This window comes from Paenibacillus sp. FSL R7-277 (assembly GCF_000517965.1).
GTDB classification, from domain to species: domain Bacteria; phylum Bacillota; class Bacilli; order Paenibacillales; family Paenibacillaceae; genus Paenibacillus_AQ; species Paenibacillus_AQ silagei.
Map to the genome: position 1 here is coordinate 229,698 of NZ_ASPX01000009.1, position 57,671 is coordinate 287,368.

At 45.2% G+C, this 57,671-nt stretch carries 62 protein-coding genes and 2 pseudogenes (2 of these 64 cut by a window edge); 12 read left to right on the forward strand and 52 right to left on the reverse strand.

The annotated features are described in order from the left end of the window. From C173_RS05085 to C173_RS34605, 3 genes and pseudogenes are all read right to left on the reverse strand, one after another. Positions 1-899: the 5' portion of an FAD-binding oxidoreductase gene (locus C173_RS05085; RefSeq protein WP_036722975.1), read on the reverse strand. 481 nt of this gene lie to the left of the window's left edge; the window shows 899 of its 1,380 coding nt (coding positions 1-899); it begins with the start codon at positions 897-899; its stop codon lies beyond the left edge, outside the window. A gap of 223 nt (positions 900-1,122) precedes the next feature. After that, positions 1,123-2,610 carry an aldehyde dehydrogenase family protein gene (locus C173_RS34600; RefSeq protein ID WP_036723094.1) on the reverse strand — a complete coding sequence of 496 codons (1,488 nt, stop codon included), beginning with the start codon at positions 2,608-2,610 and terminating at the stop codon, positions 1,123-1,125. After that, positions 2,602-3,684 (reverse strand): annotated as a pseudogene (locus C173_RS34605) (5-methyltetrahydropteroyltriglutamate--homocysteine S-methyltransferase); the annotation flags it as partial. The gene C173_RS34600 and the pseudogene C173_RS34605, both read right to left, overlap by 9 nt. A 324-nt stretch (positions 3,685-4,008) precedes the next feature. Between C173_RS34605 and C173_RS05100 the strand changes: the two are divergent. Together C173_RS05100 and C173_RS05105 are read left to right on the forward strand one after the other, a co-directional pair. Further along, the gene (locus C173_RS05100; protein ID WP_036722977.1) at positions 4,009-4,248 is read left to right on the forward strand and encodes a hypothetical protein; all 240 of its coding nucleotides are present in this window, start codon (positions 4,009-4,011) and stop codon (positions 4,246-4,248) included. 55 nt (positions 4,249-4,303) lie between these two features. Beyond that, on the forward strand, positions 4,304-5,731 hold the full coding sequence (locus C173_RS05105; protein ID WP_036722978.1) for an MDR family MFS transporter: 1,428 nt from the start codon (positions 4,304-4,306) through the stop codon (positions 5,729-5,731). A 247-nt stretch (positions 5,732-5,978) separates the two neighbouring features. Here C173_RS05105 and C173_RS05110 read toward each other — a convergent pair whose 3' ends face one another. Beyond that, entirely contained in the window at positions 5,979-6,338 is a 360-nt protein-coding gene (locus C173_RS05110) for a helix-turn-helix domain-containing protein (protein ID WP_036722979.1), read from the reverse strand. Positions 6,339-6,471: 133 nt separating this feature from the next. Between C173_RS05110 and C173_RS05115 the strand changes: the two genes are divergently transcribed. Next, on the forward strand, positions 6,472-7,110 hold the full coding sequence (locus C173_RS05115) for a nitroreductase family protein (RefSeq protein WP_036722980.1): 639 nt from the start codon (positions 6,472-6,474) through the stop codon (positions 7,108-7,110). Positions 7,111-7,126: 16 nt separating this feature from the next. On the opposite strand, the gene C173_RS05120 is transcribed toward C173_RS05115, so the two are convergent. Then, complete coding sequence (locus tag C173_RS05120; RefSeq protein WP_036722981.1) at positions 7,127-7,462, reverse strand: winged helix-turn-helix transcriptional regulator; 336 nt, start codon at positions 7,460-7,462, stop codon at positions 7,127-7,129. Between the two features lie 105 nt (positions 7,463-7,567). Between C173_RS05120 and C173_RS05125 the strand changes: the two genes are divergently transcribed. Continuing rightward, a complete protein-coding gene (locus tag C173_RS05125; protein ID WP_036722982.1) occupies positions 7,568-7,951 on the forward strand; it encodes a RidA family protein in 384 nt (127 codons plus the stop codon). Positions 7,952-7,998: 47 nt separating this feature from the next. Here C173_RS05125 and C173_RS05130 read toward each other — a convergent pair whose 3' ends face one another. From C173_RS05130 to C173_RS05140, 4 genes and pseudogenes are all read right to left on the reverse strand, one after another. Next, positions 7,999-8,325, reverse strand: a complete 327-nt coding sequence (locus C173_RS05130) for a hypothetical protein (RefSeq protein WP_036722984.1) — start codon at positions 8,323-8,325, stop codon at positions 7,999-8,001. 92 nt (positions 8,326-8,417) lie between these two features. Further along, a complete protein-coding gene (locus C173_RS05135; RefSeq protein WP_036722985.1) occupies positions 8,418-8,858 on the reverse strand; it encodes a hypothetical protein in 441 nt (146 codons plus the stop codon). Between the two features lie 30 nt (positions 8,859-8,888). Continuing rightward, positions 8,889-9,146 (reverse strand): annotated as a pseudogene (locus C173_RS33530) (phosphotransferase); the annotation flags it as partial. Between the two features lie 148 nt (positions 9,147-9,294). Next, positions 9,295-9,924: a nitroreductase family protein gene (locus C173_RS05140; RefSeq protein WP_036722987.1), complete on the reverse strand. Its 630-nt coding sequence runs from the start codon at positions 9,922-9,924 to the stop codon at positions 9,295-9,297. A 111-nt stretch (positions 9,925-10,035) separates the two neighbouring features. On the opposite strand from C173_RS05140, the gene C173_RS05145 reads away from it, so the two are divergent. Further along, entirely contained in the window at positions 10,036-10,398 is a 363-nt protein-coding gene (locus C173_RS05145; protein ID WP_036722989.1) for a winged helix-turn-helix transcriptional regulator, read from the forward strand. A 263-nt stretch (positions 10,399-10,661) separates the two neighbouring features. Here C173_RS05145 and C173_RS05150 read toward each other — a convergent pair whose 3' ends face one another. The 5 genes from C173_RS05150 to C173_RS05170 form a co-directional block, all read right to left on the reverse strand. After that, positions 10,662-11,027 (reverse strand): nuclear transport factor 2 family protein, encoded by a 366-nt coding sequence (locus C173_RS05150; protein ID WP_036722990.1) that lies wholly within the window; start codon positions 11,025-11,027, stop codon positions 10,662-10,664. 124 nt (positions 11,028-11,151) lie between these two features. Further along, positions 11,152-11,661: an N-acetyltransferase gene (locus C173_RS05155; protein WP_036722991.1), complete on the reverse strand. Its 510-nt coding sequence runs from the start codon at positions 11,659-11,661 to the stop codon at positions 11,152-11,154. A 42-nt stretch (positions 11,662-11,703) separates the two neighbouring features. Then, on the reverse strand, positions 11,704-12,207 hold the full coding sequence (locus C173_RS05160) for a hypothetical protein (protein ID WP_235191781.1): 504 nt from the start codon (positions 12,205-12,207) through the stop codon (positions 11,704-11,706). A gap of 448 nt (positions 12,208-12,655) precedes the next feature. Then, positions 12,656-13,405, reverse strand: coding sequence for a class I SAM-dependent methyltransferase (locus tag C173_RS05165; protein WP_036722994.1), 750 nt, complete (start codon positions 13,403-13,405; stop codon positions 12,656-12,658). A 676-nt stretch (positions 13,406-14,081) separates the two neighbouring features. Beyond that, a complete protein-coding gene (locus C173_RS05170) occupies positions 14,082-14,585 on the reverse strand; it encodes an EVE domain-containing protein (protein WP_051477825.1) in 504 nt (167 codons plus the stop codon). A 426-nt stretch (positions 14,586-15,011) separates the two neighbouring features. Between C173_RS05170 and C173_RS05175 the strand changes: the two genes are divergently transcribed. Next, positions 15,012-15,482: a pyridoxamine 5'-phosphate oxidase family protein gene (locus C173_RS05175; RefSeq protein ID WP_036722995.1), complete on the forward strand. Its 471-nt coding sequence runs from the start codon at positions 15,012-15,014 to the stop codon at positions 15,480-15,482. Positions 15,483-15,621: 139 nt separating this feature from the next. Here the strand turns inward: C173_RS05175 and tnpB are convergent, their stop codons facing one another. From tnpB to C173_RS05225, 10 genes are all read right to left on the reverse strand, one after another. Beyond that, positions 15,622-16,695, reverse strand: a complete 1,074-nt coding sequence (gene tnpB / locus C173_RS05180; protein WP_036722997.1) for an IS200/IS605 family element RNA-guided endonuclease TnpB — start codon at positions 16,693-16,695, stop codon at positions 15,622-15,624. Between the two features lie 6 nt (positions 16,696-16,701). Beyond that, positions 16,702-17,103 (reverse strand): IS200/IS605 family transposase, encoded by a 402-nt coding sequence (gene tnpA, locus C173_RS05185; RefSeq protein ID WP_036722998.1) that lies wholly within the window; start codon positions 17,101-17,103, stop codon positions 16,702-16,704. A gap of 688 nt (positions 17,104-17,791) precedes the next feature. Next, a complete protein-coding gene (locus tag C173_RS05190) occupies positions 17,792-18,193 on the reverse strand; it encodes an NAD-binding protein (RefSeq protein ID WP_235191782.1) in 402 nt (133 codons plus the stop codon). Then, positions 18,174-19,280: a Ger(x)C family spore germination protein gene (locus tag C173_RS05195; RefSeq protein WP_036722999.1), complete on the reverse strand. Its 1,107-nt coding sequence runs from the start codon at positions 19,278-19,280 to the stop codon at positions 18,174-18,176. The genes C173_RS05190 and C173_RS05195 overlap by 20 nt, the downstream gene beginning before the upstream one ends. A 2-nt stretch (positions 19,281-19,282) precedes the next feature. Beyond that, positions 19,283-20,461, reverse strand: a complete 1,179-nt coding sequence (locus tag C173_RS05200) for a GerAB/ArcD/ProY family transporter (RefSeq protein ID WP_235191783.1) — start codon at positions 20,459-20,461, stop codon at positions 19,283-19,285. Then, entirely contained in the window at positions 20,395-21,816 is a 1,422-nt protein-coding gene (locus C173_RS05205; RefSeq protein ID WP_235191784.1) for a spore germination protein, read from the reverse strand. Before C173_RS05205 ends, C173_RS05200 begins: the two co-directional genes overlap by 67 nt. 115 nt (positions 21,817-21,931) lie before the next feature. Continuing rightward, complete coding sequence (locus tag C173_RS05210; protein WP_036723003.1) at positions 21,932-22,630, reverse strand: transglutaminase-like domain-containing protein; 699 nt, start codon at positions 22,628-22,630, stop codon at positions 21,932-21,934. A gap of 29 nt (positions 22,631-22,659) precedes the next feature. Further along, entirely contained in the window at positions 22,660-23,424 is a 765-nt protein-coding gene (locus C173_RS05215) for a helix-turn-helix domain-containing protein (RefSeq protein ID WP_036723004.1), read from the reverse strand. A gap of 111 nt (positions 23,425-23,535) precedes the next feature. Further along, positions 23,536-24,297, reverse strand: a complete 762-nt coding sequence (locus C173_RS05220) for a DUF3600 domain-containing protein (protein ID WP_036723006.1) — start codon at positions 24,295-24,297, stop codon at positions 23,536-23,538. Then, positions 24,287-24,871 carry a sigma-70 family RNA polymerase sigma factor gene (locus C173_RS05225; RefSeq protein ID WP_036723007.1) on the reverse strand — a complete coding sequence of 195 codons (585 nt, stop codon included), beginning with the start codon at positions 24,869-24,871 and terminating at the stop codon, positions 24,287-24,289. The genes C173_RS05220 and C173_RS05225 overlap by 11 nt, the downstream gene beginning before the upstream one ends. Positions 24,872-24,902: 31 nt before the next feature. Between C173_RS05225 and C173_RS05230 the strand changes: the two genes are divergently transcribed. Further along, a complete protein-coding gene (locus C173_RS05230; protein WP_162174665.1) occupies positions 24,903-25,541 on the forward strand; it encodes a serine hydrolase domain-containing protein in 639 nt (212 codons plus the stop codon). 391 nt (positions 25,542-25,932) lie between these two features. Here C173_RS05230 and C173_RS05235 read toward each other — a convergent pair whose 3' ends face one another. The 7 genes from C173_RS05235 to C173_RS05265 form a co-directional block, all read right to left on the reverse strand. Further along, positions 25,933-26,241: a putative quinol monooxygenase gene (locus tag C173_RS05235; RefSeq protein WP_036723008.1), complete on the reverse strand. Its 309-nt coding sequence runs from the start codon at positions 26,239-26,241 to the stop codon at positions 25,933-25,935. Between the two features lie 9 nt (positions 26,242-26,250). After that, positions 26,251-27,246, reverse strand: coding sequence for a helix-turn-helix transcriptional regulator (locus C173_RS05240; RefSeq protein ID WP_036723009.1), 996 nt, complete (start codon positions 27,244-27,246; stop codon positions 26,251-26,253). Positions 27,247-27,290: 44 nt separating this feature from the next. Further along, positions 27,291-27,788, reverse strand: coding sequence for a DinB family protein (locus C173_RS05245; RefSeq protein WP_036723011.1), 498 nt, complete (start codon positions 27,786-27,788; stop codon positions 27,291-27,293). Positions 27,789-28,004: 216 nt separating this feature from the next. Continuing rightward, positions 28,005-28,445, reverse strand: coding sequence for a hypothetical protein (locus C173_RS05250; RefSeq protein WP_036723012.1), 441 nt, complete (start codon positions 28,443-28,445; stop codon positions 28,005-28,007). Positions 28,446-28,466: 21 nt separating this feature from the next. Further along, complete coding sequence (locus tag C173_RS05255) at positions 28,467-29,264, reverse strand: APH(3') family aminoglycoside O-phosphotransferase (RefSeq protein ID WP_036723013.1); 798 nt, start codon at positions 29,262-29,264, stop codon at positions 28,467-28,469. 265 nt (positions 29,265-29,529) lie between these two features. Further along, entirely contained in the window at positions 29,530-30,309 is a 780-nt protein-coding gene (locus C173_RS05260) for a hypothetical protein (RefSeq protein WP_036723014.1), read from the reverse strand. Between the two features lie 216 nt (positions 30,310-30,525). Then, the gene (locus C173_RS05265) at positions 30,526-31,470 is read right to left on the reverse strand and encodes an MBL fold metallo-hydrolase (protein ID WP_036723015.1); all 945 of its coding nucleotides are present in this window, start codon (positions 31,468-31,470) and stop codon (positions 30,526-30,528) included. A 152-nt stretch (positions 31,471-31,622) separates the two neighbouring features. Here C173_RS05265 and C173_RS05270 point away from each other — a divergent pair, with 152 nt between their 5' ends. Further along, a complete protein-coding gene (locus C173_RS05270; RefSeq protein ID WP_036723017.1) occupies positions 31,623-32,036 on the forward strand; it encodes a MerR family transcriptional regulator in 414 nt (137 codons plus the stop codon). Positions 32,037-32,174: 138 nt separating this feature from the next. Here the strand turns inward: C173_RS05270 and C173_RS05275 are convergent, their stop codons facing one another. From C173_RS05275 to C173_RS05305, 7 genes are all read right to left on the reverse strand, one after another. Continuing rightward, entirely contained in the window at positions 32,175-34,418 is a 2,244-nt protein-coding gene (locus C173_RS05275) for a U32 family peptidase (protein WP_036723018.1), read from the reverse strand. A gap of 167 nt (positions 34,419-34,585) precedes the next feature. Further along, entirely contained in the window at positions 34,586-34,975 is a 390-nt protein-coding gene (locus tag C173_RS05280) for an alpha/beta fold hydrolase (RefSeq protein WP_235191785.1), read from the reverse strand. Positions 34,976-35,128: 153 nt separating this feature from the next. Next, positions 35,129-37,720, reverse strand: coding sequence for an ABC transporter permease (locus tag C173_RS05285; protein WP_036723021.1), 2,592 nt, complete (start codon positions 37,718-37,720; stop codon positions 35,129-35,131). Continuing rightward, positions 37,717-38,400 carry an ABC transporter ATP-binding protein gene (locus tag C173_RS05290; RefSeq protein WP_036723022.1) on the reverse strand — a complete coding sequence of 228 codons (684 nt, stop codon included), beginning with the start codon at positions 38,398-38,400 and terminating at the stop codon, positions 37,717-37,719. Before C173_RS05290 ends, C173_RS05285 begins: the two co-directional genes overlap by 4 nt. Before the next feature lie 24 nt (positions 38,401-38,424). After that, entirely contained in the window at positions 38,425-39,363 is a 939-nt protein-coding gene (locus tag C173_RS05295; protein ID WP_036723099.1) for a VanZ family protein, read from the reverse strand. A gap of 107 nt (positions 39,364-39,470) precedes the next feature. Then, a complete protein-coding gene (locus tag C173_RS05300; protein WP_036723024.1) occupies positions 39,471-40,472 on the reverse strand; it encodes a sensor histidine kinase in 1,002 nt (333 codons plus the stop codon). Next, positions 40,473-41,156, reverse strand: a complete 684-nt coding sequence (locus C173_RS05305; RefSeq protein WP_036723026.1) for a response regulator transcription factor — start codon at positions 41,154-41,156, stop codon at positions 40,473-40,475. It lies immediately after the preceding gene. A 222-nt stretch (positions 41,157-41,378) separates the two neighbouring features. Between C173_RS05305 and C173_RS05310 the strand changes: the two genes are divergently transcribed. Both C173_RS05310 and C173_RS33535 read left to right on the forward strand, forming a co-directional pair. Beyond that, entirely contained in the window at positions 41,379-42,221 is an 843-nt protein-coding gene (locus tag C173_RS05310; RefSeq protein WP_036723030.1) for a sialate O-acetylesterase, read from the forward strand. A 175-nt stretch (positions 42,222-42,396) separates the two neighbouring features. Then, entirely contained in the window at positions 42,397-42,927 is a 531-nt protein-coding gene (locus tag C173_RS33535) for a serine hydrolase (protein WP_268748433.1), read from the forward strand. 106 nt (positions 42,928-43,033) lie between these two features. Here C173_RS33535 and C173_RS35615 read toward each other — a convergent pair whose 3' ends face one another. From C173_RS35615 to C173_RS05345, 7 genes are all read right to left on the reverse strand, one after another. Further along, on the reverse strand, positions 43,034-43,720 hold the full coding sequence (locus C173_RS35615; protein ID WP_063830878.1) for a CD3324 family protein: 687 nt from the start codon (positions 43,718-43,720) through the stop codon (positions 43,034-43,036). Between the two features lie 11 nt (positions 43,721-43,731). Then, positions 43,732-44,436 (reverse strand): hypothetical protein, encoded by a 705-nt coding sequence (locus C173_RS05320; protein WP_036723033.1) that lies wholly within the window; start codon positions 44,434-44,436, stop codon positions 43,732-43,734. Between the two features lie 204 nt (positions 44,437-44,640). Further along, positions 44,641-45,051, reverse strand: a complete 411-nt coding sequence (locus C173_RS05325) for a hypothetical protein (protein ID WP_036723034.1) — start codon at positions 45,049-45,051, stop codon at positions 44,641-44,643. A 346-nt stretch (positions 45,052-45,397) separates the two neighbouring features. Then, positions 45,398-46,264: an SDR family oxidoreductase gene (locus tag C173_RS05330; protein WP_036723035.1), complete on the reverse strand. Its 867-nt coding sequence runs from the start codon at positions 46,262-46,264 to the stop codon at positions 45,398-45,400. Further along, positions 46,261-46,770 (reverse strand): hypothetical protein, encoded by a 510-nt coding sequence (locus tag C173_RS05335; RefSeq protein WP_200869511.1) that lies wholly within the window; start codon positions 46,768-46,770, stop codon positions 46,261-46,263. The genes C173_RS05330 and C173_RS05335 overlap by 4 nt, the downstream gene beginning before the upstream one ends. A 127-nt stretch (positions 46,771-46,897) precedes the next feature. Beyond that, the gene (locus C173_RS05340) at positions 46,898-47,443 is read right to left on the reverse strand and encodes a MarR family winged helix-turn-helix transcriptional regulator (RefSeq protein WP_036723037.1); all 546 of its coding nucleotides are present in this window, start codon (positions 47,441-47,443) and stop codon (positions 46,898-46,900) included. A gap of 156 nt (positions 47,444-47,599) precedes the next feature. After that, a complete protein-coding gene (locus tag C173_RS05345) occupies positions 47,600-48,514 on the reverse strand; it encodes a helix-turn-helix transcriptional regulator (RefSeq protein WP_327196430.1) in 915 nt (304 codons plus the stop codon). A gap of 64 nt (positions 48,515-48,578) precedes the next feature. On the opposite strand from C173_RS05345, the gene C173_RS05350 reads away from it, so the two are divergent. Continuing rightward, positions 48,579-49,112 (forward strand): dihydrofolate reductase family protein, encoded by a 534-nt coding sequence (locus C173_RS05350; protein WP_036723039.1) that lies wholly within the window; start codon positions 48,579-48,581, stop codon positions 49,110-49,112. A gap of 158 nt (positions 49,113-49,270) precedes the next feature. Here C173_RS05350 and C173_RS05355 read toward each other — a convergent pair whose 3' ends face one another. Then, positions 49,271-50,317 (reverse strand): serine hydrolase domain-containing protein, encoded by a 1,047-nt coding sequence (locus C173_RS05355; protein ID WP_235191786.1) that lies wholly within the window; start codon positions 50,315-50,317, stop codon positions 49,271-49,273. A gap of 224 nt (positions 50,318-50,541) precedes the next feature. Between C173_RS05355 and C173_RS05360 the strand changes: the two genes are divergently transcribed. Next, positions 50,542-51,477 (forward strand): AraC family transcriptional regulator, encoded by a 936-nt coding sequence (locus C173_RS05360; protein ID WP_036723041.1) that lies wholly within the window; start codon positions 50,542-50,544, stop codon positions 51,475-51,477. Positions 51,478-51,538: 61 nt separating this feature from the next. Here C173_RS05360 and C173_RS05365 read toward each other — a convergent pair whose 3' ends face one another. The 6 genes from C173_RS05365 to C173_RS05390 form a co-directional block, all read right to left on the reverse strand. Next, on the reverse strand, positions 51,539-52,549 hold the full coding sequence (locus C173_RS05365; protein WP_327196431.1) for an effector binding domain-containing protein: 1,011 nt from the start codon (positions 52,547-52,549) through the stop codon (positions 51,539-51,541). 14 nt (positions 52,550-52,563) lie between these two features. Further along, a complete protein-coding gene (locus tag C173_RS05370; protein WP_036723043.1) occupies positions 52,564-53,289 on the reverse strand; it encodes a restriction endonuclease in 726 nt (241 codons plus the stop codon). A gap of 373 nt (positions 53,290-53,662) precedes the next feature. Continuing rightward, positions 53,663-54,592 carry a hypothetical protein gene (locus C173_RS05375; RefSeq protein WP_036723044.1) on the reverse strand — a complete coding sequence of 310 codons (930 nt, stop codon included), beginning with the start codon at positions 54,590-54,592 and terminating at the stop codon, positions 53,663-53,665. 344 nt (positions 54,593-54,936) lie between these two features. Beyond that, a complete protein-coding gene (rlmH, locus tag C173_RS05380; RefSeq protein WP_036723045.1) occupies positions 54,937-55,416 on the reverse strand; it encodes a 23S rRNA (pseudouridine(1915)-N(3))-methyltransferase RlmH in 480 nt (159 codons plus the stop codon). Positions 55,417-55,575: 159 nt separating this feature from the next. After that, positions 55,576-56,781, reverse strand: coding sequence for a DUF4179 domain-containing protein (locus tag C173_RS05385; protein WP_036723046.1), 1,206 nt, complete (start codon positions 56,779-56,781; stop codon positions 55,576-55,578). Between the two features lie 42 nt (positions 56,782-56,823). Next, positions 56,824-57,671, reverse strand: partial view of a M56 family metallopeptidase gene (locus tag C173_RS05390; protein WP_081751020.1) — the 3' end only. It continues 1,246 nt past the right edge of the window; only the last 848 of its 2,094 coding nucleotides appear in the window; its start codon lies beyond the right edge, outside the window — the gene reads right to left on this strand; the stop codon is at positions 56,824-56,826.

Genomic DNA, 57,671 nt, shown 5'->3' on the forward strand with positions numbered 1-57,671 from the left:
AAAAATTTGGTCGCTTCAATAAAAGGCACTGTCTTCACCATCACCTTCACCGGAGTGCCTGCTCGCAAGAGCGGTCTAATCAATCGGCGCAGCTCCTCTGCACCGCCAAGCAATTGCCCGGTAGATACAATGGTGCCCACTTGTTTGGCAGACACCTCGATGGTTGAGGTTAGACGGTTCGTGACAGATGGGGCCCAGCGTTGCCATGCCGGGAACACCTTCTCAAGATCACGCCATTTCCACGTAATACTGTATATAGAAACTGATGAAATCGGTCTAACCCGAAATGTATATTCTGTAGCAGCGCCAAAGTTCCCTCCCCCTCCGCCTCGTGATGCCCACAACAGATCGGAATGCTTTTTCCTGTTTGCCACAATCGTCTTTGCCCCATATCGCCCCGAAGCTACGACCATCTTCACTTGCTTCAAGTTATCGCACGTAAGTCCAAATTTACGGGAAAGTAGTCCAATGCCCCCTCCAAGGGTAAGCCCCGCTACGCCTACATCCGGAGCAGTCCCCGCCGGAATTGCCACCCGCTTATTCCACAGCTTTTTGTACACACGGGCAAGCGGATTACCCGTTTGGACAATGGCCACTCTGTTTTTCCGATCAACCCTAACCTTATTCATCTCGCTCACATCGATAATAATACCGCCACTTACAGCCGAGAAGGCTTCATAGCTATGCCGTCCACTACGTACCCGCAGCCGTATGCCCCGCTCACGTGCCCATTTGACTGCGTTGATCACATCCTGAGTTCGTTGGCAAAAAACAATGACCCTTGGAAATTTAGAGAAGCGCCTATTGAACTCCATTCTAGCCGTATTGTACGACGGATTGCCTGGAATAACGATCCTTCCGGTTAACCGCGTACTTCTCTTTTTCAACTTTTGTGCCATCTATATTACACCATCCCTACACATGACATAAGCATTTCTCATCAGCTTATGTCTATGTTGGGAGATCTGTCCTAGTAACGGCAAACGCCCAGTTTGCAGCAGCTTTCCTATATCGTTCGTAATGCTGGTCTACCGGGTAACTCACTCTAGTTGCCAACGCAAAAAACACCTCCAAGGATCTCTCTATCTTACGACAGAGCTCATTCTCTTGAAGGTGTTTTGTTCACTCTGGGATATAAGGAAGATCCAGTGTCTTCGGAACATTGATCACATGCAGCTCTGTATACGTACGGATGCCCTCTGCGCCGTATTCACGGCCGATACCGGACTGCTTGAAGCCACCGAACGGGAACCGGACATCGAGCCCTTGCACAGCAGCTGTATTGATCATGGTCGTGCCCGCTTCGAGCTGACGTGCGACCAAGACGGCATCCTCTTCCCGCCCCCACACCGAGCTCGTCAATCCATAGATGCTCTCATTGTGCAGATGAATGACCTGCTCTACATCGTCGAATGGCAGAATTGGAACGGTAGGACCAAACTGCTCCTCCACCACAATCGGATCATGGTAATCGCAGTCCAGAACAAGCGTAGGCTGCAGGTAATACCCTTGTTCAAACCGCTGCTGATCCAGAATTTGGCCGAGCGGAATGACCTTAGCTCCGCGCTGGCGCGCCCCCTCAATCAGACCCTGCACGTAATTCTTCTGCTTCAGGTTATTCACCGGACCTACTGTCGTATTGGCATCAAAGGGATCACCGATGCGAATCCAGCGGTTAGCCGCCTCGATATATTTTTCAACAAAACCATCATAGATAGAACGGTGTACATATACACGCTTGGCAATCATACAGATCTGGCCTGTCGTCAGGAAGTTAGAAATAACAATCCGGCGCATGGCCCGCTCATCTTGAACATCAAAGCTATCCAGGAAGATCGCCGCATCATTGCCGCCCAGCTCCAGCGTCATATCCTTAATCGTTTCCGAAGCCGCTTTGATGATGTGCTTGGCTGTTGCGGTTCCGCCTGTGAAGGCGATTTTGCCGACAAGAGGATTACTAGTCAGTTCAACGCCCACATCCGCATCCCCATGAACGACATTGATGACACCCGCCGGGAACTCACCTGCGATCAGCTCTGCTACCTTCGCCGCCGCCAGCGGCGCAAACGGACTCGGTTTGAGCACAATCGTATTGCCCGCAAGTAAGGCAGGAGCAATTTTAATCGTAGATAACGCAATCGGATAGTTCCATGGACTGATCGCTGCCACCACACCCATTGGATCATAGGACAGGATGGTTTTACCATGGTCATGCTCCTGGACCTCTTCCTGTAGAACGGATGCAGCTTCATTACAAGCGAACTCCATCCACATTAACGAGACATAAATCTCACCATGGGCATCATATAGGGGCTTGCCATGCTCTCTGGACAGCAGATGGACAATTTCATTCTCCGCTGCTCTAATCTTCTCTATTGCCTTACGCATCCGGGTAATACGTTCATCAATCGAGGTCTTCTTCCATATTTTAAAAGCTTCTGCCGCCGCTTCAATCGCTTCCACCGCTTGTTCCTTCGTAGTGACAGGGAAATAGCCTACGATTTCAGCCGGGTTCGCCGGATTCTCTTTGGCTGACTGCGAAAGGGAGGGCACATGGTGACCATTAATGAAGGCCTCCACAACAACGGTCTCTTGGTCTGCCTTCCACACTTCTTCGGCAATTTCCTTCACATAACGAAGTTTGCGCCACTGTTGTTCTTCCGTAAGAATATTGCCTTCCTCTGTAGAGGAGAATCCGCATTGCGGGCTCAAGCACAGCTGCTCAAGGGGCACATAGGTTGCTGCTTCGGCAATCCGGGCTTTAATGTACTCTTTATCTTCTAGTTCGCCTGTTTTGGATGTGAGCAGACCCAGCACGATTTTCAAATCCGGCCGGTTCACATATTTCAGTGGCTCGAAGCTGCCTGAACGCTCATCATCAAATTCCAGGAATAATCCATCTACGTCTAAGCCGCCAAAAATGACCTCAGAAGCATAATCATAACCGCCGCTTGAGAAGTAGTTGGATTTATAGTTGCCCCGGCAAATATGCATAGTCACCACTAAGTCTGCCGGTTTATGAGCCAAGGTTTCGTTAATCATGCGCTGCATGATCTTGAGCTCTTCCGCCGGTTCCAGCCCCTTTGCCCGCAGCTTATCGTGACCCGCTTCTGAGAAAAGGTCTGCCCATGCTGTATCATCCAGTTGCAGGTACCGGCATCCGGCATCATAGAACGCTTGAATAGCTTTTTGGTACGCCGCAATCGTATCTTGAAGGAATTGCTCCCGGTCGTTATAACTATTGGCCCCAGGCTCCAGCCGGTAGATCAGCATGTTGGGACTTGGAATGGTCTGCTTCGCTACGGCGTCACCAGCATGCTTCTTCAAAAATTCAAAATGCTCCACAAAGGGGTGGCTTGAGAAATCCACCTTACCCGCCACACGAATGCCGCCCTTGCGGGTCTGCATATTATGGAACTTGGGTCCGTCGATCTCCTCATACAGCTCTACGCCGTCCAAGCCGCCCAGAAAGTCAAAATGCCACCAGCTTCTGCGGAATTCCCCATCCGTCACTGCGAATACGCCATTCTCCTTCTGCTTCTCAATAATCCGGATAATCTCTTGATCTTCTACTGCTTTTAAGGCTTCATATGTGATGTTGCCTGCTTTATATTGTTCACGCGCCTGGCTTAAGTTCGCAGGACGCAGGAAGCTGCCTACATGATCATTGCGAAAAGGTATCATCGCTACATCTCCTTACAACTTTTTAGTGTACTGAGTATAGCATGAGGGCAAAGAATGCAGGTTATATGTAAAAAGCATGATTGGTCATAGCTTTTCGCGATAGCGGATTTAATCTGATTGATGAACCGGCACAGTATAATACTCCCCTAATCGCGTCCCGTCAAGAAAAAATGCGCGGATGAGCGATATAGTGAGGGAGCCCCCTTATGATTTCTGAATAGGAATGAAATTCCGGGGATGCAGCGTGATATCGCTTTTTCCAATGGGGCCAGTGTCACGTAAAATAGTCTTCAGATTAATGAGAAATACGGAAGGGAGATCTGTATGAATAGCGTGGACAAAATCAGATTTTTACTCTTTTTCGGCGAAGAGCCCGAGGCAGCTTGTTACGGGTATATAGAGCGGAATCGGGATGGTCATATGATCGCGCTCTACAATAGTAATGGTGAGGAGATCGATATGTATGGCGGACATCAATTTGTCAGGGTACAGGCGCTTGGCAAATTTGATGATGAAGACCGCGATAATTTCTACTCCTTGTTAGAAGGTGATGGTGTAGGATAATCTGCACAATCAGACAGGTGAAGATTTGGTAATGAATATTCTCTGGAGGTGGAAGATGAACGAACAGGTTCAAGAGACAAGCAGAATGAAGAGTGGGGCGATGCTAGCCGCCCTGCTCATCGGTGCGTTTATTGCGTTCCTTAACGAAAATTTACTTACTAATACTTTTCCCGGATTAATGCGTGAGTTCAACGTTACCGCTTCAACCATACAATGGTTATCTACCGGTTATATGCTGATGATCGGCATACTGGTGCCGGTGACCGCATTGCTGCAGCAATGGTTCACGACTCGCCGGATGTTTATGTCCGCAATGACGTTATTTTTAGCAGGTACCTGCTTGTGTGCAGTCTCCCCTGGATTCGAAGTCTTGCTGATAGGCAGGGTTGTTCAGGCTTGCGGGACAGGATTATTGATTCCGCTGATGATGAATACAATTCTTGCCCTCTATCCTCCAGAACGCAGGGGGGCTGCCATGGGTCTCATGGGGCTTGTCATCATGGTCGCCCCTGTCATCGGACCGGCTTTGTCAGGTTTGGTTATCGATACCTTGGACTGGCGGTGGCTGTTCTACATGGTGATTCCTGTCGTGTTGTTTTCAATTATTTATGCATTCATAAATTTAAAGAATGTTACAGAAATAACAAAACCACGGGTCGATCTTCTATCCATTGTGATGTCAACCATCGGGTTTGGTTTTATCACCTACGGTTTTAGCCAGACCGGTGTCGGGGCTAGTCCTGGGAGTTACAGTTTGATTGCTATAGGCGGGCTCTTCTTGCTCTTACTTATTTGGCGGCAACTCAAAATTAAAGAGCCTTTGATTGATCTTTCCGTATTCCGGTATCCCGCTTTTTCCTTGGTAGCTGTATTGATAGTGGTGCTCATGATGGTTTTATTCGCCACCACGACATTGCTGCCGATCTATATGCAGGATGTGATGCAGTTAACGGCCTTCGGGACAGGGTTACTTCTGATGCCAGGCTGTATTTTGAACGCAATACTGATGCCTGTAACGGGAAAATTGTTCGATAAATTCGGGCCGAGATTCGTCATAATGCCCGGACTGCTCATGATCGCCCTATCACTGTGGCTGTTTGCCGGTATCGATAGCGACACAACCCGAGGCTCCGTTCTGTTCGATCATGTCCTATTATTCTTAGGCATATCGTTTGTCGTCATGCCGGCTCAGACGGCAGGAATGAATCAGCTTCCGGGTCACCTGGTCCCCCACGGCACAGCCATCTACAATACGCTCCAACAGATTGCCGGGGGAATTGGCATCGCTTTGTTCGTCGGCATCATGTCATCCAGAGCCAATCGTTATCTTCACCATTCACCTGATCCCGCTGCGATTCATGATAGAACACACAGTATTGTTGCCGGTTTGCAAACGGTTTTTGGGATTGAATGTATTCTCACAATTCTTGTTTTGGTACCAAGTTGGTTTATCAATGGCCGTCGTCTTGAAAGGACTCATTAAAACTTATTTTTTATCTCACTACGTAGCATAGAGCCTTCACTAACATAAAAGTGGCGGCTCTTTTTACTATGCTTTTATCGGGCATACTGCTAATACAAAATAAGCGCCTGATCTTCGGCTATCTCCGGTCCAAAGTCAATCTTAAGGGCTTCATACCTCTCTTTGTAGCCTGATGCTACATTCGGACGTTGTTGTGGTGACGTAATCTATGAAATTCACAGAGCCGTTAAAGTTTAAATAAGCACCATTATTGCGATTTACATCCGGTCTGAAAATGCGCTCTGCCCTCCAGCACATCACCCAAAAACTTTTGGGATGCATTCAACTTGGCTTCTAACTCCTGGATTTCTTTGATTTTCTCCTTTACCAATGCTTCCTTCTTAATATACGAGCTCTCATTGATAAGTAAAACTATGTCATGGATCGTTAAACCTAAAGTGAGTAGCATTCTCACATCCTGCAAATAGGTGACCACTCCTTCATCGTATACGCGGTAATTATTTTCATCCCTCGAAATAAACTGTTCAGGAATCAACTGTTTGCGTTCATAGAAGCGCAAGGTGGATATGGGTAATTCCGTCAGCCTGGAAACTTCATTCGCTCTCATATTCTGCTCCTTCTAAATCAATCATTCATTTATATTTGCTATAAACCAAGGTTCATAGTTCAAAATAAAAATATGATAACCCGGGACAGCGCTACTGTCAAAATAATGGGTTACCATCAGAAGGAGTGTATTTATGCTAGAACCTATTCAAAATAATGATTTTGTCAACATTCTGACCGGCCGCCGTTCCATACGGCAGTACGATGAGAACATCAAAATTTCGGAAGAAGAAATGCACGCTATGATTCAAGAAGCAAGCTTGGCTCCCTCTTCCGCGAATATGCAGCCCTGGCGCATAATCGTGGTTCACTCCCCTGAAGGGAAAGACAAGCTTCGGCCTCTGGTCCAGTTCAATACGCGGCAAAATGATACATCTGCGGCGATGCTCATCATTTTGGGAGATACGCAGAGCGATTTATATGTAGAGAAAATCTATGATACTGCTGTGGAGCAAGGAAAAATGCCCAAAGACATACGCGACAAGCAGGTTGCGCAAATTCTGGGCATGTATCCGCAAATACCTAGAGAATTAAAGGTCGAAATTGCCAAAATCGATGCAAGTTTATTCGCGATGCAACTGATGCTGGTAGCCCGTGCTCATGGGTATGACACCAATCCGATGGCAGGCTTTGAACGTGATCAGATCGTTAGCACCTTTGATCTGGACGACCACAGGTATGTTCCGGTCATGATCTTATCCATCGGCAAGGCCAAAGATGAGGGCCATGAGTCCGTGCGCCTGGGTAGCGAGGAAATTACCTTTTGGCGCTAATGTGAATGTATGAACCTCACCGGTTCTGTGCTCCCCACTCGCACAGCTGCTCCAACACAGGTAGAAGGGTCTGCCCTTTCGGTGTCAGCGAATACTCCACTTTGGGCGGAATCTGCGGATACTCCACGCGCTTCACCAGCCCGTCAGCCTCCAATTCCTTAAGCTGCGCGCTGAGAACCTTGTATGTCACCGCTCCGAGCTGTCTATGCATTTCATTGAATCGAATCGAGGGTTTGGCGGACAGCAGATACAGAATCGCCATCTTCCACTTCCCGCCGATCACCGACATCGTATAACCGAATGGTGTGTCTTGGATCACCGTCTCCTTGCCCTTCAAATCTGAAATGCCCATGTTCACGCTATCCTTTCGGATAGTAGCCCACTTCTTTGTGCGTACTATCCCTTTATTTTTGCTCAGTCTATAATAGCTTTACTTTGAAGTAAAGGGGCTAAAGCAATGACAACCATTCGAACGTACAACCATACCCTCTGGGATCACGGGATTTCGCAGGGGTACCTTGTCGACAACACGCTGTATATCTCGGGACAGTTCTCCCATGATGCGGGGGGCAGCTTCGTTGGAGCAGGCGATATTCAGGCACAGATGACACAGACGCTGAAGAATTTGGATACCGTGTTACAAGAGTTCGGAGCGACCAAGGATAATCTGGCTTACGTGGAGCTGTATCTGACGAATGCGCAGGAGCACGGGGAAACCGCGATCGGACTGTTCAAAAAGTATGTCGGAGAGCATCGGCCGGCGGGGAGCATGATCGGGGTGACTTACCTGGCATTCCCGGAACAGTGGGTAGAGGTACGGGCTGTGGCGCATGTTGGTTAAGAAAAAGAGAGAGGGTTCATCTAAACAACGCTACTGGCAGAGTAATGTCAGTAGCGTTTTAGAATTTGCGGAATCTCTCCATCAGAGTAGTAGCGGATGGCCTTACCCGTTTTTCCAGCATACTCAATCTCATTTCTTGTGCTGTTGCCAATGTAGCCATTTACATCAATCACGAAGATTTCGTCAGAAAGATCAATCTTTCTAAAATGCAGATCTCCCAGTAACTCCGCTTGTTCTTCCGTGATTTCAAAACCTTCAGTTTGTTCAAAGAAGGCTACACTAATCACTATGTTTCCTTGTAGTGTAAGAAATGCATTAGCCCGTTCAAATTGCTTCTTGAATTTTGTAGAACCGCATAATGTAATTATTTTCATAGGCATATCCTTCCTGAGCCGTTTTAGATATTTTTCAGGTAACCCGTACACTGTTCGAATTCTTGCTGAAGCTTGGTTAACCACTTGCCCAGTTACGGAAAATCCAACTCCTCATCGATGATACGGAATATCTCCCTACTCCGCACCGGATAACGGGCATCCAGTTCCCCCCACTTGTGCTTCGGTAAAATCAAAAATTCGTGCGTATCCGAAAAATATGAGGCCTCAAAAAGCCGGATTTCGTATTTGTCCCGGATCAGCTCCTGAAAGCCGCGAATCGTGATGTAGCGGTCATCTCCGCTAAAGGTAAGCGCAATCGAATGCATTTGTCCATTGTAGGTAACATCCAGTCCTTTGTCCGTAGGCGTCACCTCGACCGTTTCATCGGGAAGCTGTTTACCGAACAAACGGACGATCTCCTCGTCCTCCTCTCCCCAATCTACAATGACGCTGTTCGCAAAAACAAATTGCTGCAGCTGTTGCTCATCTCCTTCGAATAGCAATGTCAGCTCGCTGTCGCTTGGCATCCTCATCCCAGTATCCTCCTTGTGTTCACTTAATGATCAGGCCCAAACCAAATGATCTACAACTTGGTAGAATCTTATTTTTGCATAATCAATCTCTGATACACCATAGGATGAAAAAAATAACTTGACCCATTGCTCGCCGAAGTTTCTGATAATGCTCTTCTCAGCTACTGCCAAATCATAATAACGGTCCGCAATCCCGCAATTTCCCAGATCGATAAATCCACTTATAGAGTCATTAGCAATAATGATGTTTGGCAGGCTGTAGTCACCATGTGTGAATACTAAATCTTCTTTGAGTTCCCGAGAATAATTGTTGTTGAAGGGTACTGCATCTTCACATAAGTATGAGCATCTGGCGTATTAAATAGTAGCTGAAAAAGAGCACCCGCAGGCACTTTTCTATACAATGAGGTTTGAAGCTCTCTGTGTGTGTATCCGATCACGAAGGTACCCTATCTATAAACGTTATATCCTCAATATCATGTCTTACAGTGGAATGACCCTCTTGAATCCCTCTGCCCACACTTAATAACATAATGTCTTCATAGTGCTGGGGAATCTTGAGCACTTTAAAAAGAGCATCTTTATCATAACCTGACATCGTGATGGTCTGGTACCCTTTTTCGTTCAAAATAAGGACTAAGGCCATTGCAGCCAGACTGCCATCGCGGACCAGCTCTTTTAAATAATCTTGATTAGACATGTTTCGATAATAACCAAGGGCTGCATTTGTTAAATGCGCTTTAGTCTCTTGGGTGAAATAACCTTTCTCCAAAGCCTTGTCTTGAATAGCATGGATATTCTCAGCATGAAAAGTACGGTAATCCCCCAAGATCAAAATCAAATAACTGGAGGTTTCAACCTGCTCCTGGTTATATGCAATGGGTCTAACTTTAGCTCGCAACTCCTTATCCTCGATGAGTAAATAACGTGTACTCTGAATGTTATTTCCGTTTGGTGATTTGGCTGCCAGTTCAATCGAATCAAGGATTTCCTTTCTTTCAATCGCATAGTTTGGATCATAATGTCTGACCGATTTCCTTTGTAAAATAATATCCTGCAAACTCACTTTAACGCCCCCCGTAGATTAGATTTGCTATAATCATATTATCTGGAGCGTCTGCAATTGAAAATACTGCACTTTATAGTCACTAGGTTACTTCAAAGTAAGGAGGATATCATGAATACAATAAATACAGGTTTTGATGTGGTACAAAATATCATTAGTGGTAAATGGAAAAGCATTATCCTGTATCAATTAGGATATGAGCATAAGCGCACAAAAGACTTACTCAAGATTTGTGAAGGCGTCTCACATAAAGTTTTAAACGAACAATTAAAGCAACTGCAACAGGATGGATTAGTTAATCGAGCCGTGTATGCAGACGAGGTTCCCATTAGAGTAGAATACTCAATAACAGACTATGGACGGACATTGCTTCCATTATTAAAAGAAATGTGTGATGCGGGCGATAACCATCTTAAAAGAGAGGGGATCACCGCAGGTAATAATACAATCTGTGAACATTCTAAATCACTGTGATCGATAACCATGAAACCCTTTTAAGACCTTACGTAAATGAAAACAGCACCATACTCTTCACTAATGAAGAACATGGCGCTGTTAATATTTCGCAGTTATGTGACTGAAGAGGCATTGGTAGCTAACTTTTCCCTCTCAAGCCTAGTAGAACGGTTTGAGCTTGCTCGATATGCTCCGGTCTCCGGTCCTTCAGCTTCAATAACACATGATTTAGTATCATCTTTGGGTTCCTCACGTTCCTTATCTGATTAGCCTTTGTCTACTTATTCCAATCCTTTAGACAGCCGGATCGCAAGCTGCTTAATCTTATCGTTGCGAATCTGAAAATAAAAATCCAAATAGAGAGGGTCCGGGAGGCCGGTTTTGTCGAAATCCCCATCAACCTTGAAAACTACTACGTTTTCTTCCCCTTGCTGTTTATTCTGTATGGGTTCAAGTGTTATGTTAGCTCCAAAATGATATTCGGCACTCCATTGTTTGATAGCAGCTTTGCCTGCCCACTCTTTACCTTCATCGAGAACAAGTGCATCTTCCGAAAAGCAGCCGACATAAGCATCCGGATCGGGTTTATTGGTAGCGGCTATAAAATCTAGTATTACTTGCGGAAGCAGATTAAGATTAGGCTCCATATGATCAACTCCTTTGTAATCTTTGAATACAAGGCTAGTGTAACCCACAGAACCTGACAGCTGCGTGTCTAGTTATCTGTAATATTTATTTGTTCAGGACAAACCTGCCCGATAGGGAAATACCTCAACTGAGCTTCAGATACTGAAGTAGCTGTCCGAAATCCGCGGAATAGACATTTTCAATTCCATGGTAGCCTTCTCTTTGCCCAATAACGCGGGAAAACTTCGCGTACAGTCGATTTAGATAAATGTTGTCGATCTGAGCGCAAAATTGTAGATAGTTAACGCCACAATTCTCTGCGACAATTTGTTGTACCAAATAGCGGAACCCCTGAATAAATACGCGACTGCTGCGATAGGAGGGGTGGACAATGACAGAATTAACAAAAACAATTTCACCTTTGGGATCAAATTCATTCTCAGTATTGAGATAGCGATAATGCCCCCAACCTATCATTGCCCCCATCTTGTCCGTTATTAATATAATGTGGGAGTTGGGGATGAATTCCAACACATGTACAAGTGCATCCGCAAGTGAGAATTGGCGGTTAAAATCTTTTCGGTTTCGGATAAAATATAAAGTAAACTGCGCATAATCTTCATCATTTTGACAATTCCGGTAATGGGCAAGCATAAACCGCCCCACCTCCTAATCGTTCATATGAGCTTAGCTATCTCAAGAATCACAACAGAGCAAGCACTGAGAAATGAAATAGTCTTCATTTCTGAACTTCATTACGTATGCTTGCCATTCCTTGAAATCGGCATGATATTCATCAATCCCACCTTGCTGTGTATCCCATGTCGCTGTTTTCTCTGCAAGCTTGGTTAGAAGTCTTTGCAGCCGGAGATGGACCGGGACCCAAAAACGGAGCTCAACAATAGGCTCAGGTAGTTGTGATATATATTGCACCAGAAATTGCAGACTCTCTAGGAACAGCCGGCTTCGGCGATACGTTTCAATAAAGAAAACAATCTGGATTTGTGCCACATGCGTATCCTTGTATTGGTTCTCCGCAGTCCCGGAAATGTAACCAATCGCCCCGACAACTTCATCCTCATCGTTGAAGCACAAGATAGCTTCTTTTTGCATTAGAACAGAGCTTGCCAGAAAACTCAGCGAGATTGAAAAAGGATAAGGCAGATTTAGTTCATTGTAATGTTCCAATAGAAATATCATGTATTTATCCTGATAGCTCTCTGAACTGCAGACTTGAAAGTAATAGCTCATCTGATTAATTCCAACTCCTTGCATTATGTAGATCTGTTCTTTTTCTTACTTATCGGATGAATGTTGTCCCACAAGAAAAAGCTGCCCGAAAGTCCAAAGACTTAGGTGCAGCTCTTCCCGTACCGAATGCTTATTTCGCAGGCGCTGTTCTCACTTGCTCGCTGTTCACAAGTAGGTTCACTACAATTTGTAGCGGTCCCCTGCCACCTTTGTTATTAAATCCGCTTCTTGGTGGAAACATATATGTCACTCCTTTCCTCTTTTCAGATACTCATTGCTTACTTCGACATTTTATTACATTCCAGTCCACACATACATACCTAAAAAGGGGTATATTTCACTTTTGGATGGATTCACATTCAGTTGATTGAATTGATATAAAATTGAAATAGTTAGCTTATTTCTTTATACATTTGATGATAATGGTTGGAGGACTTAAACGTGCCTTCATCCCCGAATACCATGTAGTCGGTGAACTTTCGTCTGTCTCAGGAACTCGTGATTCTTCAATTACCCGTTCTATAAAAAAGCCAGCATTTGAAAGTTCATTTAATATTGTGCTGACTTTTCGATGGTGCATGATCACGGGTACTCCACGCCAAGTTACCTTATAAGGTCCTTCGGAATGATAGGATTGAGTATAGGTTATTTTGTCATCCTCATACATCAGTCTGCTTTGTATGGGATGTTCCCAACTAAATAACAATACCCCGCCGTTTTTTAGTCTTTTGTAGATGTTAGATATTGTCCGTGCCATATCGACTGTCCAGCCTAATGCATAAACAGAGAATACGATATCAAAATATTCACTGGGCAAGTCATCTATGTTTTCCATAGACATTTGTTGTATGTTCCCGGTCAATCTGTTCTCCTGGAGCAGTTCCTTAGCGTAATTAACCTGAGTCGTCGATAAATCAATTCCCCAGATATCCCCTGCGCCTCTGCTTGCCATGTACAAGAGCGAGTGTCCACTGCCACAGCCTATCTCAAGTACTGTCTTGCCAGTAACATCACCTAGAAGATGCAATTCATCCTCTGTAGGTGCATATGGCCCATATTGCGGCAAAGCATGTATTCCAAAATATTGATCAGCTACTTCATCCCATCCTGCTTTGTTGATCTCAAGCATTTCTTTTTGATCTTGCATGACTTCCCCTCCTATTGGTCTTCTTTAGTGCATCTATTACCCCTGCCTTATGTGATCGACGTTCCGGTTCATCAGATGCCGAACCACCCTACCAGGAGATCATTCATAGCTGGGTTGAAATGCTATATGAAGATAAATGGTAGAATGTTGAAGGATTTATAGTGGAACGAAAATGATACCAACGTGCAAAAAGAAGGAATCGTTCAGGATTTCGGAATTTACGACAGTACCTTTTGTATTACACTGGCCGTAGCCATCCTGCAACCATCCTCTAAAAGATTAAGCGTCTTCCCATTAAGGAGAGTCGTTGTGCAATTGTGCAATCATCATGGGAAACAATAGGGAACGTTCCGTGCTCATCTTTTAACTCCTAGTTCTTCGTTTTGCAAATTCTGCATTGATTCATTTTTTCATCGGACAATATTTGGTAAACATCAAAGGAGCCCTGCCATATACATCCATTTTTCCTGCTGGAGCTAATCATTCAGTCATAAATTATCCTTACCTCCTACTTCAATAACCGCTCAAATTCAGCACCATTAATCATAAAATATGAACTACACTTAAGCTACGGCAAATAGCACAAACCAATGGCTTGCGCTTTTGTTTCTAATTAGCATGCCTACTATATCCTGAATATCAGACAGAGTTTGACTCAGAGATATCATTAAATGATCTATTGCTGCTGATACATACCAGTTATCACCACTGGGATGGCCACATGCATTGCTTCCGCGATAATCAAGAAATCTTCACGGCTTATCCCGAAGTGGCCGGTACGGAAGGGGTAGCCCCAATTCCGCTGGCCGCGTGTGAAGGCCAACCGATCAAGTAAGCCCTTGATTCTCGCCTCCTGGCAGGGAACATATGCAATATTCCTGCGGTAAGGTACGAACGTCGCGGACATCGCATATTCGTATACACGGTCGTCCATAACCCGGCCAATGGCGGTGAACGCTTGCAGCGGCTCGCCTTCTCCTATCTCCATGCGGGGAGAATAATACACAAGCCAATCCCCAGGCTGCATCCTGCGTAACGGCGCTGCTTTACCGTGACACATCTGGGCAAAGCCGCCACTAACGCCCCCCTGCGCGTGGTTCGCTGAGACGACCCCTATCCAATATGAAGGACTTCCATTTTCCGTATCCTCGAATTTACGCAACGTTTCTTTCGTATCCATTGCCGAACGCAACTCCTTTTTACTTAAGCTGAATCCAGTATACTAAAACGCTACTGACAGCGGTTTGTCAGTAGCGTTTTAGTGAGGCTTTCGAACAGAACTTCCTTATTATTAAAATATCGTATCCCGTTAGTTTACAGCCTAGCGAGTTCGAAATTGTACCAAGACAGATAAATGCATAAAACTGCCTCTGCAAAGAAGATTATGGAAATTTTAAGATTTCTCCGCATTAGCATACTTACGATATCCTGAATATCGCTCTCTGCTGAGGTGACCAAAAACTCTTCATTCTGATATGCAAACAGCTGAACCAAATTAACTTCAAGCGGCGATTTAATTTTTTTATCGTATTATTCTTCACATGCTCTAAGACTTTACAATGATAAACTTGTTAATATGCCTTATGGCACTATGGGAGGGAATATAATGAGCAAATACGACGAAGCCATGAAGCTGCTGGAAGAACAAGTGGGGAACAAGGACGGCCTAATCTCTTTGTCCACCATCGCGCTGGAACCGGGGGCCAATGGCACAAGCCGTCCCGCCGCCCGCATTGTGGATGCCTATTATGAGGACGGCGCGTTCTACACCGTCACTTACGCGACCTCAGGCAAGATGCAGCAGATCGCCCAAAACCCCGAAGTCGCCGTATGTATCATCGTCGAGAACTTTACGGCAGATGGTATCGGTGAAAACCTGGGCTGGGTATGTGACGAGAAAAACGCCGGGATGATGACCAAGCTGCGCACAATATTCGCCGATTGGTATAACGAAGCCAATAACGATGAGGACCCTAACACATGCCTGCTGCGCATCCGCCTGACCAAGGGCCTGTGGAATGACGCCCATAAAGGGATCAGAAATGAGATTGATTTTGTCAATAAGACGGCAAATTAAAGAATAATCGTATTTTCGGTACATATCTCTGCTGGTGAACTACCATCCACCTAAGAGGTGGCGGCTTCTTGGTCAATGAAGCTACTGCTCCAAGTTTACCCAAGCTCAAAGGCTAGTCCCTAGCCCAATCATTGCAATATCACATGGCTAGTTTCAGTAGGTTTTGAGCAGCGTTTACATCGCGATCATGATGCACGTTACATTCTGGACAAGTCCACTCTCGCAAGGCGAGATTCTTCACCTCTGCGTTCTTATAACCGCAACAGGAGCAAAGCTGACTGCTTGCATAGTGCTTAGGGGCAATAATAAGTTCTCTGCCATACCATTGAGCCTTATATTCAAGCATCGAACGGAACATACTCCAAGATACCTCGCTAATCGCTTTTGCAAGTTTGTGATTCTGCATCATATTCTTTACACGTAAGTCTTCCATCACGATAACTTGGTTTTCGTTTATCATTTTGGCAGACGTTTTATGCAAGAAGTCTTTACGCTGATTCGCTATTTTTTCATGTAGCTTGGCAGCTTTCAGCCTAGCCTTATGACGGTTATGGCTTCCCTTCTTCTTCCGCGATACATCCTTTTGCAGCTTCGCTAATCGCTTTTCAGACGTACGCAAGTATTTAGGATTGGATATGATTTCGCCATTTGAAGTCATAGCAAAGTCTTTCAGCCCAAGATCAACGCCAATCTTCGTATGTATTTTGGGCAACTGGACGATATCCGTTTCAACCAATACGGAAGCATAATACTTTCCCGTTGGTGTTTTTGAAATTGTGCATGATTTGATCAGCCCCACGAATGGGCGGTGCAGCTTGATTTTAATGCCAGTTTTCAGCTTTGGAATCTTGAGATATCCATCCTCTATAGCCACTGTTCCATTTTGGTTATTCGTTGTGAAGCTATGATTATTCGTCTTCTTGCTCTTGAATTTAGGAAATCCCGTTTTCTTATCCCGAAAAAAATTCTTATAAGCCTTGTCTAAATTCAGTTGGGTATTCGCTAAGGCAAGGCTATCGACTTCTTTCAGCCAGTCGAATTCCTTTTTGTATTGTGCGGGTGTATTCCTCAGCATCGTTTCCGTTTGCTTGTAATGTTCAATTTTATCTGCAAGCATTCTGTTGTAGATGAAGCGAACGCATCCGAACACTTTAGCGAAGTAGTGTTGTTGCGCATGGCTTGGATAGATACGGTATTTGTAGGCTTTCAGCAATGGCGATCACCCTTTCACCCCTTGGTTTTCGATGTATTTTTGAATGACGTCTATTGGCGCTTCACCCGTTGTAAGCAAGCAATAGGAGCGTGACCAAAAAGCCTCTTTCCAAAGTGATGTTCGGAGGGTAGGAAACTCCTTCTTGATCAGCCTGGATGATGCACTCTTATAAGCGTTGAGAAATTTAGAAATGTCGGTATTAGGATGAGTTTTCATTAGGATCTGAACGTGATCCCTGTCATGATTCCATTCCTGCAAAGTCACATTGTAAGTAGTCTGAATGGATGCAAATATCTCTTTCAGACGTTCGGATATGGGATCTGTAATGACTTTCCTACGATACTGGATGACTAGAATAAGGTGAAAGTGAAGGGAGAACACTGAATGGTTATTCGAATCTAATTTCATTGATTTCACTGACCTTTCCAAGATACGACTGAATACTTTTATTATAGCATCTTAGGCGGTTAGAATCCATGTAGATTAGACCGTTTCCATTCATCCCCCACTTAAAGAAGATGGGAGAATTCTGTCAACTGAGGGTTAAATTCTTTACATTCGAAAATCCCGTGCTACTATCCTCTGTCAGAGTTACATCTATTTTTGTTATACCTTCAGGTACTCTCCCCATGTCGAAATTAATTTTATGAACTTTTGTATTGCCCACTTTCTCGGATGGTAAAAGAGTAGCTACACCCGTTGTTTATTGATGAAACTTTCCTTATCATTGCCCTTACTTGAGCGGGTATACTCTATGTATATCACAGTAAAGATGGAACGCTAGAGGAGGCAGCGCCTGTATGGAGAACCATGACTTTTCATCCGCATTGGGGGAATTCATCAAATCACGCAGACACCGGCTTCAGCCTGAACATGCGGGAATCAACCCCTTGCCTGGCCGAAGACGTACTCCGCGTATCTCGCGCCCCAAAGAACATTGAGGAACCCAATTTAGATGCCATTCTCACGCGTTGTTCACCGTAATGTATCTAAGCATAAAGTACGGGAGCATGATTGGGGTGACTTACCTGGCCTTTCCGGAACAGTGGGTAGAGGTTTGGGCTGTGGCGCATTTATGAATCCGAGCGACTCAGCTTTAGGCTCTGCCCTGATCTCCGTTCTCCAGCATATCCAGCAACAGACTGGCAAGCGGAGCCGGAAATTGCACGCTTTGCGCCTCTGACAGCAACAGACCGACATCCTTCTGCGGAATTTTGCTTGCGGATACGGATGCTGACTTTTCGGCAATCATTTTGCCGTAGCTTTGATAGATTGGGGCGGTAAACAGTGTGCTGGTAAGCATATTTACCGCCGCAATGGGATCAACACCGCTGCGCTCAGCTATTCCTAGTGCTTCTTCCATGGAGCGTGCGGCGGAGACAATAAGGAAGTTGCCGATCAGTTTGACCATTACAGCCGAACCGGCTTCCTCGCCGAAGTCGAAGATCCCTTTAATCGGATTCCGGGATGTACTCGATTTACTTGTTTTGAAACACATCAACCGCTCCATTAATCAAAGGATGTACTTTAATGTCGTAGTCAACATTAATCTTCATATTTTCCCAATGCTTCATCCATTGCTCATCTGTTATTTCTTTAGAAAACGCCTTAAGCGAATGGGTTCCGACCTCTAAGGGATCGACTTTCCAACGTTGCATTCTTTTTAATAAATCTGACGTTTGTTCCTCAAGGTAGACCTCAATTTCATGGATTAAATGTTCCAATTGTTCCTCACTTTGAATATTCAATTCTCCCTGGTATTCCTCAATTCTTCCTTTCAATCCGACATGTAAAGACAAGGATGAATAGTCCCTTGATAGTTTCATGCGAACGTTGGATCGAATACGTCCTAAACTGATTGATAACTTTGGAATGGCCAAGACTTTTAGGAAATGATTGTTATCCAGAAGTTGAAAAATATTATCGTCCACGTCTTGAATGACCATTACTTCTTTATCGTTTTGGAAGAGGGCGGTTCCTACGTAATCGAAATTGTTCTTATCCGAATGAAAAACCGGCAGGATCGGATCCTTAAAAGGGGAATATACCTTCTTCATAAATTTATGAATATTGACGATGCTCATTTCACCTTGATTATGCTCCTCGTAATGCTTTAACATCCGATACAGAAAATAATCTTGGTTGTCTTGCTTCGTCAATTGATTTTTTATGTATTCATCAAAATCACCTCTGACAATCAACAAATAGACACGCATTGAAATATCGGGATCAACCAGTATGGTATTGATCAGCTTTTCAATGCCTCCCTTTTTTGCCAGCTCCTCATTAATTAATAACATTCGCAGCTGCCCCTGCTTTAATTCCCGGTAATAAATCAAATTAAACTTCTGGTCTCCCTGCTTTAACAGATTGACTTCCTTGGAGAGAAGACGTTTTTTTTCTTGGATGAGCGGTGGTACTAAAGTGCTGATTTTCAACTTTCCTTCCGTCCCCTTGTCAATCGACCAGAAAACTACCGGAGCAATCTCTTCGATCTTATTGTTCTCAACATATGGAGAAGAACAGCCGGCCATCCACATAAGGCTTACAATCGCCAATAAACCATAGTGCTTGTATGGTACCATGCCTACATACTCTCCTTTCGTTTAACTGCAATGAAAAGGATCGTAGGAATAAGTAAATAAATGCATGAGCCGATCCAGATTTGAAGGTTCAGTAACATCTTTTGACCCGGAACCGTTTGCCATAACCACTGATCCATTAAGATGATGCTTATCAAAATGACGAACCAGCTCGATAATAATCCGAACCGAGTCGTGCGTTCTTTCATTTTTCTCATAAAGATTCTTCCGGCTCCATAAAAACATAATAGAAGAATTGAAATGTCAAACACATAATTAAACATATGGAACGAGATAAGGATGTAATCGATTCGTTCTAAACCGTTCGTTTGAATGTAGCTTCCCATATATCCTATCGGAAAATCGATCTTGCGTAAGTAGTACGAACCGTAAAACAATACCGAAGCAACGAACAATAATACATATTCCATGATCGACATCATATTTCCAATGACCAGGTATTTCGATATTTTTTTTTTGGAGCTTAACCATGGAACCATAAAAACCAAATATACCGGACTGGAAAATGCCGACCAAATAAACAACAAACTTTGCCATGATTGTCCTGACCATTCGGTGGGTATGAGAGGATACAAATCGCGGTAATTTGCATCCGGTTGAAAGAAAAAAGGAATAAACATAACTGAGATCCAAGCCCCGCAAAGAAAGGCGATGACGACAAAACGCAATGTATTCTCCATTCCATGTGAAGCCACATATAAGCTGATCAAAAGAATGATTAAGATCAGCCATCTTTTATCCATAGATGGAAAAATAAAATTATGAAGCATTTCAACGTATCCCAGAGTGACGATTGAAATTTTCAACAAAATTATCAAAAATCCAAGTAATGCAAAAACTTGAACTGTCCGTTTCCCGAAAAGCTGTAAAAATCCTTGATAGCCTTTCGCTGCATAACTGGAAGTAAACCATTTGGACATCATCATCAAGTTAAGCTGGGACAGTAGGCCCATCACGACAATTCCCCAAACCATATACGGATGAACCAAATAAACCGGCATGATCAAAATAAAATAATGCATTTGCATGCGATTCACTAAGAGAAGGAAATAGATACCGCCAAGAGTGGAAGTTCGATTAAATAAGGATATACTTTTCACTTCTTCATCTCCTGTCGCCATTTCCGTAGCGGTTTTAGATATTTCGGACGCGTTTTCATCCAAATTAATGGGCCGCGGATAAAGAGGTCATTCCAATCCTTCCCATAAAATGGAGCGATCGGTGCTAAATAAGGTTGACCTAATGACGTTAATGCATGAAGATGTGCAAGAATCCCGATTAGCCCGATCACGATTCCCGGCAACCCAAGAAACGATGCAAGAATAAGAAGAAGAATTTGCAGCAGCACCATTGATTTTGTCACTTGATAATTGGGAACTAAAAAGAAAGCAATAGCGGATATGCCCATCAACACGATCAGTACTTTACTTGCAAAGCCTGCTTCTACTGCAGCTTGTCCAATGACGATACCACCGATAACCCCCAATGTTTGACTGGTTTTGGTCGGCATCCGCAAACTTGCTTCTTTGATGATTTCCAGCGTTATGATCATGAAAAATCCTTCCGCAAACGGAGTAAATGGCAATTTGCTTCTCGATTCCAATAATACGTAAAGAAGCGGCAGCGGAACCATTTGGTAATGAAATGTCGTTAACGCAACATAAAAAGGGATCATCGTCAAAGAAACAATAAAACTTCCGTACCGGATTAAACGTAAAAAACTGGCTACCGGCCAACGAAGGAAGTAGTCTTCCGGAGATTGGAGCAGATGGAAAAAAGTAATGGGAGCAATTAAAGCAAACGGTGAATTGGCAACCAATAGCGTCAGCTTTCCCTCACCTAAGGCGTAGGCACAGGCATCCGGCCGATCCGTTTGTAGAAACTGCGGAAAGACCGTATGGTTATGATCTTCAATAAAAGCTGCAAGCTGAGAGGAGTCTAAAAATTGATCAAAATCCACACTTTCAATTTTCTTTCTTGCAAGAATAACAAATTCTGGATTAGTTAATCCGTCTATGTACATTAACACAACTTTCGTTTTACTCAGTGAACCGATAGTAAAGCTTTCCGTTTTTAATGTCGTTATAGGCAAACGTCTGCGCAACATTGTAATGTTTTTATCGAGTTGTTCACTGAAGCTGTCTTTCGCTCCATATATAACGGTTTCCGTTTGGGAAGGTTCAACTGCCCGGCCAAGAGGGTTTTCCAGTTGGACGCCTAACCACTGATCGTTGACGGAATCGTTTAGAAGAATACATCCTTGCATTATCTTTTGCTCAGCATCTTCGACAGATAGAACTTCCGAAACTTTGGCATTGGTTATGCATGAAGAAAGCGAACTGCAAGCAGAACGCTGAAGCGGCTGAATAATTGTCTCGTTTAAACGCTCTGAATCGATTAACGTTTTTATGTATAAAAGATGGACTGACGCACTGGGGCCCATTCTGAGCTCAACAATTTCGGCATCATCCATCTGGTTTAATTTCTGTTTTAATTCATCAAGCCATGTTTCAACCATAGTCTTCTCCTTCATTAAAGAATTCTGAATCCTGCGGTTGTATCTTGCCCTTTAATCTCAAAAGTTAAACTACATTATGGTCATCTGATATTACTTAGTATGAACTCTCGCCATGCTACCCCTGCCTGATGTGATCGACGTTCCGGTTCATCAGATGCCGGACCACCCTGCTATAGATTATTTTCTTGAACGGGCTGAGCCCTTGCGGATGACCACTGAAGAAGGCATCGGGGCTGTCGTAGATCCCGAAATCCTGCACAATTCCTTCTTTTTGCACGTAGGTATCATTTTCGTTCCAATAGATATCCGGCTTTTGAAAATTATCGGTGGCAACGCCATACCCGCAAAATGAACCCGTACACTGTTCAAATTTCTGCTGAAGCTTGGTCAAATAGGGAATATCCAGTATAAACCCTTCGATGTTCAACCACTTGCCTTCATATAGCACTTCAACCCAGCTATGAATAATCTCCCGGGGGGACAATTTGTAATACCACCCTTTCATTGCCCCCTTTTGCAGCTTCTTATCAATGGCAAATCCATGCATACGGCAAGGCACGCCCACAGCCCTTAACAACGCCATAAACAGCACACCCTTTGTATTACACTGACCGTAGCCATCCTGCAATACTTCCGATGCCGGAATATCATCCGCCCGGTTATAGCCGAACCGGATTTCATCACGGACGTAGTTATAGATGCCGAGAATTTGGTCCTTCCTGGACATCGAATCCCACTGGCGGCTGTGAACAATTTGCCGGATCAATGAGTGAGAATAGTTCAGCAATTCAGTTTCCTTCAAGTATGCACTCATGGAACACACCTCCTGCACCCATTTTACGGTTAATGCAGGCTGGAAACTTTTAAAAAGACGCTATCTTTACGGATATCCTTCGCCGTCATACCCAACAACTGCTTGCTGGTGGCAGCGAAATGGGACGGACTGTCAAACCCTGCAGCCATCGCCGCATCCGTAATGGTGAGCCCTCCAAAAATGAAGTAGGTTGCCTTTTGCAGCTTGTGCAGCACCATGTATCCGCTAAGGGAAATGCCCGTATTTTCTTTGAAAAGATGCGACAATCTGCTGTTGGACAAACCTAACTGCCGGGCGTATTGACTGACGGAGTGTTCGGAGTCGGTGCAATCTTTGATGAGCTGAATAAACTCTTTTATCCTCGGATCAACAATAGCGGTGTTCATCTGCTGTACGCCCAATAGCATCAGGAGTTGTCCCAGAAAAGAACGATAGCTGTCCGGGTCCTTAACGCCGGCATACTCTTCTTGCACAAATTCGCGGATGCTGTTCATCATTCCTTGCGTAAACACATGGTACTTCTGCCCCTCCAGAACCCGCTTAAAGCTCGCAGCCAGCTCAGAGGTGCTGTCGATCAGAAGGAGCATCAACGGGTGTCCTGCCTCTTTTAACCGATGAACGACGTTCGAATTAATAATGATGCCTGGACAACTCAAGCTTTGCCCCGCCACCTCAATGTCAAATTCGCCCGTTAATGAGATCGTCACCTGTAAAAAAGAATGCCGGTGCTCTTCCGCATCAATCGAATCAGACACCACCATCAAGTGATGCTCCGCTCCATATAAATTCATCATGTTCTAATCACTCCAGGCTTATTTCCTTATAAAATTACGAAGGTACCCGATCTATAAACGTTATATCTCAATTTGCGAGCATTCTAAATCACTGTGATCGAAACATAAGTGCTAAGATCCTGATTTTATCATTAAGTCCAGCTTATTAACATAAGGGGTGAGCGCCTTCAATAACTTTTCTTGATTCTGTATCTCTTCAGTGGAAAGCCGGTCCATATGGACACTTCCATCAGAATCAGTTGCCTTGGCATCATAGCCTTGCAGCTCAACGATTATTGGTTTAATCTCCCTAAACTCCTGTTTAGTAAGCTTCTGTTCAGCTTTTTCAAGCAAGTTATCCCAGAAGGCAACCCGATCTACATCAGATGCCCTTGCCTTGGGGACTTCCATTTCGTTCAATTTATTGAAATAGGGTTCAAGCTCCGTCTGTAATTTCTTATATGCCTTCTGTTCTTCTGGATCAAGCTGTTCCAAGTGAAAAACGCCCGCGGCATCTGTCGCTAACAGATTGTAACTGCCCAATTCCTTCAATAGTAACATCGCGCTGGTCATTTCTTTCTCGCTAAAAACGTGCTTCATACTTTGCAGTTTGGTCTCGAACTCCTCATATTTTTGCTGGGTCACTCCAATGGTAGCTGCTGCTTCTCTAGAACCATATACACCATCTGCCAAATAATGATAGCCAGCAAAAGCTCCAGTTGGAATGATTAATGTAGCTGCCAAAACAACTGCCACGAGCCACTTCCTTTTCATTCGTCTTCCCCCTTGTACGGTTATGATCTGATTTAGTATTTTTTCCTTCAGTTCCGGTGGCGCTTTTATATTTCTTGCCTCTTCCTGCAGGACTATTCGTAACTTTTCATTAAAATTCATGCAGATCCTCCACCTTTCCCTTATAAAGGGATTGATTCTCTGGCTTGTGACGTAACTTGCGTAGTGCAGCATGAATACGGGATTTCACGGTACCGAGAGGGATACCCAGGATCGCGGCACTTTCTTCCTGTGATAATTCATTTAAATAATGTAGAATGATCACCTGCTTCAGCTTATATGGGAGACTTTCTACACTGGCAAGTAAGGATTTATTGGAAATCCCATCCACAACCTCACTTGTGAATTCAGGTTTCATTCCCAAGTTGACCTGCTCTGCCTTTTTGAGAATTCTGAGCTGCGTCCACCTCTTTCTTCGATAGGCATGAATCTGCCGCATTGCTATCCCCATAAGCCAAGGTCTAAAGGGACGACTGACGTCAAATTGTTCAAGGGATCTGCGCATTTGAATATAAATCTCCTGAACAATATCATCCACCTCGGATTTTTGGCGAACGAGGAAATGCACGGTTTGATATACATCCTTGATCGTAGCCTCATATAGCTCATTGAAAGCTTCACTACTTCCGGCTAGCGTAAGTATAATGAGCTGAGAGTAATCTTTTGGATGCTCCATCCTTCCCCCTCCTTCGGACTTACACTATATATTGGTCAATAGAGAATATTTCGTTCGATTTTTTTCAGCCGCTACATTTATCATCCATAATGACAGTATTGTTAATGAAAGCTACTTTGGCTCATATGAGTATCATTCAAAGATACAATCTGTAATGCCGTCAACCCGGTTTAATGTTGCTTCAGTAAGAAAGTCATATATTGGCTTTGCGATCAGCTTGGCCTTATACCAAAATAAGCTCTCAAGCATTGATGATTATATTTCAGATTACTTAGAGGATCTAAACCTAGCTGCTGTAAAGGGGGTGAGAGTAAGACATTTATTAACGCATACTCACGGGCTCAAAAATAACCATGAAAAACTTTTTCCGCCGGGAACGAATTGGAAATATAACAATATAGGGATCAATATGCTCATTAGATTAATACGAAAGTTATTTGAAGCGCCCCTGTCAGAGGTCCTTCAACAATATGTTTTTAAACCTTGCAAATTCATTGAGACAGGCTGGTGTAAGAATAGAGAAGCCAATTTAGTATGGTTAAATGAAGAATATGCTGATGACCAAGGGGGAGACGCCAATCTTTTTGTAAGTGCCCGTGAATTGGCTTTTTGGGGTTACCTTCACCTGAACCGTGGACTCGTTAATGGACAACAAATTGTTCCGAAATAGGTTATAGAACAAGCTACAACTAATCAGAGCCCAGCAAATCTTGATGATACATTGCCTAGGAATGGCTTCGCTTGGTGGATTCAGGATAAGCCTAGAGCTATTTCTGAAATAGGAAACACCGTCCCACCCGGATCTTACCAAATGCTAGGCCTAACTGGCTGTGCCTGTTTGATTATTCCTGAACATCGGATAGTCGCGGTTAGAATGTATAACCAAGTAGGCCCAAATCCGCCAGGGTACGACTACTTGGAGGATATTAAGGCATTTGGAGACAAAGTCTTATCGTGTACTTTGAATTAATGATAAATTCCACTAGTCGTTTTACCACTACTTATGATACGGTTCACCGCGCTGTCTGTAACGGCAAGGGTTGAGGCTGAATTCAGCCTCTTTATACGTCTAACCCCTTGCCGCCAACGGGGCGAAGTCGAACCGGTTCTACGCCTGCGATTAAAGGACGGGCGCGTTGAATGACGGCCAGCACGTCTTCGTTCTTAAGAGAGTCGGCATGAGCCTCGGCATTGCTCCACAGCTCAGTAACCCAGATCGTATCGGGGTCGTCTTCGGATTCATTGATAATATAGAGCTCACAGCCCACCATATCCTTCAAGCTACGAGAAGCTTCCAGCAGTAATGAAACGAGTTCATCCCGTTTCCCGGGGCTGGCCGTCAATTTTCCGTACATCGCAAATTTGTTCATATCTACTCCTCATCCCTTCTTATCCTCTGATTTTATTTGCATCGCTTCGTAGTATTTAAACATTTCGAGGCTGACCCCAGCCATTCGGTCGATTAGTATTTGCGGCTCAAGTATCTTGAGAGACTTCCCGTACGGAAGAAGAAAGTATGGAACATATGTCCGCAGCGACGGTTCTCCTAGCTTAAAAAGAGCTTCGCCGGGCTGCCTGCGTTCGATCAGCGCATGACCAAACAGCCAATGCTTACACAGCTCGTTAAGCGCGTGTTCGTGTCCCTGAATCCTTACGATGACTAGCGTCTCGGCTTCGAGCGAATCCGGAAATAAAGAATGCAAGAGGAAATCCCTCGCGGAAAAGGCAGCCGGACGTTCGAAGCGGGTATCCCCCGCCGCCAAGCGGACGATGCGATCCACCCGGAAGCTTCGGATCTCTTGCCGCAGCCGGCAAAACCCTGCAACGTACCATATCCCTTTCCAATGCACGATGCCGTAGGGGTCGAGGACCCGATGGCTGGGAGTAAGCTCCGGTCCTTTGGCATAGTCCATGTTCAGCGACTCTCCCCGGGCTGTGGCCTCCTCTAACCGTTTGAGCAATTCAAGTTCTCTCGCGTCCGTGGGTGTCTGGATGACGGCAAGCCCGCTGCTATGTCTATTAATCCACTCAAGTTGCTCTTCATTCGTGTATCGCTTCAGCTTATCGAACGCTCGAGAGAGCGCATCCGTGAACGGATAGCCCGCTTCCCGTGCGAAGACGGATGCATGTACGAGTGCCTTCTGCTCTTCGGAATCGAAGAGCAGCGGAGCATCGACGAAATCACCGAGAAGCCAGTAACCGCCGTTCGGACCGGAATCGGCAATAATCGGGGCTCCGCTCGCACACAGTGAATCAATGCACCGGTATACGGTGCGAACATGAATCTCCAATTCGTCTGCAAGCTGCTCTGCCGTCACCCGCTTTCCCGAACGAAGCAACCATAGGATGGACAGCATATTATCTGCTTTTGACAAACCGTTCTTCACTCCCTAGACCATTTATTTCATTGTAAAGGAACTTAGATTAAAGGCGCTATCCCTTTCTCGACCCAAGTATCGTAATTCGGACCGTAAACATCAGGTATTCGAAGTCCGGCCTGGCGCATGAGAACGGTCATCTGTCCGCGATGATGCGCTTGGTGCATGATCGTATAACGAAGGGAACCTCCGTTCTGCCAAGCTTCCTCGTGAATCATGACCGACTCGCGCAAAGATTCGTCACTCCACTGCGTTCGAACCGCATCCAGCAAATTCTTGCTGATCCGCCGATACTCCGAAGCTATAAATGCAGCAGAATCCGGAGCCTCTTCGCCTCTCGAGGGACCTTCGAACGTGAGCCCCAAAGCTGTCATGTAGTGCGGCGATTGAACCAGATGCCAGGCAATTTGTCCAAGCGTTCGTCGGCCTTCGATAACCTCCTGTCCAAGAGAATCATGCGAAAGTGCATCCAGTAAGGTAGCGGTTAATTCCGCCTCGCTAGTCCATTCCGCAGCAAAGTCTTCAATTCTTATAAACATTTTCTATTCCTCCAGTCCATTATTGGCTTACACACGACAAGCATACAAAAAAAACACTGACAGTTACGGTCAGTGTTTTTGACTCAACACGAATTTTTTTTTTGAAGTAACTGATATACAACAGTTTGCCATGTCCATATCCGTCTCTACCATCCTCGCTAATAACTTGTCTTTATTAACGTTACGGTTCAGCTTACCGAGTCTATCGGCGAAAATTTACGGAAAATCCAGCTCGACATCGATGACACGGAATATCTCCCTACTCCGCACCGGATACCGGGCATCCAGCTCTTCCCACTGCCGCTTCGGTAAAATCAAAAATTCGTGCGTATCCGAAAAATATGAGGCCTCAAACAGCCGGATTTCGTATTTGTCCCGGATCAGCTCCTGAAAGCCGCGAATCGTGATGTAGCGATCATCTCCGCTAAAGGTAAGCGCAATCGAATGCAGTTGTCCATTGTAGGTAACATCCAGTCCTTTGTCCGTAGACATCACCTCAACCGTTTCATCTGGAAGCCGTTTACCGAATAACCGGACGATCTCCTCGTCCTCCTCTCTCCAATCTACAATGACGCTGTACGCAAAAGCAAATTGCTCAAGCTGTTGCTCATCTCCTTCGAGTAGCAATGTCAGCTCGCTGTCGCTTGGCATTCTCATCCCTGTATCCTCCTTGTGTGATCAGGCCCAAACCAGATGCTCTACAACTTGGTAGAATCTTATTTTTGCATAATCAATCTCTGATACTCCATAGGATGAAAAAAATAACTTGACCCACTGCTCGCCGAAGTTTCTGACAATGCTCTTCTCCGCTACTGCCAAATCGTAATAACGGTCCGCGATCCCGCAATTCCCCAGATCAATAAATCCACTTATAGAATCATCAGCAATGATGATGTTTGGCAGGCTGTAGTCACCGTGTGTGAATACTAAATCTTCTTTGAGTTCCCGAGCATAATTGTTGACTTCAAGCAGCAACTTTTCAACATTATCCTCACCAAATCTTCTGTGCAGCTCCGCTGGATCAAATTTAATCCCTCTACTCAACTTATAATGAATAGTGCTCATTAGCTGTTCAAATGAATAATCAAAAGGACAATCTTCAATTGACACTTCATGAATTCTCCGAAGACCTTGTGCCAATATAGAGACCATTTCTTCAGTATTTGAAGCAAATTGCTTGTTGGAAGCTTCGACGCCTGGCAATTCAAGTGTTAATAAATACTCATAATTCCCGATCACACCGAAATCAATAACCTCCGGAACAGGTAACTTATTGTATAACCACAATAACCTTTGGGCTTGTCTTTCTAAAGATTCAGCATGGCCTGCCACCTGGATTTTCAAATATTTATTTACTCCACTTTTACCCTGAATATAATAAGTCTTCGCTGTATTCATCCAAATCAATGAAGCCACGTCATCTCCAACTAACTCAAGGAATTCAAAGGGTACTGCATCTTTTTCTCCAAAACTCATAATTTCCACCTCTATCGCTCAATCAATATCGTTTCAAAATACATAGCATAGTCCTGCAAACTTAGGCAAGCATTGCAGGGTATTTCAATGATATCTGCTGTATCCTTTAATACTGTTCCACAATTGTGGGCGACAGCACAATCAAATGGATTTCTTCAAAAGCCGATAGATATGTCTTAAGAAAATCCAAAGTGCCAGTGTGTATATTCCGATCACGAAGTACTTGGAGGATATTAAAGCATTTGGAGACAAAGCTCATCCGGGTTTATCCGGCAGTAAGCTTATGAACCAGGTCTCGTATCTCTGTACTTAGTCTTGGGTTGGCCGGATAGACGGCTTCAATGAACTCTAGAATGCATAGGGCCGACCCGGGTACACGATCATATCCCTGCAGCATACCGCCAAGCTTGTCGGCAAAACTGGGATACCGCTTCTCTAAACGGCGCTCATTTCCGAAGGGATCAGGGAAGTAATCCACCTCCGGCTCCAGCAGATGAAGCACTGACAAAATCCGGTCGATCGCATGGCCCTGAATAAACCGTGCCGCAGACAGGCGCTCTCCCCTGGCATAACGGCCCAGCCCCACGTACAGATTGGTTAACGCTTCGTTCAGCGGAAAGTCTAAGGAATCACACTTTTGACTCGGCAGCGCTCTGCGCGGTTTGGCTATAGCCGTATTGCTGTACAGCGGAGCCTTCCACACCACCCGGCCCTCCGTATAAGACACATCGGCCAGCTCTCGCTCCTCAAATATCGCATATTCGCCGTAAATTCCATCCTCAAACAAGATTTTGCAGCCCATATCAGAGTTTTTAAAAGCATAGGCCAATGGATACGTCTCCTCCAGCCAATCCAGACGGTCAATATACCTCTTCTTCTGCCCTGCTTCAACAATAACAAAAAAATCCAAATCTGAATACTCATCCATCCGCTCCAGCTCCACCCCCACCGACCCCACACCCAGCAGCAGAAGCGCCCCGCCCTTACGTCCGAGCGTCCCCCCAATCTCATCCAGTCTTTGTAAAAGTAACTCTGTCCGCAGCATGCTAATACTCCTCCCTATATCGGAATGCAAAAAAGGCCCAACCCACACTTCTCAGCGAGGTTGAACCCTAAGGTTGCATTGCCTTTGATATTCTAGAGTAAAAATAGCATTGGTTGGGGCTGGGTGTCAAGTGGCATTACGTATCGCGAAATGCCCCCGGTTTTAGGTCTCTAAATCGCTGTGATCGAAACAGGAACTGTAGAGTTGCTGGTTGTCTCATCTGTTGTTCTGAACAAGCATACTGTTAAAAAGCCAGCGAAAGTTCCATCTGAAATACTGGGGCAGATGCCAATCCTCATACCCTTTTAATACACCTTGCTCCAGCCAGTAAGACTCTGATTGCCCGCTTGTTACAGCTCCAGCAACATAAGCGATCATTTTCTCCAAAAAGTGTATGACATCTGTGATACGATCTGAATTAGATATATCTCCATGTCCCGGAACGACAGTGTCGATCTTGAGATCTTGCTGCATGCGTTTAAGGATGCGTATCCAGGCGTACGGATTACCGTAGGGGATGACCGGAATGGTCTTAGCCGATACCAAATCACCTGTAATCAAAGTCCGCTCCTCTGGAACGTACACCACAGCATCACTTAAAGAATGACCGCCTCCATAAGACAACACTTCGATGGTTCGCTTTGTTCCCCGAATCACGAGTTTATCATCAAAGGTTATCTTGGGGATCACCCTGCGCAGGGAAGGGATCGTATCATACAGCGCACGCTGCACGGAAAGATCATAGCCGATTCCAGTGAGCATATGAGGATCTCTTTCCTGTGAACGCATGTGATCTAGACTAGTTATTAACCTGCGAATGTTTTGTTGCATGACATCAATATTCACTTCACCCATATCAGCAAGCAAATCTCTTGTCCACACGGTAGATATCAATTCGCTGCTCATAAATTCCTGATTGCCGTTGACATGATCTCCATGGAAATGTGTATTCACTACATATTTGACCGGTTTGTTCGTTAATTGTTCGGCAGTATGACGTAACAAAGCAGCAGAGTGCGGCAGGTTGGTTGTATCCACTACCACGGTTAAATCCCCAAGATCAATAATGGCTGCATTCCCCAGAGAGCCGCTGCCGGGAACCGAAATAGCCCCCCAGATACCCTCCGATGCTTGCTGAATCGTGAAATATTCGTTGTTCATTGTTACACCCCTTTAGTGTTTGTTCCTGCATTCGAATGAGTAACGTTAACTTACAAGTTAGAGTCAACTGGAAGTCAAGAGTTTATTCAGCTAACTAAAGGCTGTATAATATCTTTCAATATCAGCTTTCAAAAAGGAGGAACAGAAATCCGATGCTCACCATCAGTCAAGTGTCAGAACAAACAGGACTAACTCCGTATACCATTCGTTATTATGAAAAAATCGGCGTACTACATGAACCCATGCGTAGCAATGGAGGGGCACGTGTCTACCAAGAAAGCGAGGTTTCCTACATTCAATGTCTAAATAAACTAAAAAAATTGGGCTTATCGCTTGAGGAGATTACGGAATTTACTCGTGAGGGCTGTGTCATGGATAAAATTCAACAAGGGGAGAAACCTTCTACTTATAGTCCTACTTTAAAAAAGCGGATTGAAATCCTTGAGCAGCATCTGATGGAACTGGAATCCAAGCGACAAGAAATTGATTACATGATTTCTCTAGCCGAAGAGAAACTCACCCTATACCAGGAACTTACGAAAGAAGACATAGTAAATACTAGATAATCGCCAGTACAAATAAACCCGCAGAAGCCCGTTTACGCATCGTTCCGACCGGAGTGGGACTGCCCTGCTCCTATCGTCGATATGCTGTAAATGTAAGCAACTGCGAGCTTTTCTTCGAATGACCTTCTTTCAACCTACCTACACAATCTCTTTATTATAATGCCCTCTTGTGTCTGTTTCCTGATTAAAGACAGCATGATTCATGGAGCCGTTTAATTTGCCTGCGGCCATATGAATGACGTCCACAACCTGCTCTTTAGATTCAACGGTGAAGTTTAATCTCAGCGCCTCGATTCCTTGGATGTTCGGCAGCTCATCTAACAGATTAAGCGTCTTCCCGTTAAGAAGAGTCGCTGTGCAATCCTCATGAGAAAGGATCGGGAACGTTCCTTGCTCATCTTTTAACTCATAGCTCTTCGTTCTGCAAATTCTGCATTGATTCATCTTTCTCATCGGACAATATTTGGTGAACATCAAAGGGGTCTTGCCATATACGATCATTTCCAGCGCGGGATAGCCGTCATTTTCTTCAACATAGGCATTCATTAAATCTTCAATTTGGCTCTTATTCAGTTCATACGATAAAGTGACCCGCTTGGCACCTAATTTATATAATTCATAGCAGCTAGTCGCATTAATAACATTTAGAGAATAGTCCGTAACAAACGGATTGGTATCTCTATAGTGATAAATTCCGCCATATCCGCCGATCAGCAGCTGCCCTTCTTTTTCCTCATAATCATTCTGATTTCGTCTAACCACATTCTCAAAATAGATCTCCTGAATTCCACAGCTCACGCAGGCATCATACTGTTCCTGATTCGTTACAGTGGCCGTAAGGTATGGCGTTACAGGGGCAAAGCTTATTTTCTCTTTTGCGTTCGCAGTCTTGGTTCTTCTCTGCTGGCTGTTAAGCTTCAAATCATATAAGCCCAGTACAATATCTCTTCTTGCGGCGTTTAACAGTTTAGCTGGAATAAACGCATTGCATTCCTCATAATCGACCTGATTAAGCTCGAATATCGTATCATTTAATCTGGAGAATTGCTTGATGACCTGGTCTTTGGTTGTTGGATTATTAATGGCTTCGCCTAGTGTTTCCTCGCTTTCATAGGAATAATTACAGCCTAAGCCCTCCGCCTCTATGACAAGCTTTGAATCTGGATATGCATATACTCTAATATCCAGGTTGAACCGCTTAAATTCTTTTTCCAGTGAGGCTTCTAATTCTTTGTTATAGAAATAATCCTTCGTTTTATAGACTACATCTCCCACAGACATCTTTTCTTTGATTTTGATATAGCAGACATCATCCGCTTTGTTGATTAATTCGCCAGCTTTATCGTACAGCTTGGCAACCATTAGATTAACATCTTCATTGTTGTGACTGATTCGGATGGTATCGTTCTGATTCAAAGGGCGGGTAAGTGTTATTTCATAGGTATCTTTAATCATCTTGCTGATGGTTCCAATCTCATAACCAAAGTTATTAGGTCTTGAGATGTTTGTAATATTTCTCCGGTCTTCGTGAAACAAATAGCCTTTGGTAAAGGTTCTATTGAAGGTTTTTTTCAGATGTTCTTTATCTTCTGTGGTGATTTTATGATCTAAGGCCATGCGGTATTTGGATACCACATTAGCCACATACGTAGGCACTTTCATCCGGCCTTCTATTTTCAAAGAATCAATTTCTTGTAAATCATGGGTATAATCGATCGTGTTCAAGTCCTTAGTCGATAAAATATAGCTTGTCCCTAAAGAGGTACCTGTTGTCTTATCGATGAGCTCGTAAGCCTTACGGCATGAACCCACACATCTTCCGCGATTTGCGCACCGGTACCCGGTTAATCCTGACATCAGACAGTTTCCCGAATAAGATACACATAAAGCACCGTGCACGAAAATTTCTAAAGGAATGTCAGCCACCCTTTTGATCTCTTTGACTTTTTCAATCTCAACCTCACGGGACAGAACCACTCTTTTCGCACCAAGCTCTTTAAATAATAAAGTTCCGTCTACATCGTCGATTCCCATCTGAGTGGAACAATGTGCTTCCATATCATGAAAGTTGTTAACGATATAATTGAAAGCCGTCAGGTCCTGCACGATAATGCCATCCACACCGATTTCATTTAATTTGCGGATCTGCTGTTTCATCTCTTCAACTTCGTTTTCGTACACGATGGTATTCATCGTAACATAGATTTTAACGTCCCTCAGATGCGCATACGTCACAGCCTCTTGTAACGATTCTACATCAAAATTAGAGGAGTAGGCGCGTGCACCAAATTTTTGCATGCCTAAGTATACTGCATCACAACCATTAGATATCGCAGCCTTCAAAGCTTCCATATTCCCTGCCGGCGCTAATAATTCAGTCATAAATGATCCTTACCTCCTGCTTCAATAACTGCTCAAACTTAGCACCATTGATCATAGAATAAGAACTGCACTTAAGCTGCGGCAAAAAGCACAAGCCAATGGTTTGCAGCTTGTTACGGATATATGGTGCGGAATCGGGATGGCCATATGATCGCTCTCTACAATAGTTACGGTGTAGGATAAATCTCAGTAAGCTTCGCTTTTTTCAACTTCTCCATGAGTGTATCTACGGCCTTCATTACCTCTTCTGGCTGATGGTGCGGAATCATATGCGCCGCTGTGGGCAGTACCTTAAGCTCAGCATGAGGTAGTGCGCGGTTAAGCTTAAAGCTACATAAGGCATAGACCTCGTCCTCGTAATCCGCCGGAACGGGCTCCGGCGCAAAGGTGGCCTTCATTATGCTCCGCACCATGATTTTGCCCACCAAGGGGAGCAAAATGTTCATCATCCCATGTCCCACAACAGGCATCATCACCAACCGGGAGAGGAGATCTCCCTTTTCAGCCGGATACCCTTCCTTATACATCCCGCCCGCCACCGTGACCACCCCTGCCACTTGATTGGGATATAAGGACGCATACGTCAACACCAATAGTGCGCAGTAACATCACCAACGCGATGATAACGATCATTGTCCTCACGCATAGTCCTGCAAACTTAGGCAAGCATTGCAGGGTATTTTTAAGATGGTTGCTGTATCCCAAGTAAATCATATATTCTCTTGCTTTAATGCATCAATAATATTCTCCTTTTTTATTTTAGCTCCGGAATAAACAACCGCAGAGCTGACAATGACAAATACACACACAATGACAGACAGAATGCTCATCCAGGGCAGGGTGAACCCATAGCTGAATTTGTTCGCAAATGCTTTATAGATCAGAACCATCACGGCGAAACTGACAGGAAGCCCATACAAGAGCGACTTGACCCCATAATAAACACTCTCATAGTTCAGCATTTTGGCAAACCCCTTTGGCGTCGCGCCTACGGATTTCAGCATCGCAAATTCCCGTTTGCGAAGAGCCAGCCCTGTTGAGATCGTATTAAAGATGTTCGCAACGGAAATCACAGAGATTAATACGATAAATCCGTAAGAAAAGACGTTCATCAGCAGAATCTGTTGTTCTTCTCTTATTCTGAATTGATATGCATTGTAGACATTCAGATGGGTCTCGTTCATCGCTTCAATTTCCTGCTGCGTTTTCACCGGTTCCGTGCTCTTCAAATGGAGGTACATCGGAGCGTTAGCCAGCTCCTCGCCGTCTGCCAGCCGCTTCATGACGCGTTCCGACACGATCATATTTAACCCGCCTACGCCTAACGGGCTCATCCCCATCGGTGCCTTATCCGTCAATGCGGCAATTATCACTTGATTTGTCTTCGCTTCTTCCCCGCTCGCTTTAAAAAAACTCGTTAGCTCGATAGGTTGTCCGATATTCGCATATATGGACTTCGTCTGAATATATTTCCCCGTATCTATATCTTTGTAATGAATCGTATCCATCACGATTGCGGCGGGATGATCCAGATCCGTAAGCTGTTCGTAATCTGCGTGAGCCGCTCTGGCATAGGCTTGCAGGCTCGAATCATTCAGTGCATAGAGCTTAATTTCGTAAGGGTATTTCCCGTCTTGCAGCATACTCCTATCCTGCTTAACCTTCTCCTGCAATTCGTCGGCGATGCTTGCTGCATCGACCCAAGCGTTCCTGACTATTTCATGACTCACGTTGTATTCCGTGACGCCATCCAGAGATACAAGCGATTGCATCAACCGCTCATCTAGTCTTTCGCCATTACTGGGCGACACTTCAATATCGTAATCGATGCCTTGCAGCGACAATGCCAGAGATTGTGTCAGGCCAGCCGTGAAAAACGATATCGTCAAAAACAAAACGATGCTGATGACAAGCGAAAAAAGAATAACATGATGTCTTCGTTTGTTCCTTTTTAAGTTTTTCAGCCCGATTTCGGCTTCGATTCCGAAGAGCTTACGAATGATCTCGGGCGTCTTCACTGCTTTGCCCGTAAGCTTTACGTCAGTGGTTTGGCGAATCGCGTCCATGGGAGATACCCTGGAGGCTTTAACCGCCGGGAGATACGCCGAAACGAAAATCGTCAGCATCGAAACAAGACAAGTCATCAAGAGCAATAACGGCGTGACGATCAGCCTCAGCTTTTCACTGGTCCATAATGCCCCTTCAATCATTGTGTTCATGAACGAGAAGGTGATTCCGATGCCGGCAAGACCGCATAAGATGCCAATAGGAATGCTGATCAAACCAATGATGATCCCTTCAAAGAATACGGAATTTCGCTTCTGCCTTTTCGTCGCCCCCACGCTCGCGAGCATCCCTAAATAGCGGGAACGTTCCGAGACGGATATCGCAAAGGCGTTATAGATGAGTCCAACCGAGCCAATGATAATGGTCCCCATAAGGATTGCCGATAATGAGAACATCATGCTGGATGAGGCTCCGCTGCTGGACAAGCCATAATAATGAAGCAAATCGTTATTATATTGGACAGTGTGAATTTGGTTTGTCTCAGCCAGCTTCTCCGCATGTGCGAACAAGAACGGATTGACCTGCTTCAAGACCACCGACGCATCGACCCGATCCTCTCCCCCGATGATTTGATCATCGACATAGCTAATGATCGTATAAGCCGGGGCCCAAGCCGTTTCCGACACCGGACGTTTAATGAAACCTACCACCGTATAATCCTTAATTACGCTATGCTGTAATGTCTCGGTCAATGTGCCGTCTTTCCTGCGCAGCGGTGCCGTCTGATCCAGGGGATGATCGCCCCCTTGTTCGAATCGGTCGCCGACGCGAAGCGTTAGACGGTCACCGATTTCGTACTTCACTTTGCCATTTGTTGCAACAGACTCGGAGATCACAATCTCCTTGTCCGTGTGCGGAAGACGTCCCTTGCTTATTTCAATCTGAAATTGTGTGAACCCTTGCTTATCATATTCCTTAATGAACAAGTACGGCTTATTGGAATTTTGTCCCCCTTCTAATGGGGCATACCCAAGGTCTCTTGTGATGGCAACCGTTTTGGTTGCATCATCGCCCTGTATCGCTGCAAGCTGTTTCTTGGTTATATCCTGATACTGAATATGCCACTCCCCTGTATCTGAGATCGTTTGTCTGATCATTAAATCTGCAAAGGAAAAAATAAGCGTAATGACAGCGGTCATCATGGATACCGAAATAATTACGCCAAAAATAGTCACAAGTGTTCGTCTCTTGTTCTGCTTCAGATGCCGGATGGTTAATGTGTTGACAATATTCATCGCCTGATCACCTCGTTTTTGGCAATCCTCCCATCTTCAATCGAAATGATTCGGTCGGCTTGCAGGGCAATCCGTTCGTCATGCGTGATTACGATCAGTGTCTGATGATACGTCTTATTCAGCATTTTCAATAAAACGATGATCTCGCTGCTATTCCTGCTGTCCAGATTCCCGGTGGGTTCGTCGGCCAGCATGATCGCAGGATTGCCGATGATCGCCCTGCCAATCGAGACACGCTGCTGCTGTCCACCGGATAGCTGATTCGGCAGATGGTTTAATCGATGCTGCAAATTCAGCGTATTCACAAGATCAGCCAATTGCTTTTGATCTACCTTTTGTTGATCCAGCAAGAGCGGCAGCGTAATATTCTCTTCCACCGTCAGGACGGGAATCAGATTGAAAAACTGGTAGATCAGCCCGATTTGCCTGCGTCTGAAGATAGCCAGCTGCGTTTCGTCCAAGGTATACATATCCGTATCCTGAACATACACTTTCCCGCCAGTCGGTCGATCCACACCGCCCAGCATATGAAGGAGTGTCGATTTCCCCGATCCGGAAGGTCCGATAATAGCGACGAATTCACCTTTTTGGACCGAAAAGGAAACATCATCAAGCGCCTTGACCGCCGATTCGCCTGTGCCGTATATTTTGGACAAATTTTCAATGGTTAAAATCTCCATTGCTATCCCTCCTTCCCTAGATGCTCAATTCCAGGTATACACCATCTCTCTATATCCAACATCCCAAAGGGTTTCATTCCCCTCAATTGTTATCTTAAGCTCATTAGCCCCGGTGAGATGAAGGATCCTATTATCCGGCTCATGGAGCTGATCTTTTGCAGATACAGACAGGAGCTCATTCCCGTCAACGGTAACCTTAAGGCTGCCCTGAAAATCCTTATGATCAGGAATTCCATAATTCAAGCTAAGATACAGTTCTCCCTTATTGTCTAGCGAATACGTATAGGTTTCCTTCTTTTTACCTTCGGTGCCATACACATTATACTTAGGTGTCACGTCTTGACCGCCAATCTTAAGACTGTCCTGTTTGATTCCCGTTAATCGATTTCCGGTGCTATCTTTCCATTCGTTGATCGCTACAAAAGGGGCCAACTCTTTGGTGAACACTTGATCAACTACTCCGAAGACCCCCCACACACCGAGCATTAATACAGCACTGGCAATTCCCGTAGCAGTGATATTTCTCCAGTAGTTTTTTGTACGGAAGCCAATCTTGTAGCCCCCGAATCCAATAGCAGCGCCCACTGAGTTCGTTATGACGTCGTTCATGTCAAAGCTGCCGAGGAATGTTAGGGCCTGGATGGTCTCCACCACAAGAATGGACAGGATAAACCCTGTCATGAAGCGAACAAAGCTGGTGCGGTATAACAACGGAAACAGTATGCCAAAAGGTATGAAGGCTGCAATATTTCCAATACCCACCAAGTCCATCAGTGTCGGATGCAGGAGATCGGAAAGACCCGGCACCCTAAAAAAGTCGTCCGGCAAAAAAATAAAGGTGTACTGACTGGTTTGATCTACAGTATCCGCTCTGCCGAAAGCAAAAAACATAAAATAAAGAATAATCAGGGTGTAGCCTATCGTGATAAAAAAAGTAATCTTGCGCTGCTGCTTCATTTGCATTTGCATGGTTGTACCTCCATCGTTCATCTGATGAATATCATTTTATCTGTCTAAAATGACTTTACAGTGACTTTGGAGGTGACAGTTCAGTCACTTACGGAGTGCTGTTAAATGACATGCTTATAAAATTTGATCCGAAACTCTGTACCGGTCCCGCTGTCGCTCGTTACATCAATCACGCCATTCTGGCTTGCAATGATGCTGTGGGCCATCGCAAGCCCTATACCGATGCTTCCTTCATTAGCATTCTTTCCTTTATAAAAACGTTTGAATATATAAGGCAAATCCTCTTTCGGAATGCCCCCTCCGTTGTCAGCAATAACGATTTCCGTAAATAGCACGTTGTCGGAAAATGTGATGGTAATCGCACCGCCCTCAGGTGTATGCTCCACTCCATTCTTCAAAATATTGATAACCGCTTCAGCAGTCCAATGGAAATCGCCGTCAAAAGAGACGTTATCATCCCCTATGATGGAAACGGTCTGGCCCTTAATATCCATCGGAATCATAACCGGCTCCAGTGCCTTTTGGATTAGGGTTTTCATGTGTATTCGATCTTTTTTGAACGGGATCGTTCCCGCATCCATTTTCGCTAGCTTTAATAAGGATGAAACAAGCCAATCAATCCGTTCAAGCTGAATGCGAATATGATGGGTGAACTCCGTTCTTTTGAGTGGAGGCAGATCAGGGGCGCTTAACAGATCTGCCATGACTGTCATAGAGGTGATCGGTGTTTTGAGTTGATGTGAAATATCGGAGATGGCATCGGTCAGTTGAAGCTTATCCTGCTGCAATAGCGAACGATGCTCGGAGAGCATGCGTGTCACCTTGTAAATATCATTCTTTAAGATGCTAAGCTCCCCTTCTTGATTATCGCGAGGGTCAAGGGAGGCCTGGCCGCTGCTAATCTCCCGCAAATAGACGGACAGCTTCTCTAGCTCGTAATATCTCCGTTTTGTGAATAATACAGCGGTGCCGGTAAGCAGCACGGATACAATAATAACCAGGGCTGCGGCGGCAGACGAAATGAAAGCAGCAATGACGATCGCCGATAAGCTGATTGAGCCCATGACGAGCAATAACAATAGATTTTCCCGATTGCGCAGCATCTAATCACCAACCTTATAGCCTAAACCGCGTACCGTTTTGATCAGAGCCGGCTGCTCCGGATTATCCTCCAGCTTTTCCCTTAGCCTTTTGATATAGACCGTTAACGTGTTGTCATTCACGAAGTCGCCCGCCACGTCCCAGATTTGCTCCAAGAGCTGATTCCTGGTGAGGACCTGTCCAACATGGTTGCCAAAGATCAGCAATAAGCGGTATTCCAAGGCGGTTAGCGAAATTTCGTCACTGTTTTTATATACTTTGCCCTCCAGCGTATGGATGCGCACATTGTCAATGTCGATGACCGCTCCGGCGTGGGACAGCTTCTGGTATCTCCGCAAGACGGATTTGATCCTGGAGAGAAGCTCGCGAACCCGAAAAGGCTTGGTAATGTAATCATCGGCTCCCATATCGAGCCCCATCACGACATTGACCTCATCATCAATCACCGTTAAGAAAATGACCGGAATATCCCGCCGTTCCTTCACCATCTTACATAATTCATACCCAGTCCCGTCTGGAAGCTGTAAATCGAACAGACACAAAGTGAACTGATCGATGTCTTCGGCGAGCACCTTTCGGGCTGAAGCGGCATTATGGCAGAGAACCGCCCGATAACCCTCTTGCTGCAGCGAATATTCCAGTCCCGACGCGATCGTCTTATCATCTTCAACCAATAATATTTTCATCTGAATGTCATCCTTATGATTGATTTTAGAACATTTAATGAATTCCACGGATTCGTTTCTTTATAGTGATAAATGCCGCCATATCCTCCGATTAGCAGCTGCCCTTCTTGCTCATTATAATCATTCTGATTTCTTCTAACCACATTCTCAAAATAGATTTCCTTAATTCCACAGCAATGATCCAATTAGTCTATAATAGTTAGGTAAAGGAATGAGGATTAAATGATAAAATCATTTTTAATGTTAGGTCAATCTAATATGGCAGGCCGTGGATTCTTGCATGAAGTCGACCCTATATATAATGAAAAAATCAAAATGCTGCGTAATGGACAGTGGCAGATGATGACAGAGCCGATTAATTATGACCGTCCGGTCTCCGGTGTAAGCCTGGCGGCGTCTTTCGCCGCTGCCTGGTCGAACGCCAATCCTAATGAAGAAATTGGTTTGATTCCTTGTGCAGAAGGCGGCAGTTCTTTGAATGATTGGCATCCGGAGGGCATCCTTTTTCAGCATGCTTTGTCCGAAGCCCGCTTCGCCCTGCGGTCCAGTCAAATCTGCGGAATTCTTTGGCACCAGGGTGAGAGCGACAGTTATCAATCGCTGCATGAAACGTATTACGAGAAATTAACCCTGATCATCGAGACCTTAAGAAACGAATTGAAGCTTGATGAGGTGCCGTTGATCATTGGCGGACTTGGTGATTTCCTTGGGAAGACTGGTTTTGGACAGCAAGCAACAGAGTATTTGCAGGTCAATGAACAATTGCAGCGCTTCGCTAACGAACAGCCAAATTGTTATTTTGTAACAGCGGCAGAGTTAACCGCGAATCCTGATGGAATTCATATAAACGCGGTATCGCAACGCAAATTCGGCTACCGCTATTTCGAAGCTTTTTCGAACAAGTGTCATGTCCTGGAGCCCCTCCGGGGAGAAGAGCAATCGCTGAAAGTGGAGCACGACTATTCAAAAACAGAACAGATCTACCTTCATAGCATGGATTTGGCTTTGGGTAAAATCACTTACGCCGAATTCGAGGCGCAGATGATGAAGGTTATGCAGCCCTGATCCCTTTCGCTTAAAGGGTCTATCGGCGAAAACAAAGGGCGGCCTTCCAGGCCGCCACTGTTGTTTATACTATGAATAGATAGGCTTGATTCATAATGATTCTTTATAGTAATTCCTTCAGTACATTTTTTGCCACACGTACCTTACAACTGAATAATATTCACTTCAAGCGATTCTGCAATCTTATGTAAATTCAATGCAACAATATGTTTTCAAACCATGCAATTTCATTGAGACAGGTTGGTGTAAGAATAGAGATGACAATTTAGTATGGTTAAATGAAGAATATGCTGATGACCAAGGGGGGGAAGCCAATCTTTTTGTAAGTGCCCGTGAATTGGCTTTTTGGGGCTATCTTCACCTGAACCGTGGACTCGTTAATGGACAACAGCTTGTTCCAAAAGAGGTTATAGAACAAGCTACAACCAATCAGAGCCCGGCAAATCTTGAAGATACATTGCCTAGGAATGGCTTCGCTTGGTGGATTCAGGATACGCCTAGAGCTATTTCTGAAATAGGAAATACACTCCCACCAGGGTCCTACCAAATGCTAGGACTAACTGGCTGTGCCTGTTTGGTTATTCCTGAACATCGGCTAGTCGCGGTTAGAATGTATAACCAAGTAGGTCCAAATCCACCGGGGTACGACTACTTGGAGGATATTAAAGCTTTTGGAGACAAAGTTTTATCGTGTTCTTTGAATTAATCATTAATTCCTCTGTTGCTTTGGCACTACTTATGATACGGTTCCCCGCGCTGTCTGTAACGGCAAGTTTTAGGGCCATCCTTGGCGGGATGACCCATTTCATGCTTTATTTGACGAAAAATAATACAGTTCCAAAATGATTCGTAAACCTCTTATAATCGGTAACCTCCCGCAACACGATAATGGTCGGGTATGAATTAACCTTGCGTTGGATCAGTCCCGCCAATATCTCCTTCTGTTCGGTACAGTAAAACTTCCCTTGATGATACTCAATGATAAGAGGCGGTAGAGCGGAATGATCTTCGGTTACATTCACATGGGAGTTACTGATATCGAATTCATCCCTTTGAATAAGACGCAATGGAAACTTTACGACCCCAAAATAGATTCGGTCTACAACGGCATTTTCTGTATGGACAGATGCGTTTTTAGAAAGCTGCCAGTAGCAGTACATCCACTCTTCAAGTATCCCGCCATTCGCATATTCCACAGCTGACTCAATAGTCGGGGCATATGCTGCGTAGTCAGCCTGTTTCTTCGAGTAAAGGATTTTTTTAATTGAATCCAAAGATAAGAAGTATTCGTCAGCAAGCTCCGACACGGTACGTCCATGAGCGTACTTGTTGCGAATCATACGATTTCTTCTCTGCAACTGCTCCCGGTAACCGGAGGCTGCACCCCAAGCTTTCTTTTCTTCTCCAGCGGGGATGTAAATAAGTTTACCTGAGGCGTACTTTTGAACTTCTCTCAATAGTTCCTCTGGAAGGATGTCACTGCCATTCTCATATTTCATGTTATCACCGTCTACAAAGCGTAAATTCGATCTTTTAGTTCGCTGATAGATTTCATCATACTTGTACACGATTCTGTATCGTCGATCGATGCGTGCCAGCGCAATCCATCTATCCCTTTATAATACGCCATACATAAGAACCTTTCCTTGAAGTCGGGAATGATGATTTTCCGATTCTTGCAGTACTCCATGAGAAGCTCCGGTATTCGCAGATAAGGCTTGTTTAAGTCCATGATTGCAAAATCGATCAGGCAGTCTCCAATGCCAGAGTAGCTCCAGTCGGGAAACCCCACCGTGGTTTTTCCATCCGTAATCATGTTGATGAAAAACGTAAAGTTATTTACTAAATAACGTCTGCCCTCGCAATAAGGAATTCGAGCCTCCATCTCTTTGTAGTACTGCTCAAAGAAATCCCGTTGCAAAACCGTCGTTCCGAACATCTCCCTCCAATTATACCAATACCCTTCTTTGTCTTCAGCAAACGTGTCGGTTAGAAAAGCTCTGCCACTCTCATATTCCGGTGTGCCATCCTCGTTGAACCGTCCGTAGCCCCCTATTCCCGATATGTCAGAACTATGAATTTCAAATAGAGTGTCAAATATCAGCTCGTGACAATCCTTGAATTGTTCGGGGCTTAATTGATTGGCCACGAACCCATTCGGGGTCATGTTGACCTTATCGGATAGCATGGACCGCAAAAAATCATCTTTACTCATCTTCTCATCTCCTTAACTTGATTCACAACTCACTGCCATCAGGTGCGCATCTGATATGTAAAATCATAGCATTGGATAGATTTAGGGAATAGGCAATCAATGGCTTAAAGCGACTTTACACAGGTTAAAGACTTGCCCCTACTTATAATATGTACTGAAGGCCGCCGAAGTAAATCGGCAGCCTTTGCAATTATGCATTCAGCTTCAGCTCTGCTTGCTCCTAAAATACTCTGCTGTTTCATGAATTTCATCATTTTCTGAGAATAATCCTCGATCAATAAATACTTTTAATAATTCTGGAGCTACCTCTCGTGTCACTTCTAGTAATCTAATGTATTGCCATTCGTCCGCCCAATCAATACTTCTATTAACAACTTCAGGATAGTATTGTGTCAACCACTTGAGTGGTATTTTCTTAATAGCATCTCTTGCTAAAGTAATTACAGTTATGTTCTGACTCTCGCAAGCATAATTAACAAGAACCCCCAGCACTTTCATTCCAATTTCAATTGGCATTTGGTCGAGGGTTTTTAGACTTTCATAGGCATCCGGGAGTACTTTGTCAAGCGCTTTGCGTAACTGTAACTCGTAGGGATCAACTAATTGGCTGTCCATTATTATTCACCTCCTGACGTTAAAGAAATACCGAACATTTTAAACGGATTCGTTTAACCATGTTTCCGTTCCCACCTTTGATGTTATTTTAGAATGTTTTTCTCCAAGTGTATATGAACCCAAAAAAGATAATACTCCGTAAAATTACTTTATTTAAAATCCTCCATTATTTTGTAATTCCAAAAAGCTCGCAAAAGTCCGTTTGCTCCATCTTCGCTGCTACGCGTGACCCCGCCTCAACCCAAGTCCTTCAAGGCTCCGTTCCAAGCCTGCTGCGGGATTTTCCGAAAAACTTGCCCCTACTTATGATACGGTTCACCGAAATGTTCCTTAAACTAAGATACCTCTACCGGAAATTGTCTACACTCTCATGCAGAAAGGCTTCCAGCTTACGCGGCTCTCTGCCGAGCAGGCGACTCACCGTGTCATTTGGACGTTCTGGAACCACCATAGACATGGATTGAATCTCCACAACGTGGTTCGCCAGCCAAGGAGGCATATGCCCGTGCTCGATAAGATTACGGAGTAGTTCTTCGGGTTCCATATTGATGTAACTTATTGGCCGATTGAGCAAGGCGGATAGTCGTTCCGCGATCTGAGGATAGCTGAAAAGCTCTGCACCCGTAAGCGTATATATTTGGCCTGTGACCTCAGGGTTAGTTAGAGCTTCTGCGGCAACATCTGCGATATCACGGCAGTCAATGAAGTTACACGGTGAATGGCCCATGGAGCCGAAGAAAACATTTTGAGTTGTAATCGTTGGTGCAAAGCGCATTAGATTTTGCATGAATGCATATGGGCGCAACACGGTGGAGGTAAGACCTGATTCCCTTAGCACTTTCTCAATTTCTTGATGCCAGCCCGCCACTGCTACTGGAGAGCTCTGCTCAAAGGCAGGGCTGGATATTTTCACGATGTGTTTGATTCCAGATTCGCCTGCAATCTGAATGATTGAAGTTTCCAATTCGATTTGTCTTGGACTGTTGGACATAGCGAGGAAGAGCTGGCTGGCACCTGTAAAGGCGCGGCGCAGCGATTCGGGGTCAGTAGCATCTGCCCATACGACCTCGATAGCCCACGACCCCTTTTCTCCGATCTGCTTACGCAACTTCTCTGGCTCTCTGCTCAGAGCCCTGACGGGCACGCCAAGATCAGCCAAACGTTCCACCAGCGCACTGCCTATCGTACCTGTTGCTCCCACAATAACTATCATTTTTTTCTTCTCCTTTTGGATGTCAAATGGGTTGTGGCGGCAAGACGCCACCGCCATGTCACTATCGTGCTGGCTATGAATCCAGACAACGGGAAATCGATCCAGGCGCGATCGACCCAGGCCATGTGATGGCCCGGTATCATAAGTTCTAGTACACCAGATGTCACCCATGCCGCGCATAGGCCAAACAAGGACCCGGCTATTGCGAACCCTCCTACCACAACCAAGCGAGGTGCACCTGTGACCCATCGCATATGGCCCACTCGGCTGCGCAACAAAAGGCCAATTATCAAGGCCATCAAGGCCGATGCACCGCCGATTGTGGTTAATGCTCCGATTTGAAGCCCCCTATCAGAAGTAACCAATCCCCCAATACCTGCCATGATGGCAGGAGCAGCATAGGCCATTACAACTTCACGCCATAGTGCAAAGGGCTTTTTCCTGGAACCCACAGTCTTGATACCGTAAGCATCATCTGTTGGATTCGGGTATTTCATCTGGTTCATTTCGTTGCCCCTTCTTTCTCTGAGATCATTCAGTCGAGTGCTTTCAGCGAGATATAATTAGGAACCTAACTATATAGGAGTAAAAATAGGCTAGCATTACTAGCCCATTCTACTCATTACTGATGTTTCACTTTGGCTTCGAGCCTGGTTCCTCCGTAAGTGCAGAGATGCCTTGTGTAACCCGGCCCAGCAAGTCGAGGAATACGCTGCGCTCGTCTATACTGAGTAAGCCCACCGTGGCCTCCAGCCAAGCGAAATGCTCCGGAGCCATTTCACGTAGCTTCTTCGCTCCTTCTTCCGTCAAAATAACCGATCTCTGGCGGCCATCCTTTGAGCTTAACCGCCTAGATACTAGGCCATCTCGTTCAAGAATGTCGATCAGACCAGTCACTGTAGCACGTGTAACGCCTAGATGCTCTGCTAATTGCGAAGGCAACTCTTCTCCTTCGTTATCCTCAAGATCTGCCAATACACGATATCGGCCTGTTGATAAGCCGAATCTGGAGAAATGAATCTCCGAGGCCTGACCAAGCTGGGCTCCCGCTGCCATTAGCCTAGATGCGACGAGTATAGCCTGTGCGTCTATGTCTAGGTTATAGCGATCAATCTGACGCTGGGATTGTACAAGGGAGGGAATAGCCTCCATGTCATTTATTTTTCTATCGTTTTTCATAGATGTAGTATGGCACCTAATTACTTTTGTGTCAACCAGCTATCTTTAATTCATGTCGTCTGCAATCCGCTCATGCGCTTTTTGACCACTGATCTCGACAGGAATGATCGCATCAGCATCACTGTCAACACCCCTGGAAAATGGATATTGAGTATTTTATGAATACTGACTTATAGTCTTCTCCAGCAACCCTCTGACGGATTCCTGCAATTCCCTTGGAGAGACCACCTTTACTTCCGGTCCGTATGCAAGCAGCTTCTGCGCCGTGAACGGGAACTCTTCCACAGGAATATAGCCGCGCCATTCCCTGTCCAGAACTGAAGCGAATAACCGGTCCGACTCCGCCATCCTTACGCCCATATCCGTAAAATGTAATATGACTTCGGTGCTATCCCTGGTCTCCCCGGCCTTCATCCATGCTGCGAGCGTCGGAAGTGAATCCTCTATTCGGTGAGGCCCTTCCTCCAGCTGCTCCATCCGATCAACCCGATACAGGCGAATCTCACCCTGCTTGCTGGCGGGCATATACCAATACCCTTGTTCATAATAAATCCCGAGCGGATAGACCTGCACATTCTTCTTGCCGCTGCGGGAATGATAAGCAAATGTAATCTCTCTCTTCTCCACGGCTGCACCTAACACCTGGGTCGTTAACGGCGCTGGGCGTATCGAAGAGTGCTGAAGAACGGCAAGATGCTGCTTCGAACGCCTAATCAGATCCCGCACATCATCCGGCAATCCGGAATAATACTGATCTGCCAGTTGAGCCCGGATGATTCCATAGGGAAAGTCCGGAATATGCTCCAAATATTCAATCATCAGGAACAATCCCAACGCCTCGTGCTGTGTTAATTGAAGGGGCGGCAAAATCCGGTTCGGCAGCACCCGGTACCCCCCGTGTATGCCTACCTCCGAATACAGAGGAAGCCCCATCTGCTGCAGATAATCCAGATCACGTTGGATCGTCCTTAGCGATACTCCGAATCGTTCCGCCAGCTGGCGGGCCGTAAATTTGGTCCTTGAATCCAATGTCCGCATAATTTCCAGTCTTCGATTAATCAATGGCTTCACCTAACTACGTCATATTTTGTCATAGTTCTAGTGTATCATTAAATCTAGAAGGGAGCGATTAACAATGTCAAAACATAAAGTTGTGCTGTACATCGCTATGAGTCTGGATGGTTACATTGCAAGACCCGATGGCTCTGTCGATTGGCTGTATGAGATCGAAGGAAATGGAGGGGATAACGGGTATAGTGAATTCTATGGAACTGTGGGAAGCGTAGTGATGGGGCGAAATACTTATGAAGAGGTGCTGAAGCTAGCCGATGAATTCCCCTATGCAGATAAACCGGCTTTTGTCCTTACGCGTTCCGGGCACCCCCCTGCGCCACATGTTGTTTTTACAGGCGAATCCATTGACCGGCTTATCCCCCGGTTACAGCAAACCTCAGAAGGCAAGGTCTGGATGGTAGGCGGTGGATTGCTTGTCCAGAGCGTCCTGAAGCTGCAATTGCTGGATGAGCTCCAAATTGCGCTTATTCCCACCCTTCTGGGAGAAGGCATCCCCTTATTCCCTGCCGGAACAGCGCCAGAGAATCTAACTTTAACCCATTCCGAGCGAATGGGTCAGATCGTGATGCTTCATTATCAAACACTTCGGTCATAATCTCCATGATCGAGGGGTAGTTATGATACGGTTCACCGTAACACTCTAACAGCGAAATTAAAGAGCATTCGTGTGGGTGCCCTTTAATTGTCGTATAAATTCGAATTTCAACGTTGGTTGGAGTTCAATAAAACAGCGGCAGGCTAGGACTATGTCCTCTATTTGTTCTTCACCGCTTTAACCAAGCTCTCGATAAACTGGATAGGAAGGAGGGTATCCTGGGGATTCCCGGTAGCAGCCGAGTTCACGACGATCACTAGATTCAGGTCGGGTACGAGGGTCAGATATTGGCCGGCATAACCCATACCGAAAACTGCCTTGTGCCCGCGGTACTGATTCATCCACCAATGGTGGCCATATTCGCCGAAAGACACATTCCCCTCCGAATGCCGAGAGGTCGATTCCCGGATCCATGCTTCCGAGACGATGCGCTTGCCATCCCATACGCCACGGTTAAGCACCAATTGGCCAATCTTGGCCAGATCCCTTGGCTTCATCTTCAGGCCGAAGCCCCCTGAATTCGAATCGTCCGGTGAACGGGGCCACTTCACGCTATCAATTCCGAGAGGACCCAACAGATGCTCCTTGGCAAAATCGAGTTCGGATTGCCCAGTCGTTTTCCTGAGAATCGCCGCCATTAATTGGGAACCGCCTGTATTGTAGTTCCATATTTCACCTGGCCTAGAATCCATCGGTTGGCTGAGTACAAATTGGTTCCAGTCCTTGGTCTCCGTCATAGGCTGGATCATATAATTCCAATCAGTCCATTCCGGGAAATGCAAGCCACTTGTCATGCTGAGCAAGTGCTCTAATGTAATGGATCTCTTATCGGGTGAATCGAACAACTCCTTATATTCGGGGAAAAATGACTCTATCGGCTCATTTATTCCTTTCAGATAACCTTTGTCGATAGCTATCCCGATCAAGAGCGATGTCACGCTCTTGGTGATCGAGTTTATAGCCAGCTTGGAATCCGACATGCCATCCTTGTAATACTCGGAGACAATTGTGCCGTCCTTAACAACTAGCATGGAGAGAACCGGCGATTCCTTGGCATATTTCATCACTGCTTCGACTTCCTTGGGATCCATCTCAACCTGCTCTGGAGTGCCGATCGGCCACTCCCCGTTGGGCAAGTTGATCACCTTGGAGTTGCCGGGGGACATCACAGGGGCTAAGGACTTTTCGGAAGAGCAAGCGGACATGGTAAGGATCAGGCTAGCTGCCCCTGCCAACATGGCCAGCTTGGCATAACGGAATAATTCGGTCATACATTAACACACCCTTTAAGGTTATTATTCTTGCTTCCCTTATGGTAGTGTAATGGGCGCGTAGCATCTTCCAATTTCTTGCTACCCGATTAACAATTCTTGCTATACTAGAGATAGGATTGAATCAATAATGAAAATAAGGGGGGACGGTGAAACGGATGGTGGTAGCTAAAGCGTTGGAATTGGAATACCGATACCGGGTCAACCATGTCGTCAACTACATGGAGGAGCATCTTACGGAGCCTTTAACCCTTAAAGAAGTGTCGGACGTGGCCGCCTTCTCCCCCTTTCACTTCCATCGGGTGTTCAAAGTGGTGATGGGCGAGAACGTGCACGGGTTTACCCGGCGGATCCGCATCGAGAAGGCAATCAAGCTACTGTTGTTCCACCCAAACCGGAGCATAACTGATATCGCCTTGGATTGTGGTCTGCAAACCCCGGCCCACTTTTGCAGAGTGTTCCGTGAGCATACCGGGCTGAGCGCTTCCGAATGCCGGGACAGGTTTCCTCTCCAGACGATTGCGGAACGGTTCAGGGCCCGATTAACCTTTGAAAAGTCCACCGAACTGTCCCGCAAGCTGGCGGATCTCCCGATTGAGATTCGGAACCTTACTCCAATGAATGCTATCTACGCCCGGTATAGGGGAACCATCAATGAAGGAGAAATCAATTCGGAGATTAAAGGGCTCTTTGAGCGGTTAGCCTCGTGGTTGGACGCGAGAGAAGCACTGAAAAAAGGATGTTTGACGGTCGGACTCATCCTCGACGACCCTTTCATCACGCCGGATGGCAGACACAGGTATGATGCCTGCATTACAACGGAGCAACAGATGACGCCGACTGGCGATCTGGGCATCCGGACGATTCCTGGAGGCAAGTACGCCATGGTGCGGATTTTAACAGACAGACAGGATATAGCGAAAGATTTGCTGCACCTGGTCTCCATCGAGTGGCTTCCCCTAAGCCCGTATATATGGGACGTTTCACGTCCGGCCCTGGAGATTCACTTCCCGAACTCCCTTCACCATCCGGATGGACAGTGCGAAATGGAATTCGGCATCCCGATCAAACTAAATGAAGCAAGCTTCTGGTAGCTGAACGCCCTCTCTCTTCAAAAGTTTTAAGGCCATCCTGTACGGGATGGCCTTGTATCATTTACCGGTTCAACTTTGACTTTATCGGAAGTAGTAAATCCAATTGTACCACCTTGTCGATTTCCTCATTGCTTAAATGATACTGGTTGATGTAATTCAAATGCTCTTCCTTTGAACCATACATACAATCGGGATCTCCCCAGTTCGGTTCATACTCCTCATGGTGCTCGACCCACTCGGTCAACCATCCCCATTCCTCGAAGTTGCCCATGGGAATCATGTGAGCTGCGTATAAGCCACCGGTAAAATGCTTCTTCACGAACGGTTCACGTACCTCTAGATCATCAGGTATCGTTACCCATCTCTCGTACCCATGGTCCGATCCATCCGGTTGGACTCCATTCGGATGATTAAATCCATAATGCCGCAGATCAGGCTTGAGTTGGGCCAGCTTCGTGTCCATCATAAACTTTTGCAACTCCATCCCCGTTTCATACTCCGGTGATTTTCCAATTACTTGGATCGAAGCCACTGGTGAAGGCGGAAGGTAAACAATCCGTACATCCTTAAGCGTGGATAAATGTTGATCTGCCTTGATCAAATCGTTCATGGATAGGTCCTCCTTGAGATTACTTTTGGATAACGGAAGGGCTTCAACGATCTGTAGCAGAGTTTTATCCATCCAGACTCCCGGGTTCAGCTTCACTTCGGCATGGAGCTTGAGTTGATCTACCAAGTTTTGCAGTACATTGTGAATGACAGACAATGCCGTCATTTCGCTGGATAGTTCATAGATCTTTTCTTGGAACACAGCAAGTGCGATCCTGGACTCATCACTCTGCAGAATCCTTTGAATTTCCTTCAACGGAATTCTCAGCTTTCTTAGAACTAAAATCTGTTCTAATCTTACCAATGAACTCTCCTCATACGTGCGGTAAGCATATCCCTCCTTCTTCACACTTTTAAGCAGCCCGATCTGCTCATAGTATCGAAGCATTCTTGTGGAAACCGGATAGTTTTTGGTAACCTCGCTAATGCTAGTTACAGCGACAAATTTCTTTATTAAAGATATTTATTTTGTTACGCCTAGATAGCCTTGGTCTTACGGCAGCTCGGATAATTACTGCAGCCCCAGAATGCTGCGCCTTCCTTGTTTTTACGCTGAACCATTGGAGCGCCGCATGCGCAGGTTACATCTTTGACTGTAGAATTAACGGCCCTTTTCGGTTTGGCTTTAGTTTTAACAGGTTGCCATTTCCCCCAAGACCGCAGCTTGTTCTCGACAAGACCACCATGCCAGTAATCAACCTTGAATTGCTCCGCCTCCCGCTTCGCATCGGCTGTAAGATCGGACGTAGTGACCAGCAAAGACAGGATGCAGTCATGATTTCTTTTAGCACCTACCAGCTCGCGGACAGTCATTACCTGGACTTTATTGTGTTCAGCATAACATTTGGCTTGAACCGCAGTTTTCTCGCCGCGTTTATCGACAATGACCAGGTCTACACCACCGTCCTTGCCTCCTACGCCTACTTCTTTAACACTATAGCCTTGATCCCTGAAGTACAGAGACAACAACCGCTCAAACTCAGCACCGTTGATTCTGTCCAAAGGTGTTCTTAAAAGCACATCGTCAGGTCTGCACGTTGTTGAAGAACGGTTAAAGGTTATTTTCGCACTTTTATTATTGCTTTTCTTAACAGCGGGTTTCCGCTTGCCAGTACTGCGTCCTCTCTTCTTAGTCCCCTGCATCATCCCAGTTAAGATGGATAATACGATAATAACTACTATAAATCCGATAAATGATGTCATGGCTGCTCCTCAGTAAATTAATAAAATTATTAGAAAACCAAATTTCAACATTAATCATAAAATAAGAACTATACTTAAGCTACAGCAAAACGCACAAGCAAGTGGCTTGTGCGTTTGTTTTTAATGACATCAGCCTTGTGAAGCCTGTGCGCAGCAGGTCAGGGAAGCCGTGAAAGATCATGCGTAACGAAAAGGAGAGCGCCTGTGATGGACGTTCTCCTTTGTCATTGGCTTGGTGGAGCTTGTGTGAGACTGTGCATCTTACTTACATCTTTTTAGTTCCCCAGCAATTTGAACAAATATACTTGAAAGGGTGATCTCTCATCCAACTCTAGCCTGAATCATGTGAAAACCAGAATTACTAAAAAGCATTTTACATAAACTTCTTGGCAGGCTTAAAAATTTTTTTCCACCAATTCTCTTGCTTCTTTTGTTCGAGCTCTTTTATTTTCCTTTGTGCATATTCTAATTGAGTGCGTAAGTTATTTCTTTCTTCTTGAGTACTTATAATTCTTTCACTTAATTTACTGCATTTACTTTGTAGTAAACTGTTCTCTTCACTATACATTGATAATTTTTGCTTAGTATTTGAAATCTCATTTAAAAGTATATTATTTTGTTTCTTGAGCTTGTAGTATTCAGACTCAGGATCTGATAACAATTGTCCATATATTTTGTTCTCGTACATCCTTCTAATCTCACCTAACTTTTTCTCCAGAAGTCTCTCGTTTTCATATATTTTTGATAAATCAAGATAGTCAGGGATTTTAACTTCAACAACTGGAATTCCATGTTTCTCCAATGCTGAGCTTTTCTCTCTTCCTGTCTTGTGACTATCATAAATTTCGATTGCAAGTACACCCATCCACTTATCTAAATAGTTAGTTGGGTGAGATTTTTCAAATTCAACAAATATATCTACCTGAAATATTCCATTATCAGTATTAAATCTAAATTCTAAGTTTGACTCTCTCACATGAATTATTATTGGTTTATTATTTATCACAAAATTTAATACTTTTATTTCTGCGATTATTTCTTTTACGTATTGATGTGTAATTCCCTCTCCCCCATCGGGGTCTTCGGGATCAGCATTCTTGTATTGAAAAAACGGATTCACTTTATTACCTCGTCCATTAACGTGAATCATTTCTCTAATATTTTCTTGGTTGTAATGAGTACTGTAATATGTTCTACCTTTATATTCTTTTGGGTTGCTTTTCTTGAAGTGATATATCTCCCATGCCGTTACTAAATCTGCACGACTTCTATTCTCTCTTTTTGTATAAGCACGTACCTTCATTACATCACCTATTCAAACAATTTATCTAGAACGTGTCTGAAAACTCATTATTGAGTTAGTTTGAAGATGGACGCTACATAAATAAACGCAAGGAATGACTTGGCTAACTTGTCGTAACGAGTAGCCACTCGTCGAAAGTGTTTAATTTTAGTCCATATCCGTAAGTTCTCTTCGACTCTATACGCACTATAATTGTACCACAAAATTGGAAAACATTGTTGTATGTGGTCGCACAAAAAATCCCCTAGTGCCCATCTATAGAGGGATAAACATACTTCAATAGTATTCCTCCCCACCAATCCAACAGTTTCTATAACCCTCGCCAACACCTCGATTTTTCGCCGTCACTTGTGATACGGCTCCCCCCGATTAATCTTCACCGCCCGGTAAACCTGCTCCACCAGCACCAGCCGCATGAGCTGGTGGGGCAGCGTCATGCGGCCGAAGCTCATGCGCTGCTGGGCGCGGCGCATCACCTCATCGGAGAGCCCATGGCTGCCTCCGATGACGAAGACGACATGGCTCGTCCCGTAGGTACCGAGCCGGTCGATCTCGGCGGCAAGCTCCTCGGAGCTCCAGAGCTTGCCGTCGATCGCGAGCGCAATGACATGCGCCTCGCTCTTAATCTGCGCGAGGATGCGCTCGCCCTCGCGCTGCTTCACCTGAATAACCTCTGCGTCGCTGAGGTTATCAGGGGCCTTCTCATCCGCTACCTCAATCATCTGGAACTTGAGGTAGGGCGTTAACCGCTTGGCATATTCCGCGATGCCGAGCGTCAGATACTTTTCCTTCAATTTGCCTACGCTTATCAGTTGAATTAACATAATTCCTCCATCGGTCTGATCTTGTCATATCCCTGTATTTTATCACATCCCTGCCCATAACATGCCCTGCTTAGAAGACATTCCCCGCACACCCTGTACCCGACAAAAGAAGAGCCACCCTTCACGGATGGCCCTAAGATACTTCAGATAGCCTGTAATTTACTGCTTAGACATATCAACAATCAGCTGCTGTGTAATCTTACGGTCTTTCATATTGGTGAAATCCAGGCGAAGCGACTGCGGTTTATTCAAGAAGAAATAGCTCTCTGACACGATTTTCATCTCATGGTCTGCATAGGTATAGACAGAAGCTCCCTCTTGCGATTTATAATCACCGGTTCCGTTCTTGACCAATAGCGATGGATTGTATTCCATATAGAAGGTCTCCATAAACTCTCTGTTTTTAAACAAAGCTTCGTCTGAGGATAGTGTGGTTACTGTCGTGAACGGTGTCAATTCCAGCTTTACTTTAATCTTATGCCCTGCCACATCAATGGTTTCCTCCGGCATCAGTGTCCGGGTCTCCTGCTTCCAGACCTTGGGATTGATATCAAAAGCCACCTTCAGCACAGGGCTATACTTCACGTTGGACTTGAGCGCATCATACTTCTTCAGCAGTTCAGGACTGTAGCTGAACGATGAGGTCTGGTCCGGGTCGTCCGCATGGGCCTTTTCGGCGGCAGCGAGCATTTCAGCATCCAGCGCCTTTAACTGATTCAGCTCAATGGCGGTTAAGGTGCCTAGCTGAAATTGCGCGGCTACTTTTTTGGGCGGCGTGGTCAATGGACTGCTTAACGGGATTTTAGCAATTCCATATAGAATATGATCTTTCTTTGCCGGACTTGCGCCTATGACTAGAGCATCATTGAATTTCTTGCCACTGATGACCTTGCCTGTAATCGCATCGGACAATTGGAGACTATGACCCTTTGACGGCATGAACACGAATGCTCTCTTACTGTCGGCTTGGGCTGTAAAAAGGATGATCAGCTCATATTTGTCTGCGATAAAACCGTTTACCGTCAACTGGTAACCGTCTTTTTTGACGACTGTGTTCAGCGGCTGCACCAGATTGTGTTTGATGGCATACTCAACCTGTCGATAACCCTGAATCTCGGGATTTACAAAGGGGGCAAGCGCTGCTGACGGTTTCGCCGCGGTTGCCGAGGCGGCCAAAGCTTGACCTGTCACGGCAAAAGGGCTAAGCACCAGCGCTGCGGTTGTCATGACTGCGACGATGGCGGTAGATAGCCGGTTCCTGGAGGACCGCCGTTTATTTGGTGCCGACCCTTGCTTTTGTTCCTGTTTAGGCTGCATCTGCGCCGTATGTGAGATCCCCAGTTCATTCCACTTCATTCTAAACATTGTTGCACTCTCCTTCAATACAAGTTGGTTGTTTCATCCAGATCAGCTCTGATCCTGTCCGGGGACATCAAAGGTCATCTGGTATGTATGCTCAAGATCCTTTATTCCAGCAGGTTTTGCCGGACTCTTCATGAAATCCAGCCGCAGAGATTGCAGCGTATCCAACAAATAATAGCTTTCTGTAAACATCTTCATTTCATAGTCTGTAAACGTAATTGATGAAGTGCCTGGCTGCTGCCTATAGTCTCCCGTTCCAGTCTTGCTCCACCACAGGAATGGAGAACCGTACTTCTCATGGAATGATTTAATAAATTCCTTATTCTTAAACAAAGGTTCATCTGAATAAAAAGTGGCTATGGTTGTTAAGGGTGTCAATTGTAATTTCACTCTGATCTTGTGTCCCGCTACATTAAGCGTTTCTGGCGATGTGATTGTATGCGTCTCTTGCTTCCAGTAATTTGCCCTCACATCAAAGGTTGTCTGGAGTGCCGGAGACTCCTGCATGTTGGACTCGTTGGCTGCCAGTGTGCGCAAATGGAACTCCACCTTAATCTTTGAGGGCAGGTCCGTCAAAGGAGTCGCGAACTTAAGTCTGGCAACCGCATCTTTAATATGCGGCTCCGGGCTGCTGCTGCTGACCAGCGCGTGGGTCCGGCCGTTAATCACCTTGCCGGTAATACCATCCGTAATGATGCATTCTACAAAACGAGGATCACTGGAGAATAGTGACCTACCGCCGTCCACTTTCGCAGTATAGAAGAGAATCAATTGATTCTTGTCTGCCATGAAGCCTGTCACTGTGACCTGGTAACCATCTTGCTCAATCTCCACATTCATCGGCACCAGAAGATTATGCCTGATGGCATACTCCGTCTGTTGTTCATCTATGC

Excerpts from the sequence above, each read along its gene's own strand:
- C173_RS05320 (WP_036723033.1), bottom strand. The coding sequence starts at position 44,436 with ATGAGTAAAGATGATTTTTTGCGGTCCATGCTATCCGATAAGGTCAAC.
- C173_RS05325 (WP_036723034.1), bottom strand. The coding sequence starts at position 45,051 with ATGGACAGCCAATTAGTTGATCCCTACGAGTTACAGTTACGCAAAGCG.
- C173_RS05175 (WP_036722995.1), top strand. The coding sequence starts at position 15,012 with ATGAGCAAATACGACGAAGCCATGAAGCTGCTGGAAGAACAAGTGGGG.
- C173_RS05295 (WP_036723099.1), bottom strand. The coding sequence starts at position 39,363 with ATGCAAATGAAGCAGCAGCGCAAGATTACTTTTTTTATCACGATAGGC.
- C173_RS05170 (WP_051477825.1), bottom strand. The coding sequence starts at position 14,585 with ATGGATACGAAAGAAACGTTGCGTAAATTCGAGGATACGGAAAATGGA.
- C173_RS05195 (WP_036722999.1), bottom strand. The coding sequence starts at position 19,280 with ATGGTACCATACAAGCACTATGGTTTATTGGCGATTGTAAGCCTTATG.
- C173_RS05215 (WP_036723004.1), bottom strand. The coding sequence starts at position 23,424 with ATGATGAATTTATATGGAGCGGAGCATCACTTGATGGTGGTGTCTGAT.
- C173_RS35615 (WP_063830878.1), bottom strand. The coding sequence starts at position 43,720 with ATGAAATATGAGAATGGCAGTGACATCCTTCCAGAGGAACTATTGAGA.
- C173_RS05310 (WP_036723030.1), top strand. The coding sequence starts at position 41,379 with ATGATAAAATCATTTTTAATGTTAGGTCAATCTAATATGGCAGGCCGT.
- C173_RS05260 (WP_036723014.1), bottom strand. The coding sequence starts at position 30,309 with ATGCTGCGGACAGAGTTACTTTTACAAAGACTGGATGAGATTGGGGGG.
- C173_RS05165 (WP_036722994.1), bottom strand. The coding sequence starts at position 13,405 with ATGCAAGATCAAAAAGAAATGCTTGAGATCAACAAAGCAGGATGGGAT.
- C173_RS05300 (WP_036723024.1), bottom strand. The coding sequence starts at position 40,472 with ATGCTGCGCAATCGGGAAAATCTATTGTTATTGCTCGTCATGGGCTCA.
- C173_RS05250 (WP_036723012.1), bottom strand. The coding sequence starts at position 28,445 with ATGAGAATGCCAAGCGACAGCGAGCTGACATTGCTACTCGAAGGAGAT.
- C173_RS05375 (WP_036723044.1), bottom strand. The coding sequence starts at position 54,592 with ATGAAGGTACGTGCTTATACAAAAAGAGAGAATAGAAGTCGTGCAGAT.
- C173_RS05100 (WP_036722977.1), top strand. The coding sequence starts at position 4,009 with ATGAATAGCGTGGACAAAATCAGATTTTTACTCTTTTTCGGCGAAGAG.
- C173_RS05285 (WP_036723021.1), bottom strand. The coding sequence starts at position 37,720 with ATGAATATTGTCAACACATTAACCATCCGGCATCTGAAGCAGAACAAG.
- C173_RS05360 (WP_036723041.1), top strand. The coding sequence starts at position 50,542 with ATGGTGGTAGCTAAAGCGTTGGAATTGGAATACCGATACCGGGTCAAC.
- C173_RS05305 (WP_036723026.1), bottom strand. The coding sequence starts at position 41,156 with ATGAAAATATTATTGGTTGAAGATGATAAGACGATCGCGTCGGGACTG.
- C173_RS05150 (WP_036722990.1), bottom strand. The coding sequence starts at position 11,027 with ATGGAGCCTAATCTTAATCTGCTTCCGCAAGTAATACTAGATTTTATA.
- C173_RS05290 (WP_036723022.1), bottom strand. The coding sequence starts at position 38,400 with ATGGAGATTTTAACCATTGAAAATTTGTCCAAAATATACGGCACAGGC.
- C173_RS05245 (WP_036723011.1), bottom strand. The coding sequence starts at position 27,788 with ATGTTTATAAGAATTGAAGACTTTGCTGCGGAATGGACTAGCGAGGCG.
- C173_RS05255 (WP_036723013.1), bottom strand. The coding sequence starts at position 29,264 with ATGAGTTTTGGAGAAAAAGATGCAGTACCCTTTGAATTCCTTGAGTTA.
- C173_RS05135 (WP_036722985.1), bottom strand. The coding sequence starts at position 8,858 with ATGAGGATGCCAAGCGACAGCGAGCTGACATTGCTATTCGAAGGAGAT.
- C173_RS05210 (WP_036723003.1), bottom strand. The coding sequence starts at position 22,630 with ATGAGTGCATACTTGAAGGAAACTGAATTGCTGAACTATTCTCACTCA.
- C173_RS05120 (WP_036722981.1), bottom strand. The coding sequence starts at position 7,462 with ATGGGCATTTCAGATTTGAAGGGCAAGGAGACGGTGATCCAAGACACA.
- C173_RS05105 (WP_036722978.1), top strand. The coding sequence starts at position 4,304 with ATGAACGAACAGGTTCAAGAGACAAGCAGAATGAAGAGTGGGGCGATG.
- C173_RS05265 (WP_036723015.1), bottom strand. The coding sequence starts at position 31,470 with ATGAACAACGAATATTTCACGATTCAGCAAGCATCGGAGGGTATCTGG.
- C173_RS05125 (WP_036722982.1), top strand. The coding sequence starts at position 7,568 with ATGACAACCATTCGAACGTACAACCATACCCTCTGGGATCACGGGATT.
- C173_RS05235 (WP_036723008.1), bottom strand. The coding sequence starts at position 26,241 with ATGAACAAATTTGCGATGTACGGAAAATTGACGGCCAGCCCCGGGAAA.
- C173_RS05190 (WP_235191782.1), bottom strand. The coding sequence starts at position 18,193 with ATGTGTTTCAAAACAAGTAAATCGAGTACATCCCGGAATCCGATTAAA.
- tnpA (WP_036722998.1), bottom strand. The coding sequence starts at position 17,103 with ATGAAATTAGATTCGAATAACCATTCAGTGTTCTCCCTTCACTTTCAC.
- C173_RS05160 (WP_235191781.1), bottom strand. The coding sequence starts at position 12,207 with ATGATATTTCTATTGGAACATTACAATGAACTAAATCTGCCTTATCCT.
- C173_RS05220 (WP_036723006.1), bottom strand. The coding sequence starts at position 24,297 with ATGAATTTTAATGAAAAGTTACGAATAGTCCTGCAGGAAGAGGCAAGA.
- C173_RS05335 (WP_200869511.1), bottom strand. The coding sequence starts at position 46,770 with ATGAACCAGATGAAATACCCGAATCCAACAGATGATGCTTACGGTATC.
- C173_RS05110 (WP_036722979.1), bottom strand. The coding sequence starts at position 6,338 with ATGAGAGCGAATGAAGTTTCCAGGCTGACGGAATTACCCATATCCACC.
- C173_RS05330 (WP_036723035.1), bottom strand. The coding sequence starts at position 46,264 with ATGATAGTTATTGTGGGAGCAACAGGTACGATAGGCAGTGCGCTGGTG.
- C173_RS05145 (WP_036722989.1), top strand. The coding sequence starts at position 10,036 with ATGAATACAATAAATACAGGTTTTGATGTGGTACAAAATATCATTAGT.
- C173_RS05270 (WP_036723017.1), top strand. The coding sequence starts at position 31,623 with ATGCTCACCATCAGTCAAGTGTCAGAACAAACAGGACTAACTCCGTAT.
- C173_RS05155 (WP_036722991.1), bottom strand. The coding sequence starts at position 11,661 with ATGCTTGCCCATTACCGGAATTGTCAAAATGATGAAGATTATGCGCAG.
- C173_RS05130 (WP_036722984.1), bottom strand. The coding sequence starts at position 8,325 with ATGAAAATAATTACATTATGCGGTTCTACAAAATTCAAGAAGCAATTT.
- C173_RS05115 (WP_036722980.1), top strand. The coding sequence starts at position 6,472 with ATGCTAGAACCTATTCAAAATAATGATTTTGTCAACATTCTGACCGGC.
- C173_RS05370 (WP_036723043.1), bottom strand. The coding sequence starts at position 53,289 with ATGACATCATTTATCGGATTTATAGTAGTTATTATCGTATTATCCATC.
- C173_RS05340 (WP_036723037.1), bottom strand. The coding sequence starts at position 47,443 with ATGAAAAACGATAGAAAAATAAATGACATGGAGGCTATTCCCTCCCTT.
- C173_RS05350 (WP_036723039.1), top strand. The coding sequence starts at position 48,579 with ATGTCAAAACATAAAGTTGTGCTGTACATCGCTATGAGTCTGGATGGT.
- rlmH (WP_036723045.1), bottom strand. The coding sequence starts at position 55,416 with ATGTTAATTCAACTGATAAGCGTAGGCAAATTGAAGGAAAAGTATCTG.
- C173_RS05355 (WP_235191786.1), bottom strand. The coding sequence starts at position 50,317 with ATGTCCGCTTGCTCTTCCGAAAAGTCCTTAGCCCCTGTGATGTCCCCC.
- C173_RS05385 (WP_036723046.1), bottom strand. The coding sequence starts at position 56,781 with ATGTTTAGAATGAAGTGGAATGAACTGGGGATCTCACATACGGCGCAG.
- C173_RS05205 (WP_235191784.1), bottom strand. The coding sequence starts at position 21,816 with ATGGTTGAAACATGGCTTGATGAATTAAAACAGAAATTAAACCAGATG.
- C173_RS05275 (WP_036723018.1), bottom strand. The coding sequence starts at position 34,418 with ATGACTGAATTATTAGCGCCGGCAGGGAATATGGAAGCTTTGAAGGCT.
- C173_RS05225 (WP_036723007.1), bottom strand. The coding sequence starts at position 24,871 with ATGGAGCATCCAAAAGATTACTCTCAGCTCATTATACTTACGCTAGCC.